This window comes from Enterobacter sp. UCD-UG_FMILLET (assembly GCF_000762975.1).
GTDB lineage: Bacteria > Pseudomonadota > Gammaproteobacteria > Enterobacterales > Enterobacteriaceae > Enterobacter > Enterobacter dykesii.
On the sequence record NZ_JRJC01000047.1, the window covers coordinates 171,691 to 228,755 of the forward strand.

Sequence of the window (57,065 nt, forward strand, 5' to 3'; positions counted from 1 at the left end):
GATTTGCTTATTGCTCACGCCACAAAGCTGCGTGCCCAGAGCAATAAGCATAAAGAAAAGCTGGCCAGCAGCCAGGGGGAACGGCAAGCAGCTGCGCGAGGGGATAGCGAGGACGAACCCCGCAGCAAACGCAAGTACAAGAAAAACGATATTTCGTCACTGACTCAGGATGATTTTGACACCTGGGCGGATGAACATCTTTTCGAATATCAGAAACACCTCCGCCGGAACATCGGCCAGCTGGTCAGGAACATCCTGAAAAGTCGCCAGATCGGTGCAACCTGGTACTTTGCGTTTGAGGCGTTCGAAAACGCTGTAATGACGGGCGATCCACAAATCTTCCTGTCCGCGTCCAAAGCACAGGCGGAAGTATTCCGGTCTTACATCGTCAACATTGCAGAGCAGTATTTTGGTATCACGCTGACCGGGAACCCGATCCGCTTAAGTAACGGCGCAGAGCTGCGCTTCCTGTCCACCAACAAAAACACAGCCCAGTCATACAGTGGCCATCTTTACTGTGACGAATATTTCTGGGTTCCTAACTTCGCAAAACTGAACGAGGTGGCCAGTGCGATGGCCACCCATGACAAATGGCGTACCACCTACTTTTCCACGCCATCTGCCAAAACGCACCAGGCCTATCCGTTCTGGACGGGTGACGAGTGGAAACAGGGCAGCAAGAAACGCGCGGCCATTAAATTTCCGCTGTTTGATGAAATGCGGAATGGCGGCCGGCTCTGCCCGGATGGCCAGTGGCGCTACATCATCACGATGGAGGATGCCATTGCGGGCGGCTTCAACCTGGCCAACATCGAGAAGCTGCGAAACCGCTACAACACCGCCACATTCGACATGCTTTATATGTGCGTGTTCGTGGACAGCAAGGATTCCGTTTTCAGCTTTTCCGACCTGGAAGCGTGCGGCGTGGAGGTGGACACCTGGCAGGATCATAACCCGGATGCAAAACGGCCGTTTGGAGACAGGCCAGTCTGGGGCGGCTTTGACCCGGCACGCAGCGGCGATTTGTCGTGTTTCGTGATTGTCGCCCCGCCGATGTTCGCCGTTGAAAAATTCCGCGTGCTGAAGGTGGTTTACTGGAAGGGCATGAACTTCCGCTACCAGGCAAAGCAGATCGAAAAGCTGTTCGACCAGTACAACTTCACTTATCTGGGTGTGGATGTAACCGGGATCGGCCAGGGTGTTTTTGACAACATCCAGCACTTTGCCATGAAGGTTGTTGTGCCGATTCGCTATGACATGAACACCAAAAACCAGCTGGTACTGAAAGCGGCGGACGTGGTGGAAAGCCAGCGTATCGAGTGGGATAAAAACCTGAAGGAAATCCCCGCCAGCTTTATGTCAGTAAGGCGCACGACCACAAACAGCGGTAACGCCATGACCTTTGTTGCAGACCGCAGCCAGGACACTGGCCACGCAGAGGCATTCTGGGCAATCACCCACGCACTGCATAACGAACCACTCAACTATGAAAACAAACCAAAATCCCGCTGGGGTGTAAGGAAACAGGCAGCATGAGCAAAAAGAAACGCTTTGTGAAACGCGAGCAGCGCGGCGACAATTCAAAAAAAATGAGCATTATCAGCTTCGGCAAGCCGGAACCGGTACTGACAACCGGAACCGATTACCGGGAAATCTGGTACGACAACGCCGCCGATCACTACACCCAGCCGATTGACCGCCTGGCGCTGGCGCAGCTTATCAACCTGAATGGCCAGCACGGCGGGATTATCCACGCCCGTAAAAACATGGTCACGGCGGACTATCAGGGCGGCGGCCTGACGTTCGACGAGCTCGAAGCCGCTGTGTTTGATTATCTGACTTTCGGGGATATAGCCGTGGCCAAAGTCCGTAATGGCTGGGGCGATGTGATCGGACTTCAGCCACTTCCGGGGCTTTACCTGCGCCGCCGTAAGGAGAAAGAAAACGCGGAGACTGTACCAGGGGATTACGTGGTTTTACAGGAAGGTGAGCCGCTGGCGTTCCCGCCTGACGATATCATTTTCATCAAGATGTATGACCCGCAGCAGCACATCTATGGTCTGCCGGACTACATCGGCGGCGTTCATTCTGCCCTGCTGAACAGTGAGGCGGTCATTTTCCGCCGTCGCTACTACCACAACGGCGCACACACGGGCGGCATTCTGTATACCCGTGACCCCAGCATGACGGACGAAATGGAGGAAGAGATTGAACAGCAGCTGCGCGACAGCAAGGGGATCGGCAACTTCTCCACCATCCTGGTGAACATCCCTGGCGGCGACGGGGACGCGATCAAGTTTATTGAGATGGGGGATATTTCGGCCAAAGATGAGTTTGCGAGCGTGAAGAACATTAGCGCCCAGGACATTCTGAACGCGCACCGCTTCCCGGCCGGGCTGGCGGGTATCGTTCCGCAGAACACAGCCGGACTGGGCGACCCGGAAAAGGTGGAACGCACCTACAAAAAGAATGAAGTCTTGCCCATTCAGCGCCGCCTGGCGATGGCCATTAACAGCGATCCGGAAATCCCGCGCCACCTGCATCTGAATTTTGCAATGGAAACAACGGAGAAGGGTGCAGCATGAGACAAAAAAGGCTAAAATCCAGGCATTATTTAACAGCTGGAGAGCGGAATATGAGAGTCCTGAAGATTGAATGCCCTGAATGTGGCTCAAAGGCTGTGATTCGCAAGACCAACCGGAAACACCGCCAGATTGCAGATATTTACTGCGCCTGTGCTGATGTGGAGTGTGGGCACACCTTTGTTATGAATTTGACGTTTTCCCACACCCTCAGCCCCAGCGCTAAAACGGGTGACGCGCTTGTGCAAACATTGCTCAAAAACCTGTCACCCGACCAAAAACAAATGGCACTGGATTTATTGAAGGCAGCCCCCGCTGCGTGAATCGCCCCCATTATGGGGGTGTTTTTTTTCATACCGATCCAGCTTCCTTCCCAGTTCCTGCGTCATTTCTCCCAGCCATGCCAGAGCAACATCCTTTTCATCTTCAGAACAGTCTGCGGTTGCCATAAGTTTTGCGACCAATGCGATCCGTTGAAAGGCAACGGTTTCTAAAAATAAATCCTGCACAGTATCCTCCCACGCAAACAACTGTATATAAATACAGTATACCTAAACACACAATTTGTGAAACGAAAAATGAATCAATATACAATTTACATTTTACATTTCACGCACTTACACACCTTCATTGCCAGCCTGGCCATTGTTCATCTTCCGGATTATTCCGCTTCTCCTGCAACCGTCCCTCTCTGTAAATCAGGGCAGAACGGCCAAATTTAAGACCACCGCCGCGCTTCAAAATGTCGATTTCGTCATCCGTTCCGGCAAAACCTCGCTGGTTCAGTTCCAGTTTTAACCTTCTCCGGGCTCCCCCCTCCGTACAGTTATTGACAGAACTCCAAGGGGCGGCGCTGCCGCCAGAAAAACCCGCCTCCGCTGGCGCTTCGGCCAACTTCGCAACCTTCTGCCACTTAACCAGACGGGTGCAAACTTCAGAATTCGGGATCAAAGGCGAATAGATACCCTGCACACGCTGAATATATTCTGCGTACTCGTTACCCTGCTCAGTGATTTCATACGCTAGGCGAACAACCAGATCACGACGCGCAACCAGTGCTCCACCCTGCAACTGGGTATAGGCAGCCCAGTCCCCAACATCTGCCGCCGCCACGCACTGCATCCATGCGGCTATCAGTCAGGCGCTGATCGCCCAGGCGGCGCAGCTCCCGCCAGACAGTCACTGGTGCACCACCAATTTGCTGAAACTGACGAATACGCCAGCGGGATGCCCAGGCCGATACGGATTTGGCCATATCGCGCAGGTTTTCCCCGGTTTCTTCATCCTGTTCGCCATCGAGCGCAAAGCCGTCGATATTTTTTGAGATGTATTTAGCGATATAGCCCGTGGCAGACCCTTTAGCGGGATCGATAGGTTCAACATGAAAACGCGCCTTAAGCGCGTTGGGTGTTTGAAGCTCTTCTGAATCGGCAATTCTGGAGTGATAGCAAAGAATATCCCGCACCGCCTCAACGTCTTGCGAACGCATGAACAGCAGCATATGCCAGTGCGGTGTCCCGTCGTGGTGAGGCTCCACCACGCGAAAACCAAAAACATGAATACCGGCACGGGAGATCGCCGCGCGTGCTTTTGCCCAGACGTTGCATAAATAACGCTGCGTGTCCCGTGGGCTCAATCCATTCCACTGAGACACAAAGCCGCCTTTGCTGTGTACCGCGTGATAACGTGAAGGCGCAGTGATTGTGTAAAACTCACCTGCCAGCCCTTGTTCGTTGGCGATATCTTCAAACCCGCGCATACGCACCATCAGTTCACAGCGACGAATGGCCGGGTTAGCAACGCTGCGGTGTACCATGCTGTCCAGCGCAATGCGGTTACCCTCTTCGTCCATCAGATCAAACTTTTTGAAGAACTCCAGATTTCGTTTCTTCTGTTCCAACCATTCGCCCAGGGTTTTACGTGATACGTAGGCGCTGGCAGATTTCTGCACCTGGCCAACGGCGATGGCCAGATGTTCACGTTGCAGATCACGGGCACGCTTCAGGCGCTGATACCACCATTCCGGTGCCATGAGACGCAAAATACCGGACTCCGCCTTTCGGGTTTCCAGGTGGCCTTCGTTGGCTTCATGCTCTGCCCAGTAAGGCGGCTGATTGTTCAGCATGAGGGAAAGCGAACAAAGGTTGCGGTAAGCCGCCAACGTGCGCTGGCGCATTTCCGTTTCGTCTTTTGGTTTGCCCTTCAGCGTGTCGGTGAAGTCATAAAACATCTGAGCTATCCAGCCAGATATCTGGCCAGACAGCTTTTTGAGATCGGTACGGTCAAGCGACGGCAAGCGCTGCAATGACTTTCCGAATGGGAGATCGCTTACATCAGCGGCCAGCTGGTAACGCGCAGCCACTTTCCGCAGACGTGGCAATACATTCTCACCGATAGTTTTGCGCAGGAATGTATTGGCACGGCGGCGGCCGTCACGGCCAGCAAACAGCTTTTCGTAACGGTTGCCAAAATACCCGGCTAACCAGTCGGGTATCTCGTGAAGGTACTGTGAACGCCATTCGTAGTCCTGTGGGTTGACTGCCCACAAACGGCGCTCAGTGATCGTCGCGTTCGCTGGCGTCCCGGGTGCAAAGGTATCACGCCGCCAGGAATCGACGGCGTGATGTTGGCCATTAGCAACGAGCGTCATGCGCGAGCCTTTGCAACGGATTTAGGCGTGGATTTCAAAATCAGCTCTGAGGCAGATTTCTGGCTTGCAGCTGAGGCACCAACACTGCGGGGCGCGTTAACCTTCACTGCCTCAAATCCGGCGTAAAGGTAATGCACCATTTCCAGATCGCTGTTTGACGCAACAACACTCACGCCGTTCTCGGTAAGGCGGCGCAGCTTTCTGGCCAGCCGCCCCTGATCAAGATGTGAAAAGCCGCTTTCTGTGTATGAGGTGAAATTCCCTGATTCCGTCAGGTAAGGTGGATCGCAATAGACCACATCCCCGGCACGAACCAGCGCAAGCGTTTCGGAGTAATGCGCGGTGATGAAGGTTGAACGCTTTGCCTTCTCAGCAAATGCGCGGACTTCTTTCAGTGGGAAATAGTTTTTCTTGTACTTCCCGAATGGGACATTGAACTGGCCACGGCGATTGTAACGGCAAAGCCCGTTAAAACCGTGGCGGTTCAGGTACATGAAACGTGCAGCGGCTTCAACGCTTTCAGCGCCCAGCCCCTTACCGGACGAATTGAACGCATCCCTAACGGCATAGTAAAAAATGGCGCGGTTCTCCTGTTCACCCAACGCCCCGGCAGAAAACAGGGCTTCAAGCTCCATTAGAAACGCGTCGGTATGGTAGGCCATCGCCTTATACAGATTGACTAAATCCGGGTTCAGGTCAGCGATCAGGTATTCGTCATAATCAGTATTCATCATGACGGCGCACGAACCCGCGAAAGGCTCCACCAGGCGTTTTCCTTCCGGCAGATGGCCACGCAGCTGCGGCATAAGGCGGACTTTGCTGCCCACCCATTTAAGAGGGGTTTTTACTGCCATGCTGCACCGCCTTTACTGCAAATGGCCGCAGCCTCTTCACGGATCAGCTCTACGATTTCGGCAGCGCTTAAACCTTCGTTAGCTGCATACGCGGCCAGTTTATCCAGACGGACAGAACACAGATCGGCGGAGGCCGCTTTACCTTCCTCAGTAGCTTTTGCAAGCATTGCCAGCAGGTCAGTACCGGATTGGTTGATGGGTAAAAACATGCGTGTTGTTTGCATTTTGGTTTCCTCAGGACAAAAGAATCCCCGGCCACCGCAGGGATGGCCAAAAATTCAGGCAGTTAATTAGTGGAAAGAGACAGTAACGGGCGCGGCTGAGTAGCTCGGCGCGGGTATCTGGTGCAGCTCGTAGGTGTTGCGCCACCATTCCTGGATTAGCGCCTTAACTTCCCCAGCGCCTAATGACCCGGCGATGTAATACATGGAACGAATACTGGCCAGCGCTTCAACCTGCTGGAACTGGCATTCCGCTTCACGATAGACACAGCACCAGTACGCAACATTTACGGCCAGCCAGTGCCTTTTGTTTGTCATGTGCTCAGTGTCGTTAAAGAAAAAGGGATGCAAGGCCACACGGCCATTTTTAACGGTGCTTTTCTCCAGAAAGAGAATGGCGTAATTGTGTGGAACGCCCCACGCTGCCAACTCCTGTCCCAGTTCTTTGGCATTTACAGAGATAATGGACATCAGTGATTCTCCTGCTGTTGCAACAATTGCATTTTGCTAACGAATTGAGGTGCCACAACCATCTGCACCCCATTACTGCTGTAAATCGGATTAACCACCTTTGCCGGGCGATTGGCGGTGCGCCGGGAAAAATCGCTGTCACGCAAACTTCCGAACCCCTCAAACGTTAACCGGGCGCGGGAAATACCTTGTTTCAGTTGAATCATTTCCCGGTAGTTCAGGCGTGCATACAGCTCATGCCAGCAGCATTTACACAGGTGGGCTTTGAAAACGTCCGACCCGGAATTTACTGCGGCTGCATGTAAAACAACCCCTCGCCATTCAGGTGTTAATTTGTCCCACCATTCGGCGGCTTCGCTTTTTTCACTCCAGTATTTACGGCGCATATACTCCAGCCACTTCAGGCCGATCTCCTGCTGTTCTGAGCTAATGGCCATAACGCCCCCGGAACAATCCCATCAGGCGATGCCACCAACGGCGGCACGGTTGATGCGCAGTAAATTTATGTACGTGGCCAGGATTCCAGCGTTGGCCATTGGGCAGCTCAATCCATCCAGTGGAGCCGCTTGCCAGTTGCATGGCCGGAGATTCTTTTTTCAGGTAGGTAACGAACGCTTTCATGGTTATCCCTCACATCATGCCGCTGGCGCTGGTAGTCACGATATCGACGGCAGCAGCAAGAACCGGCGCAGACTGGAGGCGGCTTTCAACGGTGTAAGCCAGAACGGAAAGGGAACGGATGGCATCACGGGCACGATCAAGAATTTGTGTGCGGCGTGCGGCGGTCATGTGCTCAGTTGATACAGCTTCCCCAGCGATCGCGCCCACATTTGCAGTGGCACTCAACGCGCAAAATTGCATGTTGGCTTCAGTGGCGTTATTGACCGGAACGGACGGAAGGCAGTTAATCTGCCCCAGCATCCCATCCAGCAGACGGGCATCTTCCGTGTAATCGGTGATAGCCAGCAGCTCGTCACAGGTAAGGCGGTGTGGTTGAATCGGGTTCAACTTATTGCGCAGGATCTGCGGACGCATACCAACGGCAGCGGCCACATCTTCCAGATTGTGTGACAGCGCAAACGCTCGGCAAGCTGCATCAAAATGTGCATGTTTGGAAGTTTGGTAATCAAACATAGTCAGCACCCTCTCAGCGTTTCAAAATCGAATCAGTTAAGTACGATGTTGTAACCCGCGAGGGCGTCTATGGTCAGAGCTGCGATATTAATCATGACTTTTTCACGACCCATATCTTTGCGAAGGCGGTGACGTGGTAAGCGGCCATCTTTCAGCATTGCTTCAACGGTATCTTCCGGTAAACCAGTGAGTTCGATGTACTTCTCTTTTGAGATAGAAGGGACTGGCAGATTGATTGAAATGTTAGTGGTCATAGTGCAAGATTCCTCGTTTGAGTCTTAAACCGTAGCTAGCGGTGACAAGTATTAATAACTCCATTTCCGTACTTCAAGCGGAAGGCTAATGCCTCAAATGGAGTTAGTCAACAATTAAAACTCCAAAGGCGTAATTATGGACTTCAATAGAGGCGGGCAGGAAGTAATCAAGCGATTACTAATTGCTTATGGATTCAAGACAAGACAGGCGCTTTGTGAACAGCTTGGCGCATCAACTAGCACAATGAGTACAAGATGGATGAGGGATATTTTTCCCGCAGACTGGGTTATTCAGTGCGCGATGGAAACAGGCGCTTCGCTTGAATGGCTCTCCTTTGGGAAGGGCGAAGCCTTCCAGAACGGAGCTAAAAACTCTCCAAATGAGTATAAAAAGACGGCCAACGACAACGCCATGGGTGATGTGGTCGCGGTTCCTCGTAAGAAAATCATTGATGGGAATCTGTACGAATCCAATTTTTATATGCTCGATAAGGCAATGCTTCCCTCTCACCTCAGCAAGCCGGTAATCATACTTGATGACGAAATCCCGTACGTCGCAGACATGAAAACTGACGAACTATCGGATGGAACATGGGTTGTTGAAATTGAGGGAAAAACAAGCATTAAAGAGTTGACCCGTATTCCTGTTGGCAGGGTGCTTGTAGCCCCAATATCTGGCGGCCAATCTTTTGAATGTGGGATCAATGACCTTAAGCCATTAGCTAAATGCCACTATTACCTAATGTCGAATGTTTGATGGTGCGAACATCAAACATTGACACTGTATAAATAAACAGTAAATCATACCCCCATAGCAAGTAATAAGGGGTATTGAATGGCTATTCGGAAACTTGAAACGGGCAAATGGCTCTGTGAATGCTACCCTGCCGGACGTTCCGGGCGCAGGGTTCGAAAGCAATTTGCAACAAAAGGTGAGGCGATGGCCTTTGAGCGCCACACGATGGATGAGGCCGCGGCCAAACCGTGGCTGGGTGATGTTGCTGATCGGCGCTCTTTAAAAGAGATTGTTAACCTTTGGTATAAACTGCACGGCATTTCGCTTTCTGCTGGCGAACACGTATACGAAAAGCTACTGCTGATCGTGGACGCATTAGGAAATCCTCAAGCTACATCACTCACCCCAAAAATGTTTGCTCACTACCGCGATAAACGTCTAACAGGAGAGATATATTTCAGTGAGAAATGGAAGAATGGCGCTAGCCCTGTCACGGTAAATCTTGAACAAAGTTATTTAAGCGGTGCCTTTAGTGAACTGATTCGCTTGGGCGAATGGCTTCAGCCAAACCCTCTTGAAAACATGCGTAAGTTTACTATTGCTGAAAAAGAAATGGCCTGGCTGACACATGATCAGATTGCAGAACTTCTGTATGACTGCCAGCGCCAAAATAAGCTGTTGACGCTGGTTGTGAAGATTTGCCTCAGCACTGGGGCAAGATGGAGAGAGGCAGTCAATCTGACAAGGTCGCAGGTAACGAAGTACCGCATCACGTTCACCAGAACGAAGGGAAAGAAAAACAGAAGCATCCCTATCAGCAAGGAGCTATATGAAGAAATCACCGCGTTGAAGGGGTTCAAGTTTTTTGATGACTACTATTTTCAATTTGCATCAGTGATGGATAAAACTTCTATCATCTTGCCGCGTGGCCAGCTAACGCATGTTCTTCGCCACACCTTTGCAGCTCACTTTATGATGTCCGGGGGAAACATACTCGCTCTGCAAAAAATACTGGGACACCACGATATAAAGATGACTATGCGTTATGCCCACCTCGCGCCAGATCACCTTGAAACTGCGTTAAGGTTTAATCCCCTGGCTACAATGCACAATGGCGACAAAATGGCGGCAGCGGTTGCCACTCCCTGACCTTTACTACCCCTAACTACTATTTTAACTTATTGATTTTAAAGTAAGTGATTGTTTTTTCTAACCCATTTATATAAATGGGTTTTTTGTTGCCTGAAATTCCCCTTACTCAAATCTCACCTTCTCTCTTGCAGTTAAAACATATATGATTAAACGCATATGAAAATCACACCTGCAGGAAATCCCATGCTCCACCCGCTCCAGCTCTTCAAAACCCTCTCCGACGAAACGCGGCTCGCCATCGTCATGCTGCTCCGTGAAGCGGGCGAGCTGTGCGTCTGCGATCTCTGCTCCGCGACCACCGAGTCGCAGCCTAAAGTCTCCCGCCATATGGCGCTGCTGCGCGAGTCCGGGCTGGTTACCGATCGTCGCGAGGGGAAATGGGTCCATTACCGTCTCTCTCCCAACATGCCTGCATGGGCGGCAGCCGTTATCGACACCAGCTGGAACTGCCTGCGGGAAGAGACGCGCATGAAGCTGAAAAACCGACTTTCAGGCTCGTGTTGATAACAATACATTCACAAAAACAGATATAACGGAGTAAAAGATGTTTCTGGCAGGGGCTATTTTTCTGTTTACGCTGGTACTGGTCATCTGGCAGCCCAGAAGGCTCAGTATCGGCTGGAGCGCCAGCATTGGCGCCGTACTGGCGCTGATTAGCGGCGTGATTCACATTAACGATATTCCGGTGGTGTGGAATATCGTCTGGAACGCTACGGCGACGTTCATTGCCGTCATTATCATCAGCCTGCTGCTGGATGAGTCCGGCTTTTTCGAGTGGGCGGCGCTGCACGTCGCCCGCTGGGGGAACGGTCGCGGGCGATTACTGTTTACGTATATCGTGCTGCTGGGTGCAGCCGTGGCGGCGCTATTTGCCAATGACGGCGCGGCGCTGATCCTGACCCCTATCGTTATCGCCATGCTTCTGGCGCTGGGGTTCAGCAAACAGGCCACGCTGGCGTTTGTGATGGCGGCGGGCTTCATCGCCGATACCGCCAGCCTGCCGCTGATTGTCTCCAATCTGGTCAACATCGTGTCGGCAGACTTCTTTAAGCTGGGATTCAGCGAATACGCCTCGGTGATGATCCCGGTAGATATCGCCGCCATTGCCGCAACGCTGGTGATGCTGCATCTGTTCTTCCGCAAGGAAATTCCCCTGGAATATGACCTGGCGAAACTTCAGGAGCCCGCGCGGGCCATTCACGACCTTCCGACCTTCAGAACGGGCTGGATTGTGCTGCTGCTACTTCTCGTCGGCTTCTTCGTGCTTGAACCGCTCGGCATTCCGGTCAGCGCCATTGCGACCGTCGGCGCGCTGATTTTATTTGCCGTCGCAAAACGCGGACATGCGATAAACACCGGAAAAGTGCTGCGCGGCGCGCCGTGGCAGATCGTTATCTTCTCGCTGGGGATGTATCTGGTGGTGTATGGCCTGCGCAATGCCGGGCTGACGGACTCTCTCACAGGCGTACTGAATAGCCTGGCCGGGCACGGACTGTGGGCTACCACGCTGGGTACCGGATTCATCACCGCTTTCCTGTCATCCATAATGAACAATATGCCCACGGTGCTGATTGGCGCGCTCTCCATTGAGGGCAGCACGGCAACGGGGTTGATTAAGGAGGCGATGATTTACGCCAACGTGATTGGCTGCGATCTGGGCCCGAAAATCACGCCTATCGGCAGCCTCGCCACCCTGCTCTGGCTCCACGTGCTGGCGCAGAAAAACATGACGATTACCTGGGGCTACTATTTCCGGACGGGCATCATTATGACGCTGCCGGCCCTGTTTGTGACGCTCGCCGCGCTGGCGCTACGTCTCTCCTTCACACTGTAATGAGCCACTGATATGAGCCACATCACCATTTACCACAACCCCGCCTGCGGCACCTCGCGCAACACGCTGGAGATGATCCGCAACAGCGGCACGGAGCCAGAGATTATCCTCTATCTGGAAAACCCGCCGTCGCGCGATGAGCTGACCACCCTGATTGCCGATATGGGCATTTCAGTGCGGGACCTGCTGCGTAAAAACGTGGAGCCCTATGAACAGCTGGGCCTTGCCGACGATAACTTCACCGACGACCAGCTTATCAATTTTATGCTGCAGCACCCGATCCTGATTAACCGTCCGATCGTGGTAACGCCGCTGGGTACCCGCCTGTGCCGCCCGTCTGAAGTTATCCTCGACATTCTGCCGGACGCGCAGAAAGGGGCGTTTACGAAAGAGGATGGCGAAGCCGTCGTGGACGCCAGCGGGAATAAAATCGAGCGCAGGTAAAAGTGGCAGGGCGAGTGTTACCTAAGGGTTCCCCTCGCCCGCAATTCTCCCCACCATCGCCCGAATCTCCTCCCGGGTTAACGGCGCCCGGTCGGTGACGTAGTGCAGCGTCATCCCTTCGATAAACGCGTCCAGCGCGCGGGTGGTGACCGGGTCGAACCACTGCTCCAGCGTGGTCTGGCTCATCTTCATCCAGTCCTGCATCACCGTTTTGAGCGCCACGCTGCGGTGCATAAAGGCGTAGAGCTGATACATCAGCGCCATGTTGTGCGGCGTGGTCACCTGCGAGCTGTGGATCAGCGTGGTGATGGATTCACACGCCATTTCCGGCCCGGTGACGCCCGCAAAGAAATCCCGGTACTGCTGCGACATCCGCCGGGTAAACCACGTGAAGGCCTCCTCCAGCAGCGGCTCCATGCCGTCGAAATAGTAGGTCATCGACCCCAGCGGCACGCCCGCGCAGGTGGCGATTTTACGGTGCGTGACGGCGTGAATGCCGTGTTCGGCGATGGTATCGAGCGTTGCCTGCAGGATCTTCTCCCGGCGATGCGGATCGTTCGGTGGTCTGCTCATAAATTCCTCACGTGGTTTGTGTACAAATGTACACAAACTTGCTAGTGTTGTCGCTATTGTTGTACTTCTGGTGCTATCCCGATGACGCTGACCTCTCCCCGCAAAGCCCTGCAGCTCCGCCTGTGGGCGCTGTTTATGTTCTTCTTTATTCCCGGTCTGCTGATGGCCTCCTGGGCCACGCGCACCCCCGCTATTCGCGATATTTTGTCCGTTTCTACCGCCGAGATGGGCATCGTGCTGTTCGGCCTGTCGATAGGTTCCATGAGCGGCATCCTCTGCTCCGCGTGGCTGGTAAAGCGCTTTGGTACGCGAGCGGTGATCCGCACCACCATGTGCTTTGCCGTGTTCGGGATGGGAGTATTAAGCGTGGCGCTGTGGTTTGCCTCGCCGGTGCTGTTCGCCCTGGGCCTGACGGTATTCGGCGGCAGCTTCGGTTCGGCTGAAGTTGCCATCAACGTGGAAGGGGCGGCAGTCGAGCGCGAAATGAATAAAACCGTGCTGCCGATGATGCACGGTTTTTACAGCCTCGGCACGCTGGCCGGTGCGGGCGTGGGGATGGCATTGACGGCCACTGGCGTGAGCGCGAATCTGCATATCCTGCTGGCGGCGCTGGTGTGCATCATTCCCATTCTTACCGGCATCCGGGCCATCCCGGACGGCACCGGTAAAAACTCCGCGGACGAACAGCACCCGGCAGAAAAAGGACTGCCCTTCTACCGCGACTTCCAGCTGATGCTGATTGGCGTGGTGGTGCTGGCGATGGCGTTCGCGGAAGGTTCCGCCAACGACTGGCTGCCGCTCCTGATGGTAGACGGTCACGGCTTTAGCCCAACCTCCGGCTCGCTGATTTACGCCGGGTTTACGCTGGGGATGACCGTGGGTCGCTTCACCGGTGGCTGGTTTATCGACCGCTATAGCCGCGTGGCGGTGGTGCGCGCCAGCGCCCTGCTGGGCGGCCTGGGTATTGCGATGATCATCTTTGTGGATGTGGACTGGATTGCCGGCGTCTCGGTGATCCTCTGGGGACTGGGCGCGTCGCTCGGCTTCCCGCTGACCATTTCAGCCGCCAGCGACACCGGCCCGGATGCCCCGACGCGCGTCAGCGTGGTGGCGACCACGGGCTATCTCGCCTTCCTGGTCGGGCCGCCGCTGCTCGGCTTCCTCGGCGAGCACTACGGGCTGCGCAGCGCCATGCTGGTGGTGTTAGGGTTGGTCATCATCGCGGCGCTGGTGGCGCGCGCGGTGGCAAAGCCGGAAACGAATCAAACGACACTGGAGAAGGGATATGAGCGTTAAACTGATCGCCGTCGACATGGATGGTACATTTCTGAGCGATGCCAAAACCTACAATCGGCCGCGCTTTCTGGAGCAGTACGCCCGCATGAAGGCGCAAGGCATTCGATTTGTGGTCGCCAGCGGCAACCAGTACTACCAGCTGATCTCTTTTTTTCCGGAGATTGCGCATGAAATTTCATTCGTCGCCGAAAACGGCGGCTGGGTGGTGAGCGAAGGAGAAGATGTCTTTAACGGCGAACTGTCGAAAGCCCATTTCGCCACCGTCGCGAACGTGTTAAACGACGTTCCGGGCATTGAGATTATCGCCTGTGGGAAAAGCAGCGCGTACACGCTGAAATGCTATGACGAGGGCTTTAAGGATATCGCGGCGAAGTATTACCACCGCCTCGAAATGGTCAGCGATTTCGACAACCTGAACGATATTTTCTTCAAGTTCGGGCTTAACGTTTCTGACGATGAAATTCCGCGTATTCAGGCGCTGCTGCATGAAAAGCTGAGTGACATCATGGTACCCGTCACGACCGGTCACGGCAGTATCGATCTTATTATCCCCGGCGTGCACAAAGCTAACGGCCTGCGGATCCTGCAAAAGCGCTGGGGCATAGAGGACAGCGAAGTGGTGGCCTTCGGCGACAGCGGCAACGACGTGGAAATGCTGCGCCAGTCCGGGTTCAGCTTTGCGATGGCGAATGCCAGACCGCACATCAAAGCGGCGGCGCGTTTTGAAGCGCCGCATAATAACGATGAAGGCGTTTTAAACGTGATTGAGAAGGTGTTGAACGGGGAGGCACCGTTTAATTAACCGCGTGCGGTCTGATGCCCTCACCCTGGCCCTCTCCCACAGGGAGAGGGAATAAACAGGTTAAGGTTGCAGGGCGTTCCCGACGCGTTTGTCTTTCAGGAACACCACCATCAGTCCAACCCACAGCACGCCGTTGGCGAGGTTAAACAGGCTGAACAGCCCGTTGCCGCCCATCGCATAGGCATGCTTGCTCACCTCGATACCGACGGTAAAAATCAGCATCTGCAGCATCCCCATCGCCGCTGAGACCGTGCCTTTACTCATCTCGCTGGCAAACAGCGTCAGGCGCACCAGCCCGGCGTTGGCCACGCCAATCCCGAAGGCGTAGATGCTCAGCCCCGCCGTCATCCACAGATAAGCGTGTGTTGACGCGACGGTCGCCACCGCAGCCAGAATCAACCCTGCCGCAATCGGCCAGCCGCCCATGATAATCAGTGAACGCACGGTGCGGCGTGACGTCAGGCGTGCCAGCACCAGGTTCCCGATAATCAGCGCGCCAAAGATCGGCACCTGCAGCAGGCCATACTCGTAGCTGCTGAGTTTTTCACCGCTGATGATAATGACCGGCGACTGCGCGATCCACGCCAGTAGCGGCAGGCTAACGAACCCGGTCGCCAGCGCGCCCGCCACAAAGCGGCCGTTCTTCAGCACTTCTTTGTAATCCCGACCCAGCTCTTTCAGCGAGAGTTTCTCGCCGATGCGGGTAGCGGTTTCCGGCATCGCCCGGTGCAGGCCAAAGAACGCGAAGGCGGCGAGAAGCGCAAAGAGCACAAACATCCCTTCCCACGGCGCAACGTGCACCCACGCGGCACCCACCAGCGGCCCGAGTAAGGGGGCGATCAGCGCCACGTTCGCCATCAGCGCGGTAATTTTGATACACACCGCCTCTTCAAACGACTCCTGAATGGCGGCATACCCCACGGCGCCGATAAAGCACAGGCTCACCCCCTGCAGGAAGCGCAGCAGGGTAAATTGTTCAATGTTTTGCGCCAGCAGCGTGGCGAGACAGGTGACGATAAACCACACCACGCCCGTCAGCATCACCGGACGGCGGCCAATACGATCCGACAGCGGGCCTAACAGCCACTGTAAAAACATGCCGCCGGCCAGATAGGCGGTCATGGAGGTTGGCACCCACTCAATACCCGCGTTGTACTGCGCCACAACGGCCAGCATTCCGGGCTGGATCATATCGTTGCCGATATAGGTAGAGAATTCGTAGAGCACCAGACACAGAGGGAAAAGCAACGCCTGACGACCCAGACGTGAACCAGAAGAAGAACGGTTTAACATGCAATCTCTTTATAATGACAAAATCGCGACGAGTTTAATGAAATGCCGCAGCCCGAGATAGTGATTTATCGAGGATAAACAGAAATAAAGCACATATCGTCTTCGTTTAAGGTTTCCTTAAGTTGACACTTTTATGATAGCGCGATTACTCGTCAACGACCCCAAATTATGGCACTCACCTCCAGCCGTTCAGAATTGTCTAACTTACAGACAAATAAGACAAAACGACTTTACCGCTTACCGACCCGCTTTTATGGTTATCAGCTTTTCGTACTGATTGCCCTTGCCGTGGTGTTTACGTGGCTATCGCGCAGTGAAGCACTCGACAGATGGATCACCGGCTTTTGGTATGACGCGGCCACGCACAGCTTTCCGCTGCAGAAGGATCGCCTGCTGGATCTGCTAAACCACCGCCTGGCAAAGTACATCGCCATCGGCTTAGGTGCTGTAGCGCTGTTTTACGGTGCCTACAAGCGCAACGCAAGGCTTGTCACGGCGGCGCTGCTGATGGGCGTTGGCGCGCTGGTAGTAGGCGTGCTGAAAAGCGTGAGCCATCACAGCTGCCCGTGGGATCTGGTGGAATATGGCGGTAAGGCTATGTCTTATCCCCTGTTCAGCGCCGTCCCTGCTGACAGCGGTCCGGGGCGTTGTTTCCCCGGCGGTCATGCCTCCAGCGGCTTTATGGTGATGGGCCTGTTTTTTGCCTTCTGGCGCGAGCGTCCGCGTCTCGCCTGGTGCTTCGTCGCGCTGGGCGTGGTGTTAGGTCTGGCGATGGGCTACGGCCAGGTCATGCGCGGGGCGCATTTTTTCTCTCACAACCTGTGGGCCGGGTGGTGGGTCTGGTTTTCTCAGGTGGTTGTCTACGGACTTATTTCCACCCGGTTTGCTAAAGAGTGATAACGCTATGTTAGAGAATCTGAATTATCAGCTGTTTTATCTGATCAACGCCACGCCAGCCTCGCCTGAGTGGACGATCGATTTTGCCACCTTCCTGGCAAAAGATCTGATCGGTATCGTGCCTGCACTGGCTGCGATTCTCTGGCTGTGGGGTCCCCGCAGCCAGGTGAAGGCGCAGCGCCAGCTGGTGATTAAAGTCGCGATGGCGCTCGGGGTAAGCGTCCTGGTCAGCTACATTCTCGGCCATGCGTTCCCGCACGATCGTCCGTTTGTCGATCGCGTCGGCTATACCTTCCTGCACCACGCGCCGGATGACTCGTTCCCGAGCGATCACGGTACGGTGATCTTCACCTTCGCGCTGGCTTTCCTGTTCTGGCATCGCCTGTGGTCCGGTGCGGTCCTGATGGTGGCGGCCCTGGCAATCGCCTGGTCACGCGTTTACCTGGGCGTTCACTGGCCGCTGGATATGGTGGGCGGTTTCCTGGTCGGGCTGATCGGCTGCGTGAGCGCGGCTATCCTGTGGAGCCTCTTCGGTGAAGCGCTTTACCGCACGCTGTCTTCGCTCTATCGCGCCATTTTCGCTATCCCGATCCGCAAAGGCTGGATACGTGACTAACCCCAACCTGACAGGTTACACTTGAGCCCCCGCCCTGCGGGGGTTCACTTTTTTATCCCGAGGAACTATGGAAACACGTCGCGATGACCGCATTGCTCAGCTGCTACAGGCGCTGAAGCGCAGCGATAAGCTGCATCTTAAGGAAGCCGCCAACCTCCTCGGCGTCTCAGAGATGACCATTCGTCGGGATCTGAACAGCGAAAGCGCGCCCGTCGTGCTGCTGGGCGGATATATTGTGCTTGAGCCGCGTAGCGCCAGCCATTATCTGATCAGCGACCAGAAAACGCGCCTGGTGGAAGAGAAGCGCAAAGCCGCCCGGCTTGCAGCCTCACTGGTACAGCCGCACCAGACGCTGTTTTTTGACTGCGGAACCACCACGCCGTGGATTATCGAAGCTATCGACAGCAGCATCCCTTTTACCGCCGTGTGCTACTCCCTGAACACCTTTCTGGCGCTGCAGGAGAAACCCGAGTGCCGGGTGATCCTCTGCGGCGGCGAGTTTCACGCCAGCAACGCCATCTTTAAGCCGCTCAACCTGCAGGACACGCTCAGCAATCTCTGCCCGGATATCGCGTTTTATTCCGCCGCGGGCGTCAACGTGCGTCAGGGTGCGACCTGCTTTAACCTGGAAGAGCTTCCGGTGAAGCACTGGGCGTTAAGTGCGGCGCAGTACCATGTGCTGGTGGTCGATCACAGCAAGTTTGGCAAGGTGCGTTCGGCAAGAATGGGCGAGCTGGCGCAGTTTGACGCCATCGTCAGCGACTGCCGCCCGGACGACGAGATCGTGGCCCACGCGAAGGCGCAGCAGGTGAAGTTAATGTATTAAGGGGGTGCGGTCTGATGCCCGCATCCCGCCCCTCTCCCACAGGGAGAGGGAGAAAACCCATCAGGTTTAGCTAAACCAGCTGCCGAACCAGCCGTGGAATTTCATCATCACGAAATCCCACATCCGGCTGAAGAAGCCGCCCTCTTCCACCGCTTCCATCACAATCAGCGGACGCTGTTCAATCGACTTCCCGTTTAGCTGGAAATCAATCGTCCCGACCACCTGGCCTTTTTTCAGCGGAGCCGTGAGCTGCGGGTCGGTCAGGGTATAGCTGGCCTTCAGGTTTTTCAGCTGACCGCGCGGAATGGTCACCGAGCCCGCCTCACCCGCGCCCAGGTTCACTTCGCTCTTGTCGCCAAACCAGACGCGCTGGCTGACGAACGTGGCATCCGGCTTAATCGGCGTCACGGTTTCATAGAAGCGGAAGCCCCAGGTCAGCAGTTTTTCTGACTCATTAAAGCGAATGCGGTCGGTTTTGGTGCCCAGCACCACCGAAATCAGACGCATGTCGCCCTGGGTCGCGGAGGCCACCAGGTTATAGCCCGCGCCCGCCGTGGTGCCGGTTTTCATTCCGTCCACATTGACGTTGCTGCTCCACAGCAGGCGGTTACGGTTGGGCTGACGGATTTTATTGAAGGTAAACTCTTTCTCTTTATGGATGGCGTATTCATCCGGCACGTCGTGGATCAGCGCTTTCCCCAGCAGCGCCATGTCGCGCGCGGTACTGAACTGTCCCGGCGAATCCAGACCGTGAACCGTTTTGAACGTGGTGTTGGTTAAGCCCAGTTTCTGCGCGTAGCCATTCATCAAGCCAATAAAAGAATCCTGGCTGCCGGCAACGTAATCGGCCAGCGCGATGCACGCATCATTTCCCGACTGAATAATTACCCCTTTGTTCAGATCGGAAACGGAGACCTGATCCCCCGGCTTCAGGAACATCACCGAAGAGCCCCGCAGCGCCGGGTTGCCGGTCGCCCACGCGTCCTTACCGATGGTCACCATATCGTCCAGCTTGATCTTGCCCGCTTTCAACGCCTGGCCGACCACATAGCTGGTCATGATTTTGGTCAGGCTTGCCGGATCGAGTTTCTCATCCGCATTCCCTTCCGCCAGCACTTTACCGCTGGAATAATCCATCAGGATCCAGGCGCGCGCATCCACAGGCGGCGCTTCGGGCGCAGCCTGTTCAGCTGCATAGAGAGTTGGTGCAAACAGGAAAAGGAGCGCAGAGCCTGTCGCAAGGCTGCGCAGAGAAGTCATTTTACGCGTCATAAATGCCACCCGAGTGTCCATTCAAAAATTACGTCACATCACCGTGTCGCAAGAAGCGATGAGTAATAGCGCACTAAAACGGTTAAAGAAACCCAACGAGGGTAAAGTTATTAAAGTTTATGCAATAACATTCATATACGCTTTGATTCAGACGATTTTTTTGTCTTCTGTTGCGTAATTGTTAGGTTTATCTCACCATGGCGAACGCTGACCCGGATTCACAACTCATCAGGAGTAAATATGATTACGCTTTGGGGCAGGAACAACTCGACCAACGTTAAGAAAGTGCTCTGGACGCTCGAGGAGCTGGATTTACCGTTCAACCAAATCATGGCCGGCATGTCGTTTGGCGTGAACAAAGAGGCCGACTATCTGGCCATGAACCCGAACGGCCTGGTGCCGCTTCTGCGCGATGATGAAACAGACGCGACGCTTTGGGAGTCCAACACCATTGTCCGCTACCTCGCCGCCCAGTACGGTCAGGGCCGCCTGTGGGTGGAAAGCCCGACCCGTCGTGCTCAGGGCGAAAAGTGGATGGACTGGGCGAATCAGACGCTATCCCCGACCCACCGCGTGATCCTGATGGGACTTATCCGCACGCCGGAAGCCGAACGCGATTATCCCGCGATTCACGCCGCGCAGGATACCTGCGAAAACCTGTTTGCGATGATGGATGACGAGCTGGCGAAGCACGCCTGGTTCTCCGGCGAGGTGTTCGGCACAGGCGATATCGCCGTGGCGCCGTTCGTCTGGAACCTGACCAACATGGGCCTGAAGTGGACGCCGCGCCCTCATCTTGAGCGCTGGCTAAAACAGCTGAGCGATCGCCCGGCGTACCGTAACGTGGTGATGATCCCGGTCACCTGATTACGCACCGGACGGGCTGACTTTTAACAGCTGCCCGTCCGTCTCGTCGGTCAGCACATATAAATAGCCGTCCGGCCCCACCCGCACATCGCGAATACGTTTATCCCGGTCGCCCAGAATTCGTCCGTCCTCCGTGACCTTATTTCCGTCCACGCTCAGCACGATAACGTCCTTTTCCTTCAGCGCGCCGATAAACAGCTTGTTTTTCCACTGCGGGAAGACGTCGCTGTTGTAAAAGGCCATACCGCTCACGGCAGGCGACACTTTCCAGACGAACAGCGGTTTTTCCGTTCCCTCCGCATGCTCGCCTTTGGCTTCCGGAATTTTCAGGCCGCTGTAGTTGATGCCGTGGGTCGCCAGCGGCCAGCCGTAATTCTTCCCTTTTTCCGGGATGTTGATTTCATCCCCGCCGCGCGGGCCGTGCTCGTTAAGCCATAGCGTGTCGCTCCACGGGTTCATCGCCATCCCCTGCGGGTTACGAATGCCGTAGGACCAGATTTCGGGTCGCGCGCCGGGGGAATTCACAAACGGGTTATCCGGCGGCACTTTTCCGTCTTCGGTGAGGCGCACCACTTTACCCTGCAGCTTGTCCAGGTCCTGCGCCGTCGGACGCTGGTTGTTCTCGCCAAGTCCGATAAAGAGCGAGCCTTTGCCGTCGAACACCAGCCGCCCGCCAAAATGGTTCCCGGTGGAGAGTTTCGGCATCTGGCGGAACACCACCTGGAATCCCTCGATGCGGGAATAGTCGTCGCTCAGGCGGCCATAGCCCACCGCCGTTCCGGCTTTGCCGTCCCTCCCTGCCTCAGCGAAGCTCAGCCAGATGCGGCGTGATTTTTCAAAATCCGGGGCGAGGACCACGTCCAGCAATCCTCCCTGACCGTTTGTCCAGACCTTCGGCACGCCGACAATTGGATCGGAGAGCCCTTTTCCGGCCTGCCAGCGTTTGAGCTGACCGCCCTTCAGGGTCACCAGCAGCCCGTTATTATCCGGCAGAAACGCCAGAGACCAGGGGTGATCAAGTTTGTTTTGCAGCACCTCGACCTTGACCGCCTCCGGGGCAGCAAGAAGCGAAAACGGAATGAACAGCGCAGGCAGGGAAATTAGCGAGGATCGAGGCATAACGCGCTCCTTTATCGGCACATGGCATAAAGATTAGCCACTGCGTCCGGGCGCGTTACCACTTTTACAAAAGCTTAATCAGAAGGGGGAGTCGCCTCCCCCGGAATCAGTGCTGTTCAAGCTGTTTGTGCTCGTTCAGGCACATGATGCATAGAGAGAGCGTGGTCAGGCAGTTTTCAAGCTTCTCCGCGTTAACAGCGATAAAGTTTGGGCAGTCGTGGCGTCCGTTCATCAGACACACCCCTGCAATGGAGAGCACTTCGGCAGCGCGGCGCAGCGCGATTTCTTCGCTTTCGCCGTATTTCGCCTGCAGGGTCGGTGCTTTTTCACGCATGAAATTGCAAAGTTCAAACAGGTTATCACGCAGATGTTCGCTTTCGCTGACTGACATATACCCTTTTGCCTTCCTCAACTGCAGGTACGCGGCCAGGTCGATTCGGGCGTTGATCAGCTTGTTAAGCAGATCGCGTTTTAGTCTGTCAACGGTCATGCTCTTTCCTCCTCTGTCAGCCATTGTGCATAATCAGGATAAGTTCATTTTTTGTACAGTTTAATGCTTGGGATCAATTTTTATTAACTGATTAACATTATTTACAATGTTACAACGTCTGCCCGGCGCATCCGCCTTGCAAAGAGTGTATAAATCCCCCGCGATACGCTGTAAAATCCCGCCCTGATAACTCCATAATTGATGAATTTTTAACCTATGAGCAATGTTACGCACCAGCCGAAAATCGGCTTCGTCTCCCTGGGCTGTCCGAAAAACCTCGTGGATTCCGAACGCATCCTGACCGAACTGCGCACCGAGGGCTATGACGTGGTGCCAAGCTACGACAACGCCGATATGGTGATCGTGAACACCTGCGGTTTTATCGACAGCGCGGTTCAGGAGTCACTGGAAGCCATCGGTGAAGCCCTGACGGAAAACGGCAAAGTGATTGTTACCGGCTGTCTGGGCGCGAAAGAAGACCAGATCCGCGAAGTGCACCCGAAGGTGCTGGAGATCACCGGCCCGCACAGCTACGAGCAGGTGCTGCAACATGTTCATCACTACGTGCCAAAACCCAAGCACAACCCGTTCCTGAGCCTGGTGCCAGAGCAGGGCGTGAAGCTGACGCCGCGCCACTACGCGTACTTAAAAATTTCCGAAGGCTGCAACCATCGCTGCACCTTCTGCATCATCCCGTCCATGCGCGGCGATCTGGTGAGCCGTCCGATTGGCGAAGTGCTGGCGGAAGCTAAACGTCTGGCCGACGCCGGCGTGAAGGAGCTGCTGGTCATCTCCCAGGACACCTCGGCCTACGGCGTGGACGTTAAACACCGCTCCGGTTTCCACAACGGCGAGCCGGTGAAAACCAGCATGGTCGGCCTGTGCGAGCAGCTGTCTAAGCTCGGTATCTGGACGCGCCTGCACTACGTCTATCCGTACCCGCACGTTGACGACGTGATCCCGCTGATGGCGGAAGGCAAAATTCTGCCGTACCTGGATATCCCGCTGCAGCACGCCAGCCCGCGTATCCTGAAGCTGATGAAACGTCCTGGCTCCGTTGACCGTCAGCTGGCGCGCATCAAGCAGTGGCGTGAAATCTGCCCGGAACTGACCCTGCGCTCCACCTTCATCGTCGGCTTCCCGGGTGAAACCGAAGAAGACTTCCAGATGCTGCTCGACTTCCTGAAAGAAGCGCGTCTGGACCGCGTAGGCTGCTTCAAGTACAGCCCGGTAGAAGGCGCAACCGCCAACGAGCTGGCGGACCAGGTGCCGGAAGAGGTTAAAGAAGAGCGCTGGAACCGCTTCATGCAGCTGCAGCAGCAGATCTCTGCCGAGCGTCTGCAGGAAAAAGTGGGCCGCGAGATCATGGTCATCGTTGACGAAGTGGACGAAGAAGGCGCGATTGGCCGCAGCATGGCGGACGCCCCAGAGATCGACGGCGCGGTGTACCTGAACGGCGAAACCAGCGTTAAGCCGGGGGATATTATTCGCGTGAAGGTTGAAAACGCGGACGAGTATGACCTGTGGGGTAGCCGGGTTTAATCTCCCCGCTCCGCTTTTGTAGGCCGGGTAAGGCGTCGTCGCCGCCCGGCACATTTCACTTCCCTACCCCTTAATCCTCGGATCCAGCGCGTCGCGCAGCCCGTCCCCCAGCAGATTAAACGCCAGCACGGTCAGGAAAATTGCCAGACTCGGGAAGATCGCCACGTGTGGTGCAATTACCATATCCGCCCTCGCCTCGTTCAGCATCGCGCCCCACTCCGGCGTCGGAGGCTGCGCCCCTAACCCCAGAAACGACAGGCTGGCCGCCGAGATAATCGACACGCCGATACGCATGGTAAAATAGACCACGATGGACGACACCGTACCCGGCAGAATATGGCTGAACAGGATGGTGGCATCGCTGGCCCCCATGCTGCGGGCCGATTCGATAAAGGTCTGCTGTTTCAGCACCAGCGTGTTGCCGCGCACCAGCCGCGCGAACGCCGGAATCGAAAAGACCGCGACCGCAATGATGACGTTCGCCATGCCGCTGCCCATGATCGCCACCACGGCAATCGCCAGCAGAATGCCGGGGAAGGCAAACAGCACGTCGCAGATGCGCATGATGATGCGGTCCCACCAGCCTTCGTAATATCCGGCAACGAGGCCCAGCACGGTACCGATGGCCGCGCCGATCAGCACCGCGAACACCCCGGCGGCAAGCGAGATCTGCGCCCCGACCAGCACGCGGCTAAAGATATCGCGCCCGAGGGAGTCCACGCCGAACCAGTGCAGCATCGACGGTCCATCGTTCAGACGGTCGTAGTCAAAATAGTTTTCCGCATCAAACGGCGCCACCCACGGCGCAATCACCGCCACCGCAATCAGCAGCAGCACAAACAGCCCCGCGGTCATCGCGACCGGCTGACGGCGAAAACGCCGCCAGAATTCAGACCACGGGGTGCGGACGTGGTCCGGTTTTAGCCCCGGCATCGCGTTTAAAACGGCCTGACGTCGCCAGTTCAACAATCGCATCTTACTTGTACCTGATGGCCGGGTTAATGGCAGCGTAGAGCACGTCCACCACTAAGTTGATAAGAATAAACTCCAGCGAGAAAAGCAGGACTTCCGCCTGAATCACCGGGTAGTCGCGCATCTCGACGGAATCGACCAGCAGGCGTCCCAGCCCCGGCCAGTTGAAGACCTTTTCCACGACGATCGAGCCGCCGAGCAGAAAACCAAACTGCAGCCCCATCATCGTCACGACCGGGATCATCGCATTGCGGAATCCGTGCTTGAGAATGACCCACTTCTCGCTGACCCCTTTCGCCCGCGCGGTGCGAATATAATCTTCGCTCAGCACGTCAACGAACGAGGCGCGGGTGAAGCGGGCCATTACCGCCGAAACGGCAGCCCCCAGCGTCATGGAAGGCAGGATGTAATGCTTCCAGGTATCGGCCCCGACGGTCGGCAGCCAGCCCAGTTCGACGGAGAAGATCTGCATCAGCAGCATCCCCAGCGCGAACGCCGGGAAGGAGATGCCGGTCACCGCCAGCGCCATGCCGAGCTTGTCCGGCCAGCGGTTGCGCCAGACGGCCGCGATAATCCCGGCGCCAAGCCCAAACACGACCGCCCAGCTCATGCTGGCTATCGTTAACCAGAACGTCGGCATAAAGCGGCTGGCAATCTCCTCCGACACCGGACGGCGCGACACCATTGAAATACCAAAATCGCCCTGCAGAACGTTACAGATATAGTGGATAAACTGCATATACAGCGGCTGGTCGAGGCCAAGCTGCTTACGCACCAGGTCAATAACGGTGGCATCCGCCTCAGGCCCGGCGACCAGACGCGCCGGATCGCCCGGCAGCATATGGACAAACAAAAACACCAGGACCGCCACAATCAGCAGCGTCGGAATAAGCCCCAGCAGGCGTTTACAAACATAATTCAGCATGAGGTTTATTTTAAATCCGCATCGTCAAAGCTAAAGCCCGTGTCCGGCATGATGTAGAACCCGGTCAACGCTTTGTTATGGGCTGACACCAGTTTCTCCACCACCAGCGGCACCCACGGTGACTCTTTCCAGATAATATCCTGCGCGTCCTTGTAGAGGCGCGCCTTCTCTTCCGGTTTGGTGGTTTTCAGGGCATCGGCAAGGTCTTTGTCCACCTGCGGGTTGCTGTAGAACGCGGTGTTGAACAGGGTTGGCGGCCAGTTCTGCGAGGCAAACAGCGGCGACAGCGCCCAGTCGGCTTCACCGGTCGAGGCCGTCCAGCCGGTGTAGAACATCCGCACGCCGCTCTCTTTCTGCCCTTTCCCCTCCACTTCTGCCGCACGCTGTCCGGCATCCATTGCGGTGACCTGCACCTTAATACCCACCTGCGCCAGCTGCTGCTGGGTAAACTGCAGCACCTTCTGGGCGGTGCTGTGATTATGCGAGGACCACAGCGTGGTGCTGAAACCGTTCGGGAAGCCCGCCTCTTTCAGCAGCTCGCGCGCTTTGGCCGGATCGTACGGCCACGGCTGATAGCTTTGCGCATAGGCGATCGCCGGTGGCAGCACGCCGGTCGCCGGGGTGGCATAGCCGGCAAAGGCGACCTTCACCAGCGCCTGACGGTTAATGGCGTAGTTGATGGCCTCACGCACCTTCGGGTTATCAAACGGCTTTTGCGTGACGTTCATGCTGATGTAGCGCTGCATGATCGACGGGCTGGCGACCAGCTCCAGCTTGCTGTTTTTCTGCAAAATGGCGGCCTGCTCATATGGGATCGGGAAGGCAAACTGCGCCTCGCCGGTTTGCAGCATCGCCGCGCGGGTGTTGTTGTCCACCACCGGGCGCCAGGTGATGGTGTCGAGCTTCGGCAGCCCCTGCTGCCAGTATCCGGCGAATTTCTTCACCTTCACAAAATCGGTCTGGTTCCAGGTGAGCAGTTCGTAAGGACCGGTGCCAACAGGGTGGAAGCCGATCTCCTTGCCGTATTTCTTCAGCGCGGCAGGGGAAATCATCGCCGTTGCCGGATGCGCCAGGATATTGATAAACGCGGAGAACGGCTCTTTCAGGGTGATTTTGACCGTCGCCGGGTCGACCACCTCAGTGCTGGCGATATTTTTATACAGGTTATAGCGCTTGAGGCTATTTTCCGGATTGCTGGCGCGGTCCAGGTTAACCTTCACCGCCTCCGCATTGAAGTCTGTTCCGTCCTGGAACTTCACGCCGGTCCTGAGCTTGATGGTATACACCAGCCCGTCGTCGGACACGGTGTACCCCTCCGCCAGCACGTTTTTGAGCTTCATCTCTTTATCGAGGCCAAACAGGCCCTGATAGAACGATTTCGCCACCGCCTGAGAGAGCGTGTCGTTGGCGTCATACGGATCGAGCGTGGTGAAATTGGAGCCGACGGCGACCACCACATCTTTGGCAGCGAACGCGGGGGCAGCGGCCAGGGCTGCCGTCACGCTCGCGGCTAACAACCATCTACGCGCTACAAATGTAACCATTGTGTTCTCCTGCCTGTTGTAAGTTATAACCGCGAAAAAGCGTTGTCCTGACGCGGGGGAGCGACGAAATGACCCGGCCCGACCTCGCGCAGCGTCACGCGTTCCACGGCCTCGCCGCGTTTATGAATATTGCCCGGCATTTCATCCTGCAGCAGCACGCGCTGGCCGTGACGATGCGCGGGATCGGCAACCGGGACCGCCGCGATAAGCTTGCGGGTGTACGGATGCTGCGGGTTTTCAAACACCGCCCTTCGCGGCCCAATCTCCACGATCTGCCCCATAAACATCACCGCCACGCGGTGGCTGATGCGCTCGACCACCGCCATGTCGTGCGAGATAAACAGGAAGGCGATTCCCATATCCCGCTGTAAATCCAGCAACAGGTTGATGATTTGCGCCCGGATAGAGACATCCAGCGCCGAGACGGACTCATCGGCAATCACCACTTTCGGGTTCAGTGCCAGCGCCCGGGCGATGCAAATACGCTGCCGCTGTCCGCCGGAAAACTCGTGCGGATAACGCCAGGCGTGCTCCGGCTTCAGGCCGACGCGCTCCAGCAGCCAGGCCACGCGACGCTGGGCCGCTTCGCCGTCGAGCAGGTTATGTACCCGCAGCGGCTCCATGATCGAATACCCCACCGTATGGCGCGGATCGAGGGAGGCATACGGATCCTGGAAAATAAACTGAATATCCCGCCGCACCGCCTGCAGCCTGCTGTCCGGAAGGGTATCAATGCGCTCGCCGTTAAAGGTAATGCTGCCTTCCTGGGATTCCACCAGACGGAGCAACGCGCGCCCGATGGTGGATTTACCGCAGCCGGACTCCCCCACCAGCGCCAGCGTTTCGCCCGGCCAGAGATCGAAACTGACGTTTTCCACCGCGTGCACTTCGCGCTTCACGCGGTTTAATACGCCGCTGCGCAGCGGAAAACGGGTAACCAGATCGCGCACTTCCAGAATGGGCTTACCCGGCACCACGGTGTCCTGCTCGCGCTCCTCCTCCTGCAGCTCAGACGCCTCAGGAGAAATCAGCGGGAAGCGGCGCGGCAAATCGCTGCCGTTCATCGCCCCCAGGCGCGGAACCGCCGCCAGCAGCGCTTTGGTGTAAGGATGCCCCGGCGCGTGAAAAATCTGCTCAACCGGGCCGGTTTCCACCGCGCTGCCCTTGTGCATCACCAGCACCCGATCGGCGATATCGGCGACGACGCCCATATCGTGGGTGATAAAAATCACCCCCATCTCCATCTCCTGCTGCAGCACTTTAATGAGCTGCAGGATCTGCGCCTGAATCGTCACGTCCAGCGCCGTCGTCGGTTCATCGGCAATCAGCACCGCCGGACGGCAGGAGAGCGCCATGGCAATCATCACCCGCTGGCGCATGCCGCCAGAAAGCTGATGCGGGTAGCGCCCCAGAATGGCCTGCGCCTCCGGAATGCGCACCAGCTCCAGCATCCGTCGGGCCTCGTTGAGCGCTTCATCGCCGCTCAGCCCCTGATGCAGGCGGATAGACTCGGCGATTTGTTCCCCGACCGGGAAAACCGGGTTCAGGGAGGTCATCGGCTCCTGGAAGATCATCGCAATGTCCGCCCCGCGCACGCCCTGCATCTGCGCGCCGCTCAGCTCGTTTAAATCAATGACCTGACGGTTACGGCGGCGCAGCAGCATTTTCTCGCTGCTGATTTGCCCACCCGTCTGTTCCAGCAGGCGCATCAGCGCCAGGGCGGTGACCGATTTTCCGGATCCGGACTCGCCAACAATCGCCAGCGTCTCGCCGCGCCTGAGCGTGAACGATAAATTCTGTACTGCGGGGATGAACTGCCGCTCTTCCTGAAACGCAATATTGAGCTGATGGACAGCCAGCACTTCGCGGTTGTCCAGTTTTTCACTGTGCGGCACGCGCTGCCCCCTTATTCACGATAGATACCCGTGCTCGGTTCATCACCGGCATAACCCCAGGCGCGATACATGCCTTCGCTGTTGAACGGCAGGGCCACGTTGCCCTCACGATCCACCGCGATGAGCCCGCCAACGCCGCCCAGGGCGGGCAGTTTCTCCATCACCACGCGCTCGCAGGCTTCGCTGAGGCTTAAACCGCCGTAATCCATCAGCGCGGTGATGTCGTAGGCCGCGAGGGCGCGAATAAACACTTCGCCGGTTCCGGTACACGACACCGTCGCGTTATTGGCGTAGCAGCCGGCGCCCGGCAGCGGGCTATCGCCGACGCGTCCGGGCAGCTTGTTGGTCATCCCGCCCGTTGACGTCGCCGCCGCGAGGTTTCCGGCCTTATCCAGCGCCACCGCGCCGACCGTGCCCATTTTGGTGGTTTCATCCAGCGGCGCACTGTGGTCAAGCTGCGTCATGCCCGCCGAACGGGCTTCCAGCAGTTGCTGATAGCGCTCCTCGGTGGAAAAAAGATCCGGCGATACCGATTCCATCCCGTGCTCGAAGGCAAACGCCTCTGCCCCGGCCCCCGTCAGCAGCACGTGCGGACTCGCCTCCATCACCAGACGCGCGGCCAGCACCGGATTACGCAGATGACTCACGCCCGCCACGGCGCCCGCTTTCAGGGTGACGCCGTCCATCACGCAGGCATCCAGCTCGTGCGTTTCATCCCGGGTAAAGACCGAACCGATCCCCGCATTAAATAACGGGCACTCTTCCAGCAGGCGCACCGCCTCGGTGACCACATCCAGCGCGCTTTCGCCCGCTTCCAGCATTCTCTGGCCCGTTTCCACAATGGCGTACAGCGCGTCGATATAGCGCTTTTCCTGCTCGGGACTGAGCTGTGCTCGGGTGATTGCCCCGGCGCCACCATGAATTGCGATTACCGCATTAACCATTCGCATCACCCGTTAGCCTGATTTGCGGCTTTTTCTATAAATATCATTATCGTCGATGAAACTTCAGATGATTTTTGAATATAGAAAGACGTAACTGTGATGTAAAGCGTACACCCATCGGGTCATACAGTTAGCCGCACTTTTCTGCCATAATGAGCGCTTTCGTTGTTACTCCGCAGGAGCCCACCATGGATTTTACCGCCGGACTGATGCCGCTTGAGACGGCACTCACGCAGATGCTTAACCGAGTTTCCCCGCTGCATGACGTTGAGACGCTGCCCCTCGTGCGCTGTTTTGGCCGTATTGCCGCGCGCGATATCGTCTCTCCGCTTAACGTGCCGGGGTTTGATAATTCCGCGATGGACGGTTACGCGGTTCGCCTGGCGGATCTCCAGACGGGTAACGCCCTGCCGGTGGCGGGTAAAGCCTTTGCGGGTCAGCCGTTTAGCGGTGAATGGCCTGCGGGCACCTGCGTGCGCATCATGACCGGCGCGCCGGTTCCGGCCGGCTGCGATGCCGTGGTAATGCAGGAAGAGACCGAACAGACCGACGACGGCGTGCGTTTTACCGCGAACGTTAAAGCGGGTCAGAACATCCGCCGCACGGGCGAAGATATCACCCTTGGCGCGACGGTCTTTTCTGCCGGGCAGAAGCTGACGGCAGGTGAGCTGCCGGTGCTGGCGTCGCTCGGCGTGGCTGAAATCGACGTTATCCGTAAAGTGCGCGTCGCCGTTTTCTCCACCGGCGACGAACTTCAGCTTCCGGGCCAGCCGCTGCAGGACGGTCAGATTTACGATACCAACCGCCTGGCGGTACACCTGATGCTGGAGCAGCTGGGCTGCGAGGTGATTAACCTCGGCATTATTCCTGACGATCCGGAAAAACTGCGCGCCGCGTTTATCGAGGCGGATAACGCAGCCGACGTGGTCATCAGCTCCGGCGGCGTCTCCGTGGGCGAAGCGGATTACACCAAAACCATCCTTGAAGAGCTGGGTGAAATCGCCTTCTGGAAGCTGGCCATCAAGCCGGGAAAACCGTTCGCGTTTGGCAAGCTCCAGCACAGCTGGTTCTGCGGCCTGCCGGGTAACCCGGTCTCGGCGGCACTCACCTTCTACCAGCTGGTGATCCCGCTGCTGGCGAAGCTTTCAGGCAACAGCGCCAGCCCGCTGCCGGAACGCCAGCGCGTGCGCGCCGCCACGCGCCTGAAAAAATCGCCGGGCCGCCTCGATTTCCAGCGCGGCATTCTGGCACGCAACGCGGATGGCGAGCTCGAAGTGAGCACCACCGGGCACCAGGGCTCGCACATTTTCAGCTCCTTCAGCCAGGGCAACTGCTTTATCGTGCTGGAGCGCGAGCGCGGCAACGTGGAAGCAGGCGAGTGGGTTGAGATCGAGCGTTTTAACCACCTGTTCGGAGGCTGACATGACGGTGGAGCTGAGCAACCCGGAGATGATGCGCTACAACCGCCAGATTGTGCTGCGCGGGTTTGACTTCGAGGGCCAGGAAGCGCTTAAGGCAGCAAGCGTGCTGGTTGTCGGGCTCGGCGGCCTGGGCTGCGCCGCCGCGCAGTATCTTGCCGCGGCGGGCGTGGGCAGGATGACGCTGCTGGATTTCGATACCGTGTCGGTGTCTAACCTCCAGCGCCAGACGTTGCACAGCGATGCGACGGTTGGACAGCCGAAAGTGGACTCTGCACGCACGGCGCTGGCGCGCATCAACCCCAACGTTCAGTTCACCCTGATTGACGCGATGCTGGATGACGACGCGCTGTCCACGCAGATTACGCAGCATGACCTGGTGCTGGACTGCACCGATAACGTCACGGTCCGTAACCAGCTGAACGCGGGCTGTTTTGCTCACAAAACCCCGCTGGTCTCCGGCGCGGCGATCCGCATGGAGGGGCAAATCAGCGTCTTCACGTATGCGGAAGGTGATCCCTGCTACCGCTGCCTGAGCCGCCTGTTCGGCGAGAACGCGCTGACCTGCGTTGAGGCGGGCGTAATGGCGCCGCTTGTCGGCGTGATTGGCTCCCTGCAGGCGATGGAAGCGATCAAAGTGCTGACGCGCTACGGCACGCCTGCCGCGGGGAAAATCGTGATGTATGACGCGATGACCTGCCAGTTCCGCGAGATGAAGCTGATGCGTAATCCTGGGTGTGAGGTGTGCGGAGGTTAAAGCAAACGGCACCCGTCAGATAGACGTCCGTCCAAACGCCCCCTGCCAGTCCTGCTCAAACTTCACAATCGCCGCTTCCACGGCCGGAGAGGTGATAAACTGCTGCGCCACGTCCAGCGGCAGCGTGATGGACTCGCAGCCTGCAAGCAGGCAGTCCAGCGCCTGACGCGGCGTTTTAAAGCTCGCGGCCAGCACCTTTGACTGCGGGGCGTGCAGCGCCAGCAGCTGTTGCAGTTCAACCACGGTCTGGATCCCGTCCCCGCCCTGCGCGTCCACGCGGTTAACGTAAGGCGCCACATACTCAGCCCCCGCCAACGCCGAGAGCATCCCCTGTGCGGCACCGTAAACCGCCGTACCCAGCGTCGGGATCCCTTCCGCTTTCAGCATCTTGATCGCCGCCAGCCCTTCGGCGGTCACCGGCACTTTTACTACCAGGTCGTTGATGATGGCGCGCAGCTTACGCGCGTCCTCCACCATCCCTTCGGCGGTGGTCGCCATCACCTGCGCGAAGAGACGGCCTTTGCCGCCCAGCGCGTCGTGCAGCGCTGGCAGCAGCTCGTCCAGCGGCGTTTTACCTGCCGCCACAATGCTTGGGTTAGTGGTCACGCCCGCCAGCGGGAAGATACGCGCCAGCTTTTTGACTGCCGCAACGTCAGATGTGTCGAGATAAAGTTCCATGATGTCACCCTCAAATTTAGCCTGCACTTACCCTATCACGACAAAACCTGCTCAGTAGTTGACCTGCATCAAGATAACTTTCATTCGAAAGTCATTTAATCTTCATATGCAATACGAGAGGCGAAATCATGATCTTCAATATTCAGCGTTACTCTACCCACGACGGCCCCGGTATTCGAACCGTGGTGTTCCTGAAAGGCTGCTCGCTGGGCTGTCGCTGGTGCCAGAACCCGGAAAGCCGCTCCCGCAGCCGGGACGTGCTGTTTGATGCACGCCTGTGCCTTGACGGCTGCGACCTGTGCCAGCAGGCGGCACCGGCCTGCATCGAACGCGCGCTGAACGGTCTGGTTATCCACCGTGAGAAGCTTGATGAAGCCACGCTCAACGCCCTCACCGACTGCTGCCCTACGCAGGCGCTGACCGTCTGCGGTGAAGAACAGCAGGTCGAGGAGATCATGGCGACCGTACTGCGCGATAAACCCTTCTACGACCGCAGCGGCGGCGGGATCACCCTCTCCGGCGGCGAGCCGTTTATGAACCCTGAGCTGGCGCACGCTCTGTTTAAAGCCAGCCACGAACAGGGGATCCACACCGCCGTGGAAACCTGCCTTCACGTGCCGTGGCACTACATCGAGCCGTCATTACCGTACGTCGATCTGTTCCTCGCCGACCTGAAGCACGTCGACGGTGAGGTGTTCAAACAGTGGACGGATGGCTCGGCTAAGCGAATCCTGAATAACCTGAAGCGCCTTGCCGCCGCCGGGAAAAAAATCACCATCCGCGTGCCGCTGATCCAGGGCTTTAACGCTGACGAAGCGTCCATCACCGCCATTACCAACTTCGCCGCCGACGAACTCGGCGTCGAGGATATTCATTTTCTGCCGTATCACACGCTGGGCATGAACAAATACACCCTGCTCGGCCAATCCTACTCTGCCCCTGAAAAACCGCTGGATAACCCTGCCCTGCTGGACTTCGCGCAGCAGTACGCCTGCCAGAAAGGGTTAACCGCGACCTTACGAGGATAAACCTATGACGACCCTGAATCTCAACACCCTCAGCGAGCGCATCAAGGCGCACAAAACTGCCCTGGTGCATATCGTCAAGCCGCCGGTCTGTACCGAGCGCGCGCAGCATTACACCGAAATGTACCAGCAGCACATGGACAAGCCGATCCCGATCCGTCGCGCCCTGGCGCTGGCGCATCACCTGGCGGAACGTACCATCTGGATCAAACACGACGAGCTGATTATCGGTAACCAGGCAAGCGAAGTGCGCGCCGCGCCGATTTTCCCGGAATACACCGTCTCCTGGATTGAGAAAGAGATCGACGATCTGGCGGACCGCCCGGGCGCGGGCTTTGCGGTGAGCGAAGAGAACAAGCGCGTGCTGCACGACATCTGCCCGTGGTGGCGCGGCCAAACGGTGCAGGATCGCTGCTACGGCATGTTCACCGACGAGCAGAAAGGCCTGCTGGAAACCGGCATTATCAAAGCCGAAGGCAACATGACTTCCGGCGACGCGCACCTGGCGGTGAACTTCCCGCTGGTGCTGGAGAAAGGTCTCGACGGCCTGCGCGCCAAAGTGGCCGAGCGCCGCTCGCGCATTAACATGACGGTGCTGGAAGACCTGCACGGCGATCAGTTCCTGAAGGCGATCGATATCGTTCTGGAAGCGGTGAGCCTGCACATCAAACGCTTCGCCGATCTGGCGCGCGAGATGGCCTCCACCGAAACCCGCGCAAGCCGCCGCGACGAGCTGCTGGCGATGGCGGAAAACTGCGACGTGATTGCCCACGAGCCGCCAAAAACCTTCTGGCAGGCGCTGCAGCTGTGCTACTTCATTCAGCTGATCCTGCAGATTGAGTCCAACGGCCACTCCGTCTCCTTCGCGCGTATGGACCAGTACCTGTATCCGTACTACCGCCGCGACGTGGAGCTGAACCAGAGCCTCGACCGCGAGCATGCCATTGAGCTGCTGCACAGCTGCTGGCTGAAATTGCTTGAAGTGAATAAGATCCGCTCCGGCTCGCACTCGAAAGCCTCTGCCGGCAGCCCGCTGTACCAGAACGTTACCATCGGCGGCCAGAAGCTGGTCAACGGTGAGCCGATGGACGCGGTGAACCCGCTCTCGTACGCGATTCTGGAATCCTGCGGCCGCCTGCGCTCCACCCAGCCGAACCTGAGCGTGCGCTATCACGCGGGCATGAGCAACGACTTCCTCGATGCGTGCGTGCAGGTGATCCGCTGCGGCTTCGGGATGCCCGCGTTCAACAACGATGAAATCGTCATTCCGGAATTCATCAAGCTCGGCGTTGAACGTGACGACGCCTACGACTACGCGGCCATCGGCTGCATCGAAACCGCGGTGGGCGGCAAGTGGGGCTATCGCTGCACCGGCATGAGCTTTATCAACTTTGCCCGCGTGATGCTCGCCGCGCTGGAAGGCGGGCGCGACGCCACCAGCGGCAGGGTGTTCCTGCCGCAGGAGAAAGCGCTCTCCGCCGGTAACTTCGACAATTTCGACGAGGTGATGGCGGCGTGGGACAGCCAGATCCGCTACTACACCCGTAAATCCATCGAGATTGAGTACGTGGTGGACACCATGCTGGAAGAGAACGTCCACGATATTCTCTGCTCGGCGCTGGTGGACGACTGCATCGAGCGCGCGAAAAGCATCAAGCAGGGCGGCGCGAAGTACGACTGGGTCTCCGGCCTGCAGGTGGGCATCGCTAACCTCGGCAACAGCCTGGCTGCAGTGAAGAAGCTGGTGTTCGAACAGGGCACTATTGGTCAACAGCAGCTGGCGGCGGCGCTGGCGGATGACTTCGAGGGGCTGACTCACGAGCAGCTGCGTCAGCGCCTGATCAACGGCGCGCCGAAGTACGGAAACGACGACGACAGCGTGGACATGCTGTTGACGCGCGCCTATCAGACCTACATTGAAGAGCTGAAGCAGTACCATAACCCACGCTACGGCCGCGGCCCGATTGGCGGTAACTACTACGCGGGCACGTCGTCCATCTCCGCAAACGTGCCGTTTGGCGCGGCAACGATGGCCACGCCGGACGGACGTAAGGCGCACACCCCGCTGGCGGAAGGGGCAAGCCCGGCCTCCGGTACGGACCACCTCGGCCCGACGGCGGTAATTGGCTCGGTGGGTAAACTGCCGACGGAAGCGATTCTCGGCGGCGTGCTGCTGAACCAGAAGCTGAATCCGTCAACGCTGGAAAACGACAGCGATCGCCAGAAGCTGATGGTGCTGCTGCGCACCTTCTTCGAGGTGCATAAGGGCTGGCATATTCAGTACAACATCGTTTCGCGCGAAACGCTGCTGGAAGCGAAGAAACACCCGGACCAGTACCGCGACCTGGTGGTGCGCGTGGCGGGCTACTCGGCGTTCTTTACCGCCCTGTCGCCGGATGCGCAGGACGATATTATCGCCCGTACTGAGCATACGCTGTAAAAAACCGCCCGGTAAGGCGAAGCCGCCGCCGGGCTTTCTGACTTTCATTCGAAATTAAATTTGTGCTCCTCGTCACCTTGTTATTAGAATGTTTCAAAACGCAGTGACCCAGGAGCACAGTATGACCGTTAAAGTTATCGTCACCGATATGGACGGAACTTTCCTTGATGATGCCAAGCAGTACGAGCGTGACCGCTTCCAGGCACAGTTTGAACAGCTTAAAGCTCGCGACATTGAATTCGTTGTCGCCAGCGGCAACCAGTATTACCAGCTCATTTCCTTCTTTCCGGAGCTAAAAGATCGGATCTCCTTCGTGGCGGAAAACGGCGCGCTGGTGTTCGATCGCGGCGAGCAGATTTTTCACGGCGAGCTGACCCGCCATGAATCGCAGATCGTGATTGGCGAACTGCTGAAGGACAAAGGGCTGAACTTCGTGGCCTGCGGGCTGGAGAGCGCGTACGTCAGCGACCAGGCCCCTGAAGAGTTTGTAACGCTGATGTCAAAGCACTACCACCGCTTAAAGCGCATCAGCGATTACCGCGAAATTGACGACGTGCTGTTTAAGTTCTCCCTTAACCTGCCGGACAGCGATATCCCAAATCTGGTGGATAAACTGCACGTCTCCCTGGACGGCATCATGAAGCCGGTCACCAGCGGCTTTGGTTTTGTCGATTTGATTATCCCCGGCCTGCACAAGGCCAACGGCATCAGCCGTCTGCTGAAACGCTGGAAAATCTCCCCGCAGGAGTGCGTGGCCATTGGCGACAGCGGCAACGATGCCGAGATGCTGAAGCTGGTGAAATATTCCTTTGCGATGGGCAACGCGGCAGAGAGCATCAAAGAAATCAGCCGCTACAGCACAGACGACAACAACCATCAGGGCGCGCTGAACGTCATTCAGGCCGTGCTCGACAACCATTCCCCGTTCGACGTCTGATCTTTTCCTCGCCGGAGCGTCGCTCCGGCCTGTCACTCTTTTTCCGTCCTGTGGCTTGCGTCAAGTTTTTAAACTTGCATTAACTTATTTTTAACTTAAAGTATCACTTGTAGATATTTTTACTTTCGAATGAAAGATGCGAGGCAGTTATGACCTTTACCAGTGAAACTTTGCCAGCGGATCACAAAGCGGCAATCCGTCAGTTAAAACGTGAGCTGCGCGCGCAGATCGGCGACGTGCAGGCGGTGTTTAATAAGCTCAGCGACAAAATTGCCACCCGCGTGGCGGAAATCAACGCGCTTAAGAACAAAGGCGAATCCGTCTGGCCGGTGATTCCGTTTGCGGATGTGAAAAACGGCACGATTACCGACGCACAGCGCGAGGCCGTTAAACGCCGCGGCTGCGCGGTGATTAAAGGTCATTTCCCGCGCAAGCAGGCGCTGGCGTGGGATCAGTCGATGCTCGACTACCTCGATCTGAACAGGTTTGACGAGGTCTACAAAGGCCCGGGCGATAACTTCTTCGGCACCCTGACGGCCTCTCGTCCGGAGATTTACCCGATTTACTGGTCGCAGGCGCAGATGCAGGCGCGCCAGAGCGAAGAGATGGCGCAGGTGCAGTCGTTCCTGAACCGTTTATGGACGTTCGAGAGCAACGGCAAACAGTGGTTCGACCCGGACGTGAGCGTGATTTACCCGGATCGTATCCGCCGCCGTCCGCCTGGAACGACCTCGAAAGGGCTTGGGGCGCATACCGACTCCGGCGCGCTGGAGCGCTGGCTGCTGCCGGCTTACCAGCAGGTCTTTGCCCGCGTGTTTGACGGTAACGTCGAGAAATACGATCCGTGGAACGCCGCGCACCGTACCGAAGTGGAAGAGTACACCGTCGATAACACCACCAAATGTTCGGTGTTCCGCACCTTCCAGGGCTGGACAGCGCTGTCGGATATGATCCCAGGACAGGGCTTACTGCACGTCGTGCCCATCCCGGAGGCGATGGCCTACATTCTGCTGCGGCCGCTGCTGGACGACGTGCCGGAAGACGAGCTTTGCGGCGTCGCGCCGGGGCGCGTGCTGCCAGTTTCCGAGAAGTGGCACCCGCTGCTCATCGAAGCATTAAGCAGCATTCCGGCGCTCGACGCGGGCGATTCCGTGTGGTGGCACTGCGATGTGATCCACTCCGTCGCGCCGGTGGAAAATCAGCAGGGCTGGGGCAACGTGATGTACATCCCTGCCGCGCCGATGTGCGAGAAGAACCTCGCCTACGCCAAAAAGGTCAAGGAAGCGCTGGAAACCGGCGCGTCGCCGGGAGACTTCCCGCGTGAGGATTATGAAAAGAGCTGGCAGGACCGCTTTACCTTGGCCGACCTGAACATCCACGGCAAGCGCGCGCTGGGCATGGTTTAACTGTCGTACAGCCCTTCCCGCTCTACGGCGGTGCGTCGTTTCCCCTGACGTATCCGCCGTACCGATTCCCGCACGGCCAGCGTGCCGTTAAGCAGTAACGTCCCGACCGGTGCGTCCGGGCGCATGAGCCGCTGCTGGAGCATATATACCGCTTCTGTTCCCAGCTCATCGCGGGGAACATGCACGGCCGTCAGAGGCACATCCTGGATTGCCGCCAGGTTAAAGCCGTCAATGCTCATCACCGACACGTCCTGCGGCACGCGCAGGCCGTGGTTTTGTAAGGCGCTAATGGTGCCCGCCGCCATAAAGTCGCCGCCGACCAGGAACGCGGTAGGTAAATCCTTCCCCTGCATTTCGCTGAGCCAGCCGCTGACCATCTGTTCCGTTTCGCGCGCACTGAAGCTGGGCACCACCAGCAGATCGCGTTTATCGTTGAATTTCAGGTTGTGAGACTGCCACGCGTCGCGGATCCCCGCCAGGCGCAGCTCCATGGTGTAGCGGCGCAGGCACAGCACATTCATCACCTCACGGTGTCCCATCTCGAACAGGTACTCCGCCGCCCGTTCGCCAATGGCGCGATGATCCGGCGCGACGGCAGGCAGACGCATGTGACGGTCGCGGCAGTTAATCAGCATGCAGGGTTTCCCCACGTCCACCGCCAGATCGTGGATATGGGGATCGTCAATGCCAAGAAGGATTGCCGCCTGGGTGTCCGCTTCGTTCATGCGTGCCAGAAACAGCTGGGCGTCGCTGTCGTTCTCCTCCAGCGCGCAGTAGCGAAGGCGCACATCGTGGGACGCAAGGCCTTTACTCACGCTCTGGATCACGCGGTAGTAAAAGATGTCGGACCGCTCGTCAAACGCCCGCTGCGGGGCAAAAACCACCAGGCTGTTAAGCAGCAGACGCCCTGCCGCCATGCCGTCCATCACCCCCAGCTCCCGCGCGCACGCCAGCACCTTTGCGCGCGCTTTTTCACTGGTATTCGCTTTTCCCGCCAGCACCCGCGACACGGTGCTGATCGAGAGCTGCGTTCGGGCGGCGATTTCGGTGATTTTTAGCCTTTTGTCCATTTTGTGATCTGGCTCCATTTGCGAAATGAAAAAATTTTCATAGCGTATTGGTCAGGCAATAGCTGACATAAACACCATCATGCCAGAGGGTTTATGTCAGTTATGAGAAATTTTGCACAAAATCCACTTTTGCCCACTCATTTTCTTCCTTAAGGTGAACTTGTCACACAACTTCCATACTAGTTGCATACCAACTTAAGCATTTTAAACGGATAGAAATCAAAGGCATAAAAATCCGTGTGACACCTGAACCTCCGTCCCCTTAGCGTCCGTCTTGTGGAGAGTAAAATGAGTCAGGACATCAATAACACCGTAGCGACAAGCAAAACCCGTCGCGTCATCAAGAACCTGCGCTGGTACGTGCTGGTGCTGTTCTTACTTGGCGTCACCGTTAACTACATCACCCGAAACTCACTCGGGATCCTCGCCCCGGAACTGAAAGAGAGCCTCGGGATCACCACCGAGCAATACTCCTGGATCGTCGGCGCGTTCCAGATCGCCTATACCATTTTCCAGCCCCTGTGCGGCTGGCTGATTGACGTCATCGGCCTGAAGATCGGCTTTATGGTCTGCGCCGGGATCTGGGCGCTGATGTGTATCTTCCACGCGGGCGCCGGAAGCTGGCTGCATCTGGCTATTCTGCGCTTCTTTATGGGTGCCTCTGAGGCCGCCGCTACCCCGGCAAACGCCAAAACCATCGGCGAATGGTTCCCGAAATCAGAGCGACCCGTTGCCGCCGGCTGGGCGGGCGTGGGCTTCTCCATCGGCGCGATGCTGGCCCCGCCTATCATCTACTTTGCTCACGCCTCGTTCGGCTGGCAGGGCGCGTTTATGTTTACCGGCGTGCTGGCGCTGCTGTGGGTGATCCTGTGGTGGGCGTTCTACCACAACCCGGAGCAGCACCCGAACCTGAGTAAGGACGAGCTGGCGTTTATCAAGCAGGATAACGAACCGCCTGCCGTCAAACTGCCCTTCCTGACCGCGCTGAAAACCGTCTCGAAAAACAAACGCTTCTACGGTATCGCCATTCCGGCCTTTATGGCGGAGCCGGCCTGGGCGGTGCTGAGCTTCTGGGTGCCGCTGTACCTCGCCAAAGAGCACGGCATGGACCTGAAGCAGATTGCGATGTTTGCCTGGCTGCCGTTCCTCGCCGCCGATCTGGGCAGCGTGGCGAGTGGCTACCTGACGCGTCTGTACACCCGTCTGTTCGGCTGCTCACGCGTTAACTCGGTCGTTGCCAGCTCCGTGACGGGCGCGTTCCTGATGATCTCTCTGGGCATCGTGGCCATCACCCGCGACCCGTATATCACCATCGTACTGATCTCCATCGGCGGCTTCGGGCACCAGATTATCTCCTGCATGCTGAGCGCCCTGGTCGTGGAGTCATTCGACAAAGGCCAGATGGCGACCGTCAACGGCATGCGCGGCTCTGCGGCGTGGATCGCCAGCTTCCTGTTCTCGCTGTTAATCGGTGTGACTGCCGACAAAATCGGCTTTAACCCGCTCTTTATTGCCATGGGCTTCTTTGACCTGATTGGCGCTGTCTTCCTGGTAGCATTTATTGCTGAACGTCGCGCCAAGCGCGCCTGATAGTGGATGTATTGCATATGAAAACCCTGAAAAACTGGACCCTTGATACGCAGTCGGCAAACCATCTGGAACTGCTGGTCGATAACCAGCACCGCCTGTGCCTGTATGTGCTGGAAGAGAACCTGTTCCGCGTGCTGATCAAACGCAAAGGCGAGCTGGCGCTGGACCGCACCTGGAGCATCGCGCCGGAAAAAGACGTGCCCTGGGAAGGCCGCCGTCGTGACGATATAAGCGGTTTCTCCTGCCCGGCCTGGACCCTGACGCAGCAGGATGAGACGCTCACGGTGGCAACCGAACAGCTGCGCGTGACGATCCACCAGCCGCTGTGGCTGGAGTGGCACTACCGCAATGAAGCGGGCGAGTGGCAGCCGCTGGTCAACGACCGTCCAACCAGCGCCTACCTGCTGAACGCCCACGGCGACGGCGTGGCGCACTACCTGAGCCGTCGCAAGGACGAGCGCTTCTACGGTCTGGGCGAGAAAGCGGGCGATCTGCAGCGCAACGGTAAACGCTATGAGATGCGCAACCTCGACGCAATGGGGTACAACGCGGCCAGCACCGACCCGCTCTACAAGCATATCCCGTTCACAATCGCCCGCCGCGACGATGTCAGCTACGGCCTGTTCTATGACAACCTGAGCAGCTGCTGGCTGGATCTGGGTAACGAAATCGACAACTACCACACCGCCTATCGCCGCTGGCAGGCGGAAGCTGGCGATATCGATTACTACATCTTTACCGGCACGCGCGTGCTGGACGTCACCAAAGCCTTCGTGCGCCTGACCGGGAAAACGCTGTTCGGACCGAAATGGAGCCTGGGCTACAGCGGCTCGACCATGCACTATACCGATGCGCCGGACGCCCAGAACCAGCTGATGAACTTCATCCGCCTGTGCGAAGAGCACGCCATTCCGTGCGACTCGTTCCAGCTCTCCTCCGGCTATACCTCCATCAACGGCAAGCGCTACGTCTTTAACTGGAACTATGACAAGGTGCCGCAGCCGAAGGTGATGAGCCAGGCCTTCCACGACGCGGGGCTGAAGCTGGCGGCCAACATCAAGCCGTGCCTGCTGCAGGATCATCCGCGCTATAACGAAGTGGCGGAGAGCGGCCTGTTCATTCGCGATTCAGAAACCGATGCACCGGAACGCTCCAGCTTCTGGGATGACGAAGGCTCGCACCTCGACTTTACCAACCCGCAGACGGTGCAGTGGTGGCAGAACGGCGTGACCACGCAGCTGCTGGAGATGGGCATCGACTCCACCTGGAACGACAACAACGAATATGAAGTGTGGGACGGAGAAGCGCGCTGCTTTGGCTTCGGCAAGGAGATCGCCATCAAGCACATTCGCCCGGTGATGCCGCTGCTGATGATGCGCGCCTCGCTGGAAGCGCAGCAGCGTTTCGCGCCGGAAAAACGCCCGTACCTCATCTCCCGCTCCGGCTGCGCCGGGATGCAGCGCTACGTTCAGACCTGGAGCGGCGACAACCGCACCAGCTGGGACACGCTGCGCTATAACATCCGCATGGGGCTGGGCATGAGCCTGTCCGGCCTGTTCAACGTCGGTCACGACGTCGGCGGTTTCTCCGGCGACAAACCGGACGCCGAGCTGTTCGTGCGTTGGGTGCAGAACGGCGTGATGCACCCGCGCTTTACCATTCACTCGTGGAACGATGACCACACCGTGAACGAGCCGTGGATGTACCCGGGCGTCACGCCAGCCATTCGCGGCGCGGTTGAGCTGCGCTACCGCCTGCTGCCGTACCTCTATACCCTACTCTGGCAGGCGCACGCCGACGACGAGCCGATGCTGCGCCCGACCTTCCTCGATCACGAGCACGATGCGCAGACGTTTGAGGAGTGCGATGACTTCCTGCTGGGCCGCGACCTGCTGGTGGCCAGCGTCGTCGAAGCCGGGCAGCGCGAGCGCCGCGTCTGGCTGCCGGATAACGACACCGGCTGGTATGATTTTTACACCCACGCGTGGTTTGCTGGCGGCCAGTCGATCGTCCTCGACGCGCCGCTGGAAAAACTGCCGCTGCTGGTGCGCGCCGGTGCCGCTCTGCCGCTGAGCGAACGCATTACCCACGTGTCCGCTGAAAAAGACAACACCCGCGAGCTGAAGCTGTTCCCGGTGAAGGGCGTCGGCACGACCACCGGAATGCTGTTTGAAGACGACGGCGAAAGCTGGGGCTACCAGAACGGCAATGCGCTGTGGGTGGAGTGGGAAATGGTGTGCGACGGCGCAACCATCAACCTGAAGGTCAACGCGCGCGGGGATTATCGTCCGGCGTGGAAGGTGCTGAAGGTGTCGTTACCTGCGGGGGAGAAACGCAAACTGCTGGTGAACGGGGTTGAAGGGGGCGAGTGGGTGATCTAGTGCGGCCTGATGCCCTCACCCTAACCCTCTCCCACCGGGAGAGGGAACAGAACATAGGCCGGGTAAGGCGAAGCCGCCACCCGGCTTTTTTTAGCCGTCGATACCTTTACTGCGCAGGTAATCTTCGTAGTTACCGGTGAAGTCCACCACGCGCTCTGGCGTAATTTCGATCACGCGGGTCGCCAGCGAGCTGACGAACTCGCGGTCGTGAGAAACGAAGATCAGGGTACCCTGATACATCTCCAGCGCCATGTTCAGGGATTCGATAGATTCCATGTCCAGGTGGTTAGTCGGTTCGTCCATCACCAGGATGTTTGGTTTTTCCATCATCAGCTTGCCGAACAGCATGCGGCCCTTCTCACCACCGGAGAGCACTTTAGCCGGCTTTTTGATGTCGTCCTGGCTAAACAGCAGACGGCCTAGGATGCTGCGCACCGCCTGCTCGTCGTCGCCTTCCTGCTTCCACTGGCTCATCCAGTCGAAGACGGTGAGGTCGTTTTCGAACTCGTACTCATGGTCCTGCGCGTAGTAGCCAATCTGCGCGTTTTCAGACCACTTCACGGTGCCGTTGTCCGGCTGCAGTTCGCCAACCAGGGTTTTCAGCATGGTGGATTTACCCACGCCGTTGGCGCCGAGGATGGCAATCTTCTCGCCCACTTCCAGCAGCAGGTTGAACTTTTTAAACAGCGGCCCGTTCTCAAAGCCTTTTGCCAGGGCTTCCACTTCCAGCGCGTTACGGAACAGCTTCTTGTCCTGCTCGAAGCGGATGAACGGGTTCTGACGGCTGGAGGCTTTGACTTCGTCCAGCTTGATTTTGTCGATCTGACGAGCACGCGAGGTCGCCTGACGCGACTTAGAGGCGTTGGCGCTAAAGCGGCTGACGAAGGACTGCAGGTCAGCAATCTGCGCTTTCTTCTTGGCGTTATCCGCCAGCAGACGTTCACGCGCCTGGGTGGCCGCCGTCATGTACTCGTCGTAGTTGCCCGGGTAAACGCGCAGCTCGCCGTAGTCCAGATCCGCCATGTGTGTACAGACCATGTTCAGGAAGTGACGGTCGTGCGAAATGATGATCATGGTGCTGTCGCGATCGTTCAGCGTCTGCTCCAGCCAGCGGATGGTGTCGATGTCCAGGTTGTTCGTCGGTTCGTCGAGCAGCAGGATGTCCGGGTTAGAGAACAGCGCCTGTGCCAGCAGCACGCGCAGCTTCCAGCCTGGCGCCACTTCGCTCATCGGACCGTAATGCTGTTCAACGGGGATCCCCACGCCCAGCAGCAGCTCGCCCGCGCGCGCTTCCGCAGAGTAGCCGTCCATCTCGCCGTACTGCGTTTCCAGATCGGCCACTTTATAGCCGTCTTCTTCGCTCATTTCGGCCAGCGCATAGATGCGATCGCGCTCCTGCTTCACTTCCCACAGTTCCCCATGCCCCATGATCACGGTGTCGAGCACGGTGAACTCTTCGAAGGCGAACTGATCCTGACGCAGCTTACCGATACGCTCGTTAGGGTCGAGCGATACGTTACCGAGCGTCGGCTCCAGGTCACCGCCGAGGATCTTCATAAAGGTGGATTTTCCGCTACCGTTGGCACCAATCAGGCCGTAACGGTTGCCGCCGCCAAATTTGACGGAAATGTTTTCGAACAGCGGCTTACTGCCAAACTGCATAGTGACGTTGCTGGTAACTAACACGGGGAGATTCCTGCGAAAAGTGTGATAAACACGGCATTATGCCACAATTCCGAATTGAGATCCCGTGTTGCGGCAATCCACTAAACTTTAACAAAATCGAAAAAAATGTGATTTCGTACACATCTGAATTCCCAGTGAGCAGGAATGCACATATAATGCGCTCCCATCACAGATTCAGACTTATCAACTCATCGCCAGAATGGCTTAGATACCTCGCACAACATGAACATGAAATTAACAACGCTTTTAGCGGCGGCGTTAGCCGTAGTAGGTTTTTGTAAGACCGCGTCTGCGGTGACGTATCCCCTGCCAACAGACGGTAGCCGTCTGGTAGGCCAGAACCAGGTTGTGACGGTACCAGAAGGTAACTCTCAGCCACTGGAGTATTTCGCTGCGCAGTACCAGCTGGGCCTGTCTAACATGCTGGAAGCAAACCCGGGCGTTGACCCGTATCTGCCGAAAGCGGGTACCGTGCTGAATATCCCTCAGCAGCTGATCCTGCCGGATACCGTTCATGAAGGTATCGTGATTAACAGCGCCGAAATGCGTCTGTATTACTACCCGAAAGGCACCAACACCGTTATCGTGCTGCCAATCGGTATCGGCCAGCTGGGTAAAGATACCCCGATGAACTGGACCACCAAAGTTGAGCGTAAGAAAGCGGGCCCAACCTGGACGCCGACCGCCAAAATGCACGCGGAATACATCGCCGCCGGTGAACCACTGCCAGCCGTTGTACCAGCAGGCCCGGATAACCCAATGGGTCTGTACGCGCTGTACATTGGCCGCCTGTACGCTATCCACGGTACCAACGCCAACTTCGGTATCGGCCTGCGCGTAAGCCACGGCTGCGTGCGCCTGCGTAACGACGACATCAAATTCCTGTTCGAAAACGTGCCGGTCGGTACGCGCGTTCAGTTCATCAACGAACCGGTGAAGGCGACCTCTGAGCCAGACGGCAGCCGCTACATCGAAGTGCACAACCCGCTGTCCACCAGCGAAGACCAGATCAACAACAACGAAGTCGTCCCTGTTACGCTGAACAGCGCGGTACAGGCGGTGACTTCTCAGCCAGACGTCGAAACGGCGATTGTTGACCAGGCCGTGCAGAACCGCTCCGGTATGCCGGTGCGTTTGAACTGACAGAGAAGCATTAAAAAAGCGGGCCTCGTTGCCCGCTTTTTTTATCCGTTATTCACGATCACGATCCCGCCGTGGTCGTACCGATAGTGGCAGTGGGCATACTCCAGCGGCGTGCCGTCCTCCAGATAAATCACCTGCTCCACTTCCAGCACCGGATCGGTCTGCTCGCAGACCAGATGCGCCCTGTCCAGCGCGTTGGGCTTAAGCGCCCGCACCACCCGGTACGACCCCATAATTTTCAGCCCCAGCGTCTCCTGCACGTACTGGAACACTGAACCTTCAAGATGGTTTTTCGTCAGGCCCGGTACCAGATTCATCGGCATCACCGTGGAATCCAGCGACATAGGTTCACCGTTCAGCAAACGCAGGCGAATGAAGTCATAGATCGGCGCATCGGCGTTAATCATCAGCGACGCCTGCTCTTTCTCGTTCGGAAAGCGCAGCTCGAAATGCACTACCCGGCTGGTCACCGTGCCCAGATGCTCCCAGGTTTTGGTCGCGCCAAAGTAGTCGCTGCCGGAGAGATCCCACTGCGAAAGCTGAAGGAAGTTTTTGCGGATGAACGTGCCCTGGCCCTGGCGGGTATAGACCAGACCTTCGACGATGAGCTGGCGCATCGCCTGCTGAATGGTCATCCGGCTGGTGCTGAACTCCGCCGCCAGCGCAAACTGGTCCGGCAGGGGTTCATTGGCGGCGTACTGCTGGCTGATAATGCGTTTCTTAATTTCCCGCGCTATGGTGATGTACTTCGCCGCCATCGTCCTTCCTTTCTGTTAGTTTTCTATCCCACTGTTTTTCAAGGCCACTCGCTCAGCAATTTTGAGGAAAGGCAGGTAGAAGAATACACCAAATACGATGATTGCCAACTGCACCACCACCGCCCGCCAGTCTCCCGCCGTGGCAAGCCAGGCGCTGAGAATGGGCGGCGTGGTCCACGGGATCATCACCACGCAGCGCGACATTAACCCCAGCGTGGTACAGAGCCAGGCGAAGTAAATGCCGATGGCGGGCAGCAGCACGAACGGGATCATCAGCGGCAGGTTAAAAACGATCGGCAGGCCAAAAATCACCGGCTCGTTGATGTTGAACAGACCGGGCGCCAGCGACAGACGCGCCACCTGCTTCGCCGACTTTTGACGGGAGAAGATAAAGATGGCGATCAGCAGCGAGATCGTGCTGCCCGTGCCGCCCACCATGCCAAACGTCGGCACGAAGATGTTGTTGATGATATGCGGGATGGGCTGACCGTTGGCGAAGGCCAGCATATTCTCGTTGGTGTTGATCAGCAGGAACGGCTCCAGCACCACGCTGTTAACGACAGACTGATGAATACCGAGCGTGAACAGGAAGTTACCGAAACTATAAATGAAAATCGTCCCCGGCAGGCTCGTGTTGATCAGCCGCAGCGGCTGCTGGATAAAGGTCGTAATGAGATGGATCAGGTCCGTGTGCAGCACGTTTGCCAGTATCGCCGCCAGCACCGCGAACAGGGAGAGCGTGAAGATCGTCGGGATCAGCGCGGTAAAGGATTTGCTCACCGCCGGAGGCACATTTTCCCCGAGGGAAATGTGCAGCGCCTTCAGGCGCGAAATAGCGATAAACACTTCCGTTGAGATCAGCCCGATCAGCACCCCGGCAAAAATCCCGGTTGAGCCAATATTGGCGAACGTTAGCACCTGGGTGACGTTCACCGCGGCATCGCTGCCGACGGGCGTAATCTGCAGACGCATCGGCATCATGATGATGAAGCTGCTGACGGCGATAACCACTGCCGAGACCGGATTGTCGAAATCTTTGTTGCGCGCCAGCGACCAGGCAATCATCGGGGCCAGCAGCAGCGCGGCGATGTTCAGCGTGCCGTTGATAATCGCCTCGCCCCACACCTTAAACTGCGCGAGCGTGTCGCCGTGAAAAATCCACGGAAATACCACGTTGTTCACCAGCACCGCCAGACCGGCGAGGATGAAAATGGGCATCACCGTGGCGAAGGCGTCGCGCAGGGAGCGCAGGTGCACCTGATTAGCCAGGCGCGCCGAGAACTCAACAAATTTATCGACAAAAGACTGCATGTGCGGTGTTATTTTTGTTTCAGACATAGCGGAGTGTTCCCATCAATCAGTCACAAAAACGGCCCGGCAGCGTACGGCTTACATCTCGCGTCCGTTGGTATGGATAACCTGTTTTAACCACGCGTAGCTCTTCTTCGGCACGCGCTTCAGGTCTTTCAGGTCGTGGTTTTCCCGGTTGACATAGACCACGCCGTAGCGCTTACGCATGTCGCCCTGGGAGCTGAGAATGTCGATTAACCCCCAGCCGAGGTAGCCGATCACCTCTGCCCCGTCCTCGAACATCGCCTCCTTCATGGCATTGATATGCGCTCGGTGGTAGTCGATGCGGTAGGTGTCCTCGATAGGATTGACGCCGTCCCAGGACTCAATCACCCCGATGCCGTTTTCGATCGGGAAGACCGGCATCCGCCAGTCGTTGGCGTAGCGGGTGATGATGGTGCGAAAGCCCAGCGGATCGATCTGCCAGTTCCACTCGGTGGCCTTCAGGTACGGATTGTTTTTCTCGCCGTGCAGCAGGTAATAGTTCACCGGCGTGCCTTCCGGGATCGCATCGCTGTCCAGCGTTTTGCTGGCGTAGTAGCTGAAGGCCATATAGTCGTTTCTGGTGCGCGCCAGCAGCGCTAAATCCTCGGCGCGGTAGATATCGCCAAAGCCTTCCTGCTCCACCACCGCCATCACCGCCGGGCTGTAGCCCTGCCCTGCGAAGACGCGCAGCAGGTTCTGGTTGAGGAACTCGTCGTACTGCTGGGCGCAGAAGATATCGCGCGGTTTGCAGGTGGCCGGGTAGATCAGCTGGTGCGCCAGCATGCCGCCCATCAGCTGGCCGGGTCTGGTCTGATGCAGATACTCGGTCAGCGCCATGTGCGCCACCATCGTATGGTGCTGCAGCTCGTACAGCTCGCGCAGGGTTTTCTCGCCGTGCATATAGCCGGAAATGCGGAAGGCTTCCGGCATATGGAAGATGTTCTGCTCGTTGAAGGTCAGCCAGTACTTCACGCGGTCGCCATAGCAGTCGATCATCTTTTTGCCGTAGCGGATAAAGGCCTCCATCACGCGGCGGTCGTTGAAGCCGTTGTACTCCTGCGCCAGCGCCAGCGGCATATCGAAGTGATATAGACAAACCATCGGCTCGATGCCGCGGGCGATCAAATCGTCAATAAAGCGGTCGTAAAATGCGATGCCCTCGTCGTTGAACGCGCCGTCGCCCTGCGGGCAGACGCGGCTCCAGGAGATCTGGAAGCGGTAGCAGTTCATGCCCAGATCCTGCATCAGGTCGAAATCTTCCCGATAGCGGTGATAGGAGTCGGTCGCGACTTTCCAGTCGGAGACGTTCTCCCCGGCTTCGCGAATGTCGTACACCGACATCCCCTTCCCACCCACGTTCCATGCACCTTCCGTCTGCATGCTGGATACCGAGTTGCCCCATAAAAAGTTTGCTGGCAGCTGATTGTTCATGGTCTCTCCCTATATGACTAGTCATTTAAAATATTATGACTAGTCATATAGGCGAAGATGAAAAGGGGATCAAAGAGGAGGATCGTTTTTTGTGAGCAATGCGGGAAAAAAAGCCCCGATAAGCGATGCACTGCCGGGGCGAGGAAGGTTATTGTTGCGCGAGCTGATTGCGGCGATATTCACCCTGCCGCTCCAGCATCCAGCCCGGGTATTCGCGCGGCAGCGCGCTCACCGCATCAAGCTGCTTGAGTTCGTCTTCGCTTAAGAGGATCCCGGTCGCGGCGATATTGTCGTCCAGCTGTTCAACGCGTTTCGCGCCAATGATGACGCTGGTCACCGCTTTCTGATGCAGCAGCCACGCCAGCGCGATTTGCGCGACGGAGACGCCCTTGCTTTCGGCGATAGTGCGCATTACGTCCACGCAGTCGAAGGCGCGATCTTTATTCACCGGCGGGAAGTCAAACTCCAGACGGCGACCACCGGCTTCGCTCTGCCCGTCGCGGCCATATTTTCCGCTCAGCAGACCGCCAGCCAGCGGGCTCCAGACCATCAGCCCAACGCCTTCGCTCTGCATCATCGGCACCAGCTCGCGCTCCAGATCGCGCCCGGCAATGGTGTAATACGCCTGCAACGACGCGAAACGCGCCAGCCCAAGACGTTCAGAAATACCGAGCGCTTTGGCAATCTGCCACGCCGCCCAGTTCGAGACGCCGATGTAGCGCACGTGGCCGTGCTGCACCAGGTTATCCAGCGCGTAGAGCATCTCTTCAATCGGCGTTGCGGGGTCGAAGCCGTGAAGCTGGTAGAGATCGATATGATCGAGCTGCAGGCGGTGCAGGCTCTCCTTCACGCTGCTGATGATGTGATAGCGCGAGCTGCCGCGCGAGTTCACCCCTGCCGTTCCCGTTTCGCCGAACACTTTGGTGGCGACCACCACGTTCTCGCGAGGGATTTTCAGGTTTTTCAGCGCCTGACCGGTGATCTCCTCCGAGCGTCCTTCCGAGTAAACGTCCGCGGTGTCGATGAAGTTGATCCCGGCATCCAGCGCGCGGCCCACCAGCTGCTCGGCTTCACTTTGCTGGAGCTGGCCAATCTTGCCCCACATGCCGCCCTCGCCGCCAAAGGTCATGGTGCCGAGGCACAGTTCAGAAACAAACAGACCGGTGTTGCCCAGTTTTTGATAACGCATAAGTTATTCCTCGCATGTCGATTGGGTACCCGATAGTTATACCCGCCCCTCAGCCATCGCGAATGTGGTGTTCCTGTCCGTTTCTTGCCCAATCCTCTGAATTTATCCGCGCGGGGCGTCGCCAAAGACGCTGTAGTCCGGTAACTGCACCTGCTGATACGGCTCCCAGCCGCCGCCGAGGGCCTTGTAGAGCGCCACCAGATCGAGCGCGCTCTGCACCTGCGCCTGCGCGCGCTGCTGCTGGGCCTGCGCCAGCTGACGCTGGGCGTCCAGCACGTCGATAAAGCTGGCGATCCCCTGGCGGTAGCTGTCGCTTGCTAAATCAAAGGCGTTTTGCAGGGCGTCGATCGTTTTTGCGAGACCCGCTTCACGCTGCTGGTCGGTGCGATAGCTCACCAGCGCGTTTTCCACATCCCCGAGCGCGGTCAGCACCGTCTGGCGATAGTCCAGCACCGCCGCTCCCTGCTGCGCGCGCGCCACCTTGACGCTGGAGACCAGCCGACCGCCCTGGAAGATGGGAATAGAGACCTGCGGGCCAAAGCTGTAGAAGTGGCTGCTCCAGTCGGTCAGCCAGTTGGTTTCGCTGTTGCGCAGGCCAAACTGTCCGGAGAGCGTAAAGCTCGGGAACAGCTCCGCCACCGAGACGCCGATTTGCGCCGTGGCGGCGTGGAGGTTCGCCTCCGCTTCGCGCACGTCCGGACGGCGTCGCGCCAGCGTGGACGGAATGCCGGTCTGCACAATATCCGGCAAGGCAGGCATCGGCTGCACGCTTTGCAATTCCGCATCCAGCGCCCCCGGCGGCTTGCCGAGCAGGATCGCCAGGCCGTTCATCGCCTGCCGCTCCTGCGCCTGATATTGCGGAAGCTGTGCCTCAAGGTTGCCTAACTGCGCCCGGGCGTTTTCCACGTCCATCTGCGGCGACAGCCCGCCACGCTGGCGGCTTTCGGTCAGATCCAGCGTCTGCTGCGCGCTTTTAATCTGGGTGTTCAGCGTGGCGATAATGCTCTGCGCCCCGCGCAGCTGAAGCCACGCGCGCGCCACTTCGGCCTCCAGCGACACCAGCGCGTCGTTACGCTGCTCGATGGCGGCCTTCTGCTGCGCTTCGGCGGCTTCCACCTGACGACGCACCTTGCCCCACAGGTCGATTTCCCACTGGGCGTCGAAGCTGCCCTGGTAGAGATTAATCGGCTGCGTCAGCGACCCCAGCGCGCCCTTCAGGTTGGGATCAATACTATCCACCTGGTCATACACGCCGTGGGATTTCAGCTCCCCTTCCAGGCCAAGCTGCTGGCGCGTTGCCTGCAGATTACCGTTCACCGACGGATAAAACGCCCCGCCCGCCTGGTTAATCTGCTCGCGGGCCCCGGCAATGCGCAGCACCGTCTGCTGCAGCGTCAGGTTTCCGGCAATGGCGCGCTCAACCAGGCTGTCGAGCTGCGGCGAGCCGAAGGTCTTCCACCAGCGCGGATTGGTCGCGGCTGAGGTAGTTTGCGACTTCACCGCGCTGTCGCCCTTATCGTTCCAGTGCGTAACGGCGGGCGGCGCAGGCTGCTGGTAATCCGGCCCGACGGCGCAGCCCGCCAGCAGCATCATTATCATCAGGGGGTGTAAACGTCTGTGTATCATCAATGTGCTCCTGCACTCCCCTCGCTCTTAACCGGCGAGAGCAACAAACAAAACGGAATCAGTAACAAGGCCACCGCGCTCAGAATGGTGAAGACGTCGATGTAGGCAAGGAAGCGTGACTGCTCAATCATGGTCTGATACATGCGTCCGGTGGCAATCCCGGTGGGGTCCCCTACCTGGGTGGTGAAGTTCTGGATCGCCTGGGCGCTTTCGCGTATCGCCTGCTGGAACTGCTCGTTAAGCGGCGAGGCGTGATACGCCAGATGCGCGCTGTGCGCCTGGGCGCGTTCGGTAATGGCCGCCGTCGAAAGCGATATCCCAACCGACCCCGCAACGTTACGGAACATGGTAAACAGCGCCGCCGCATCGGCATTCAGCCGCCTCGGTATCGAGATAAACGCAATAGTCGTGAGCGGCACAAACAGGAACCCCAGCCCTATCGACTGGGCGCTGCGGAACAGCACCAGCGTTTCGAAGTCGATATCCGGCGTCAGCGTGCGCGACCAGAAGAACGACACCGCCAGACAGGTAAAGCCAAAGGCGATAATCCAGCGCGTCTGTACCACCGGCATCAGCTTCAGCACCAGCGGGATAGTCAATACGATCAGCACCGCGCCGGGCGACAGCACCAGCCCGGACCAGGTGGCGGTATAGCCCAGGTCCTGCTGCGCCAGCTGCGGGATCACCACGGAACTGCCGTACAAAATCATCGCCATCCCCGCCATCAGCAGGCTGGAGATGGCAAAGTTGCGGTCCTTCATGCAGTGCAGATCCACCACCGGCTTTCTGGCATATACCAGCCAGTAGATGGCGCCGATAATGCCGACAAGCGTCAACACGCCGAAGGTGCGGATAAAGTTCGAGTAGAACCAGTCCTCATCTTCTCCCCGGTCGAGCATTACCTGGAGACAGCCCAGCCCCAGCGCGATCAGGCCGATCCCCGTCCAGTCGATAGTCAGCTTCTCTTTTGACTTGCTCTCCCACGGCGGATCTTCCAGCAGCTGGTAGATCGCCAGCACCGTGACAATCCCCACCGGAATGTTGATAAAGAACACCCAGCGCCAGGAGTAGTTATCGGTGATCCAGCCACCCAGCGTCGGGCCCAGCACCGGCGCAACGATAATCGCAATGGAGGACAGACCAAACGCTTTGCCCCGGTCTTCGGGTTTGAAGTAGTCGAGCAGCACCGACTGCTGCGTGGGCTGCAGCCCGCCGCCAAAAAAGCCCTGCATCACGCGGAACAGGATGATCTGCCACAGTTCGGTGGCGATCCCGCACAGGAACGAGCAGACGGTGAACATCACGATGCAAATCAGGAAGAACTGCTTGCGGCCAAACACCCGGCTCAGAAACGCCGAGATGGGCAGCACGATGCCGTTCGCCACCAGATAGCTGGTTAACACCCAGGTGGATTCGTCATAGCTGGACGAGAGCGAGCCTGCAACGTGGGGGAGCGCCACGTTAACAATGGTGGTATCCAGAATCTCCATGAATACCGCCAGGGTAACGACAATCGCCACCGCCCACGGATTGCTGGCGGGCTTCCAGCTGTCGTGGCTGTGATCCGTCATTCCACCGTCACCTTCGGTGCGACCGACAGCCCCAGCGGCAGCGGTTTGTTTGGATCCAGGCCCTTATCAATCACGATTTTGACCGGCACGCGCTGCACAATTTTGACGAAGTTGCCGGTGGCATTTTCTGCCGGGAAGGCGGAGAAGCGCGAGCCGCTGCCCTGCTGGATGCTGTCAACGTGGCCCTCGAGCGCCATATCCGGCCAGGCGTCGACGGACACGGTGACCTTATCGCCCGGCTTCATGCGCTCGAGCTGCGACTCTTTAAAGTTCGCCACCACCCACACGTTCGGGGAAACCAGCGAGAACAGCGCCGTTCCCGCCTGCACCAGCGTGCCGGGCTGCACGTTGCGTTTGGTGACAAACCCGTCGAACGGGGCGCGGACTTCGGTGTAAGAGAGGTTCAGATTGGCCGTTTCCAGCTGCGCTTTCGCCTGATCGACCTGACGCTCGCGCGCTTCAACGTTGGTTTCCTGCTGGCGGATTTGCAGCTGGACCTGCTCTGCCACTTCCAGCTGCGCCTGAGCGCTGGCCAGCCCTGCCTGCGCGCTGCGCAGTTGAGCGTTCGCGGAATCGATACTTTGCTGGGTGGTCGCACGCGGGTCAACGCCGCGCTGACGGCGGTACTCTGCCTGCGCGTTCGCCAGATCGGCCTGCGCTTTCAGCACCTGCGCTTTGGCTTCGTCACGCTGGGCGGGATACTGGACTTTTGAAAGCGCCAGCTGCGCCTGGGCCTGATGCAGCTGCGCGATAGCCAGCCCAAGCTGGGCCTGAGCCTGATCGCGCTGCGCGGTGGTGTCACGCGGATCGATAACCACCAGCAGATCGCCCTTTTTCACGCGCTGGTTGTCGCGCACGCGCAGCTCGGTAACGTAGCCCGCCGTTTTGGGGGCAATCGTCACCACGTCGCCGTCGGTAAAGGCGTCGTCGGTCGTCTCTTCGTTACGGGTTAAAAACCACCAGACCAGCGCCACGACGACCATCACCACCACGACAACGCCGAGGATAATTAACGGTTTCTTGCCCGGGCGCTTACGCTCATTATTGTTTTTGTCCTGCTCGTCAGCAGGCGGGTTTTGATCTTCAGCCATAGTTCAACAACGGTCCTGTCAGTGAGCGGCATCACACTATGCCGTTCACTAAAGCTAGGACGTTGCTATACGTTTGCCAGGAAAAACTGACAAATTGCGCACTATATGAGAAGGAATATTCCGAAACCGATCGCCGCGGCCCAAACCAGCATCGGAATCGACCAGACGTGGAAACGCCACCAGATGCGACGGTCGTTGGCCATACGCAGCGCAATCAGGTTTGCCAGCGAGCCGGGCAGCAGCCCAAACCCGCCGATGTTCACCGCCCAGGCCAGGAGCGTATCGGGCGGAACATAGTTGAGCAGCAGAATGGTGGACGGCACGTTGCTGATAAACTGCGACAGGCCAATCGCCGTCAGCCACAGTCCCGGCTGAGACAGCGTGCTGACGCTGTGCAGAACGTTCTGCAGCACCGGAAGCTGGATAAGAAGATGCACATCAATAAACATCGCCATAAAGACCAGCAGCAGCGTCCAGTCCACGCTCACCAGCACGCGACGCGCCAGGACGACAAACCCCGCGGCAACGAGCAGGACGCCCGCCAGCTCATACTTCAGCTCCAGCGCGAACAGAAAGACGATGTATAACCCGAGGCAGCTCCACACCAGGCGCGGCTGCCACTGCGGGCCGGTTGTTCCGCTGTGGTACTGCAGCTTTTTATCCCGAAACGCAAACCAGCACACCGCCATCAGCGACAGCATCATCACCAGCGCCAGAGGGGCCATCTGCCAGGTAAAGGCGGCAAACGACAGACCGGACCGTCCCCACAGAAGGATATTTTGCGGGTTGCCGATTGGCGTCAGAAGCGAGCCCGCATTGACGGCCAGTGCTTCAAAGATGATCAGCCGGCTGACCGGGATCTCGCACAGCTTACGCAGCGTGAGCGTGAGGGGCACGATGATAAACAGCGCCACATCGTTGGTCAGAAACGTCGACAGCACCGCGGCGGAGAACACCATAAACAGGGACAGCCTGCGCTCGGTGGCAAAGCGGCGCACCATTTTACGGCCCAGAACGTCAAAATAGCCGCTCAGCTCGACCCCTTTGGTGAGCATCATCAGGCCGCTCAGGGTAATGATGGTTCGCCAGTCAATCGCGGCGGGCCAGGCGTGTGGCGCAAACGGCACAAAGAGGCTTAACCCTGCGCCAATGAGTAATAAGAGATGGAAGAAACGATCGCGTGCCAGGGCCTGCAGTCCAGGGATTTTCATTCAGCGGAGGGACCATATTTAAGGGTAAATTCGCGAAACTTCACCAGCGTCTCTTCGCTCACGTGGTGTTCCATTCCTTCCGCATCCCGGCGGGCAATCTCCGGGCTGACGCCCAGC

At 57.8% G+C, this 57,065-nt stretch carries 54 protein-coding genes and 1 pseudogene (2 of these 55 only partly in view); 24 read left to right on the top strand and 31 right to left on the bottom strand.

The window, feature by feature from the left end; translation table 11 throughout:
- The 3 genes in view from LA04_RS22010 to LA04_RS22020 are tightly spaced (each overlapping or abutting the next) and all read left to right on the top strand, a layout consistent with a single transcriptional unit that may run on beyond the window.
- Positions 1-1,536, top strand: the 3' portion of a protein-coding gene (locus tag LA04_RS22010; protein ID WP_047653190.1) for a terminase large subunit domain-containing protein. The gene continues 240 nt to the left of window position 1, outside the view; the window shows 1,536 of its 1,776 coding nt (coding positions 241-1,776); its start codon lies off the left edge, out of view; the stop codon is at positions 1,534-1,536.
- Entirely contained in the window at positions 1,533-2,585 is a 1,053-nt protein-coding gene (locus LA04_RS22015) for a phage portal protein (protein ID WP_047653191.1), read from the top strand. The genes LA04_RS22010 and LA04_RS22015 overlap by 4 nt, the downstream gene beginning before the upstream one ends.
- Entirely contained in the window at positions 2,582-2,905 is a 324-nt protein-coding gene (locus LA04_RS22020) for an ogr/Delta-like zinc finger family protein (protein ID WP_047653193.1), read from the top strand. Before LA04_RS22015 ends, LA04_RS22020 begins: the two co-directional genes overlap by 4 nt.
- On the opposite strand, the gene LA04_RS22025 is transcribed toward LA04_RS22020, so the two are convergent.
- The 9 genes and pseudogenes from LA04_RS22025 to LA04_RS22065 form a co-directional block, all read right to left on the bottom strand.
- The gene (locus LA04_RS22025) at positions 2,879-3,091 is read right to left on the bottom strand and encodes a hypothetical protein (protein ID WP_047653194.1); all 213 of its coding nucleotides are present in this window, start codon (positions 3,089-3,091) and stop codon (positions 2,879-2,881) included. The genes LA04_RS22020 and LA04_RS22025 overlap by 27 nt on opposite strands.
- Before the next feature lie 118 nt (positions 3,092-3,209).
- Positions 3,210-5,232 (bottom strand): annotated as a pseudogene (locus LA04_RS22030) (replication endonuclease).
- A complete protein-coding gene (locus tag LA04_RS22035; RefSeq protein ID WP_047653195.1) occupies positions 5,229-6,086 on the bottom strand; it encodes a DNA adenine methylase in 858 nt (285 codons plus the stop codon). Before LA04_RS22035 ends, LA04_RS22030 begins: the two are co-directional and overlap by 4 nt.
- The gene (locus LA04_RS22040) at positions 6,077-6,310 is read right to left on the bottom strand and encodes a DUF2732 family protein (RefSeq protein WP_052119568.1); all 234 of its coding nucleotides are present in this window, start codon (positions 6,308-6,310) and stop codon (positions 6,077-6,079) included. Before LA04_RS22040 ends, LA04_RS22035 begins: the two co-directional genes overlap by 10 nt.
- Before the next feature lie 66 nt (positions 6,311-6,376).
- A complete protein-coding gene (locus LA04_RS22045; RefSeq protein WP_047653198.1) occupies positions 6,377-6,778 on the bottom strand; it encodes a hypothetical protein in 402 nt (133 codons plus the stop codon).
- Positions 6,778-7,215, bottom strand: a complete 438-nt coding sequence (locus LA04_RS22050) for a hypothetical protein (protein ID WP_044857842.1) — start codon at positions 7,213-7,215, stop codon at positions 6,778-6,780. The genes LA04_RS22045 and LA04_RS22050 overlap by 1 nt, the downstream gene beginning before the upstream one ends.
- Complete coding sequence (locus tag LA04_RS22055) at positions 7,205-7,399, bottom strand: phage filamentation protein Fil family protein (RefSeq protein ID WP_044857843.1); 195 nt, start codon at positions 7,397-7,399, stop codon at positions 7,205-7,207. Before LA04_RS22055 ends, LA04_RS22050 begins: the two co-directional genes overlap by 11 nt.
- Positions 7,400-7,408: 9 nt before the next feature.
- On the bottom strand, positions 7,409-7,912 hold the full coding sequence (locus tag LA04_RS22060; protein WP_013097411.1) for a phage regulatory CII family protein: 504 nt from the start codon (positions 7,910-7,912) through the stop codon (positions 7,409-7,411).
- Between the two features lie 32 nt (positions 7,913-7,944).
- Positions 7,945-8,166 carry a hypothetical protein gene (locus tag LA04_RS22065; RefSeq protein ID WP_047653201.1) on the bottom strand — a complete coding sequence of 74 codons (222 nt, stop codon included), beginning with the start codon at positions 8,164-8,166 and terminating at the stop codon, positions 7,945-7,947.
- 136 nt (positions 8,167-8,302) lie between these two features.
- Between LA04_RS22065 and LA04_RS22070 the strand changes: the two genes are divergently transcribed.
- From LA04_RS22070 to arsC, 5 genes are all read left to right on the top strand, one after another.
- Positions 8,303-8,923, top strand: coding sequence for a phage repressor protein CI (locus LA04_RS22070; RefSeq protein WP_047653203.1), 621 nt, complete (start codon positions 8,303-8,305; stop codon positions 8,921-8,923).
- A 78-nt stretch (positions 8,924-9,001) separates the two neighbouring features.
- The gene (locus LA04_RS22075; RefSeq protein ID WP_047653204.1) at positions 9,002-10,051 is read left to right on the top strand and encodes a phage integrase; all 1,050 of its coding nucleotides are present in this window, start codon (positions 9,002-9,004) and stop codon (positions 10,049-10,051) included.
- Positions 10,052-10,237: 186 nt separating this feature from the next.
- Entirely contained in the window at positions 10,238-10,558 is a 321-nt protein-coding gene (locus tag LA04_RS22080; RefSeq protein WP_047653205.1) for a metalloregulator ArsR/SmtB family transcription factor, read from the top strand.
- A 40-nt stretch (positions 10,559-10,598) separates the two neighbouring features.
- Complete coding sequence (locus LA04_RS22085; protein WP_047653206.1) at positions 10,599-11,888, top strand: arsenic transporter; 1,290 nt, start codon at positions 10,599-10,601, stop codon at positions 11,886-11,888.
- A gap of 12 nt (positions 11,889-11,900) precedes the next feature.
- Complete coding sequence (gene arsC / locus LA04_RS22090) at positions 11,901-12,332, top strand: glutaredoxin-dependent arsenate reductase (protein WP_047653208.1); 432 nt, start codon at positions 11,901-11,903, stop codon at positions 12,330-12,332.
- A gap of 21 nt (positions 12,333-12,353) precedes the next feature.
- Here the strand turns inward: arsC and LA04_RS22095 are convergent, their stop codons facing one another.
- The gene (locus LA04_RS22095) at positions 12,354-12,905 is read right to left on the bottom strand and encodes a TetR/AcrR family transcriptional regulator (protein WP_047653210.1); all 552 of its coding nucleotides are present in this window, start codon (positions 12,903-12,905) and stop codon (positions 12,354-12,356) included.
- Positions 12,906-12,986: 81 nt separating this feature from the next.
- Here LA04_RS22095 and LA04_RS22100 point away from each other — a divergent pair, with 81 nt between their 5' ends.
- Entirely contained in the window at positions 12,987-14,201 is a 1,215-nt protein-coding gene (locus LA04_RS22100; RefSeq protein ID WP_047653212.1) for an MFS transporter, read from the top strand.
- Positions 14,191-15,003 carry a Cof-type HAD-IIB family hydrolase gene (locus tag LA04_RS22105; RefSeq protein WP_047653214.1) on the top strand — a complete coding sequence of 271 codons (813 nt, stop codon included), beginning with the start codon at positions 14,191-14,193 and terminating at the stop codon, positions 15,001-15,003. The genes LA04_RS22100 and LA04_RS22105 overlap by 11 nt, the downstream gene beginning before the upstream one ends.
- Positions 15,004-15,063: 60 nt before the next feature.
- Here the strand turns inward: LA04_RS22105 and LA04_RS22110 are convergent, their stop codons facing one another.
- Positions 15,064-16,296 (bottom strand): MFS transporter, encoded by a 1,233-nt coding sequence (locus tag LA04_RS22110; protein ID WP_047653215.1) that lies wholly within the window; start codon positions 16,294-16,296, stop codon positions 15,064-15,066.
- Between the two features lie 168 nt (positions 16,297-16,464).
- Here LA04_RS22110 and LA04_RS22115 point away from each other — a divergent pair, with 168 nt between their 5' ends.
- From LA04_RS22115 to deoR, 3 genes are all read left to right on the top strand, one after another.
- Positions 16,465-17,193, top strand: coding sequence for a phosphatase PAP2 family protein (locus LA04_RS22115; RefSeq protein ID WP_047653216.1), 729 nt, complete (start codon positions 16,465-16,467; stop codon positions 17,191-17,193).
- Positions 17,194-17,200: 7 nt separating this feature from the next.
- Positions 17,201-17,809, top strand: coding sequence for an undecaprenyl-diphosphate phosphatase (gene ybjG, locus LA04_RS22120; RefSeq protein ID WP_047653217.1), 609 nt, complete (start codon positions 17,201-17,203; stop codon positions 17,807-17,809).
- A 67-nt stretch (positions 17,810-17,876) separates the two neighbouring features.
- Complete coding sequence (gene deoR / locus LA04_RS22125) at positions 17,877-18,635, top strand: DNA-binding transcriptional repressor DeoR (RefSeq protein ID WP_008503427.1); 759 nt, start codon at positions 17,877-17,879, stop codon at positions 18,633-18,635.
- Between the two features lie 66 nt (positions 18,636-18,701).
- Here the strand turns inward: deoR and dacC are convergent, their stop codons facing one another.
- Positions 18,702-19,907 carry a serine-type D-Ala-D-Ala carboxypeptidase gene (gene dacC / locus LA04_RS22130; protein ID WP_047653218.1) on the bottom strand — a complete coding sequence of 402 codons (1,206 nt, stop codon included), beginning with the start codon at positions 19,905-19,907 and terminating at the stop codon, positions 18,702-18,704.
- 240 nt (positions 19,908-20,147) lie between these two features.
- Here dacC and LA04_RS22135 point away from each other — a divergent pair, with 240 nt between their 5' ends.
- Positions 20,148-20,774: a glutathione S-transferase family protein gene (locus LA04_RS22135; protein ID WP_047653219.1), complete on the top strand. Its 627-nt coding sequence runs from the start codon at positions 20,148-20,150 to the stop codon at positions 20,772-20,774.
- Here LA04_RS22135 and LA04_RS22140 read toward each other — a convergent pair whose 3' ends face one another.
- Together LA04_RS22140 and bssR are read right to left on the bottom strand one after the other, a co-directional pair.
- Positions 20,775-21,893, bottom strand: coding sequence for a PQQ-dependent sugar dehydrogenase (locus LA04_RS22140; RefSeq protein WP_047653220.1), 1,119 nt, complete (start codon positions 21,891-21,893; stop codon positions 20,775-20,777).
- 106 nt (positions 21,894-21,999) lie between these two features.
- Positions 22,000-22,383: a biofilm formation regulator BssR gene (gene bssR / locus LA04_RS22145; RefSeq protein WP_047653221.1), complete on the bottom strand. Its 384-nt coding sequence runs from the start codon at positions 22,381-22,383 to the stop codon at positions 22,000-22,002.
- A gap of 216 nt (positions 22,384-22,599) precedes the next feature.
- On the opposite strand from bssR, the gene rimO reads away from it, so the two are divergent.
- Complete coding sequence (rimO, locus tag LA04_RS22150) at positions 22,600-23,925, top strand: 30S ribosomal protein S12 methylthiotransferase RimO (RefSeq protein ID WP_047653222.1); 1,326 nt, start codon at positions 22,600-22,602, stop codon at positions 23,923-23,925.
- 63 nt (positions 23,926-23,988) lie between these two features.
- On the opposite strand, the gene gsiD is transcribed toward rimO, so the two are convergent.
- From gsiD to iaaA, 5 genes are read right to left on the bottom strand one after another with little or no spacing between them, the layout of a single operon-like run.
- Positions 23,989-24,900 carry a glutathione ABC transporter permease GsiD gene (gene gsiD, locus LA04_RS22155; protein WP_024908682.1) on the bottom strand — a complete coding sequence of 304 codons (912 nt, stop codon included), beginning with the start codon at positions 24,898-24,900 and terminating at the stop codon, positions 23,989-23,991.
- 1 nt (position 24,901) lies between these two features.
- Entirely contained in the window at positions 24,902-25,822 is a 921-nt protein-coding gene (gene gsiC, locus LA04_RS22160; protein WP_023310911.1) for a glutathione ABC transporter permease GsiC, read from the bottom strand.
- A gap of 5 nt (positions 25,823-25,827) precedes the next feature.
- A complete protein-coding gene (gsiB, locus tag LA04_RS22165) occupies positions 25,828-27,366 on the bottom strand; it encodes a glutathione ABC transporter substrate-binding protein GsiB (protein WP_033145024.1) in 1,539 nt (512 codons plus the stop codon).
- Between the two features lie 23 nt (positions 27,367-27,389).
- Entirely contained in the window at positions 27,390-29,261 is a 1,872-nt protein-coding gene (gene gsiA, locus LA04_RS22170; RefSeq protein WP_047653223.1) for a glutathione ABC transporter ATP-binding protein GsiA, read from the bottom strand.
- An 11-nt stretch (positions 29,262-29,272) separates the two neighbouring features.
- Positions 29,273-30,205, bottom strand: a complete 933-nt coding sequence (gene iaaA / locus LA04_RS22175) for a beta-aspartyl-peptidase (protein WP_047653224.1) — start codon at positions 30,203-30,205, stop codon at positions 29,273-29,275.
- Between the two features lie 188 nt (positions 30,206-30,393).
- Here iaaA and moeA point away from each other — a divergent pair, with 188 nt between their 5' ends.
- Together moeA and moeB are read left to right on the top strand one after the other, a co-directional pair.
- On the top strand, positions 30,394-31,626 hold the full coding sequence (gene moeA, locus LA04_RS22180; RefSeq protein WP_047653225.1) for a molybdopterin molybdotransferase MoeA: 1,233 nt from the start codon (positions 30,394-30,396) through the stop codon (positions 31,624-31,626).
- 1 nt (position 31,627) lies between these two features.
- Complete coding sequence (moeB, locus tag LA04_RS22185; protein WP_047653226.1) at positions 31,628-32,380, top strand: molybdopterin-synthase adenylyltransferase MoeB; 753 nt, start codon at positions 31,628-31,630, stop codon at positions 32,378-32,380.
- Positions 32,381-32,395: 15 nt separating this feature from the next.
- Here moeB and fsa read toward each other — a convergent pair whose 3' ends face one another.
- Positions 32,396-33,058, bottom strand: coding sequence for a fructose-6-phosphate aldolase (gene fsa / locus LA04_RS22190; RefSeq protein ID WP_047653227.1), 663 nt, complete (start codon positions 33,056-33,058; stop codon positions 32,396-32,398).
- Positions 33,059-33,186: 128 nt separating this feature from the next.
- Between fsa and LA04_RS22195 the strand changes: the two genes are divergently transcribed.
- The 4 genes from LA04_RS22195 to LA04_RS22210 all read left to right on the top strand — a co-directional run bounded on the left by LA04_RS22195 (position 33,187) and on the right by LA04_RS22210 (position 38,866).
- On the top strand, positions 33,187-34,086 hold the full coding sequence (locus LA04_RS22195) for a glycyl-radical enzyme activating protein (protein WP_047653228.1): 900 nt from the start codon (positions 33,187-33,189) through the stop codon (positions 34,084-34,086).
- A gap of 4 nt (positions 34,087-34,090) precedes the next feature.
- Entirely contained in the window at positions 34,091-36,523 is a 2,433-nt protein-coding gene (locus LA04_RS22200) for a formate C-acetyltransferase/glycerol dehydratase family glycyl radical enzyme (RefSeq protein WP_047653229.1), read from the top strand.
- Positions 36,524-36,644: 121 nt separating this feature from the next.
- Positions 36,645-37,460: a Cof-type HAD-IIB family hydrolase gene (locus tag LA04_RS22205; protein WP_047653230.1), complete on the top strand. Its 816-nt coding sequence runs from the start codon at positions 36,645-36,647 to the stop codon at positions 37,458-37,460.
- A gap of 149 nt (positions 37,461-37,609) precedes the next feature.
- Entirely contained in the window at positions 37,610-38,866 is a 1,257-nt protein-coding gene (locus LA04_RS22210; protein ID WP_047653231.1) for a DUF1479 domain-containing protein, read from the top strand.
- On the opposite strand, the gene LA04_RS22215 is transcribed toward LA04_RS22210, so the two are convergent.
- Complete coding sequence (locus LA04_RS22215) at positions 38,863-39,936, bottom strand: LacI family DNA-binding transcriptional regulator (protein ID WP_047653232.1); 1,074 nt, start codon at positions 39,934-39,936, stop codon at positions 38,863-38,865. The two genes, LA04_RS22210 and LA04_RS22215, sit on opposite strands and share 4 nt — an antisense overlap.
- A 288-nt stretch (positions 39,937-40,224) precedes the next feature.
- On the opposite strand from LA04_RS22215, the gene LA04_RS22220 reads away from it, so the two are divergent.
- Positions 40,225-41,526: an MFS transporter gene (locus LA04_RS22220; protein ID WP_014883122.1), complete on the top strand. Its 1,302-nt coding sequence runs from the start codon at positions 40,225-40,227 to the stop codon at positions 41,524-41,526.
- Positions 41,527-41,543: 17 nt separating this feature from the next.
- The gene (locus LA04_RS22225) at positions 41,544-43,907 is read left to right on the top strand and encodes a glycoside hydrolase family 31 protein (RefSeq protein WP_047653233.1); all 2,364 of its coding nucleotides are present in this window, start codon (positions 41,544-41,546) and stop codon (positions 43,905-43,907) included.
- A 90-nt stretch (positions 43,908-43,997) separates the two neighbouring features.
- On the opposite strand, the gene LA04_RS22230 is transcribed toward LA04_RS22225, so the two are convergent.
- Positions 43,998-45,593 (bottom strand): ABC-F family ATPase, encoded by a 1,596-nt coding sequence (locus LA04_RS22230; RefSeq protein ID WP_047653234.1) that lies wholly within the window; start codon positions 45,591-45,593, stop codon positions 43,998-44,000.
- 222 nt (positions 45,594-45,815) lie between these two features.
- On the opposite strand from LA04_RS22230, the gene ldtB reads away from it, so the two are divergent.
- Complete coding sequence (ldtB, locus tag LA04_RS22235) at positions 45,816-46,736, top strand: L,D-transpeptidase (RefSeq protein ID WP_045403737.1); 921 nt, start codon at positions 45,816-45,818, stop codon at positions 46,734-46,736.
- Positions 46,737-46,777: 41 nt separating this feature from the next.
- On the opposite strand, the gene LA04_RS22240 is transcribed toward ldtB, so the two are convergent.
- From LA04_RS22240 to mntR, 9 genes are all read right to left on the bottom strand, one after another.
- Entirely contained in the window at positions 46,778-47,494 is a 717-nt protein-coding gene (locus tag LA04_RS22240) for a GntR family transcriptional regulator (RefSeq protein WP_047653235.1), read from the bottom strand.
- 15 nt (positions 47,495-47,509) lie between these two features.
- Positions 47,510-48,832 carry a PTS sugar transporter subunit IIC gene (locus tag LA04_RS22245; RefSeq protein WP_047653236.1) on the bottom strand — a complete coding sequence of 441 codons (1,323 nt, stop codon included), beginning with the start codon at positions 48,830-48,832 and terminating at the stop codon, positions 47,510-47,512.
- Between the two features lie 51 nt (positions 48,833-48,883).
- Positions 48,884-50,260: a glycoside hydrolase family 1 protein gene (locus tag LA04_RS22250; RefSeq protein ID WP_047653237.1), complete on the bottom strand. Its 1,377-nt coding sequence runs from the start codon at positions 50,258-50,260 to the stop codon at positions 48,884-48,886.
- Between the two features lie 148 nt (positions 50,261-50,408).
- Positions 50,409-51,449: an aldo/keto reductase gene (locus LA04_RS22255; protein WP_047653238.1), complete on the bottom strand. Its 1,041-nt coding sequence runs from the start codon at positions 51,447-51,449 to the stop codon at positions 50,409-50,411.
- Between the two features lie 102 nt (positions 51,450-51,551).
- On the bottom strand, positions 51,552-53,075 hold the full coding sequence (locus tag LA04_RS22260) for an efflux transporter outer membrane subunit (RefSeq protein WP_047653239.1): 1,524 nt from the start codon (positions 53,073-53,075) through the stop codon (positions 51,552-51,554).
- Positions 53,075-54,646 (bottom strand): DHA2 family efflux MFS transporter permease subunit, encoded by a 1,572-nt coding sequence (locus LA04_RS22265; RefSeq protein WP_047653240.1) that lies wholly within the window; start codon positions 54,644-54,646, stop codon positions 53,075-53,077. The genes LA04_RS22260 and LA04_RS22265 overlap by 1 nt, the downstream gene beginning before the upstream one ends.
- Positions 54,643-55,737, bottom strand: a complete 1,095-nt coding sequence (locus LA04_RS22270) for an HlyD family secretion protein (RefSeq protein WP_047653241.1) — start codon at positions 55,735-55,737, stop codon at positions 54,643-54,645. Before LA04_RS22270 ends, LA04_RS22265 begins: the two co-directional genes overlap by 4 nt.
- A gap of 101 nt (positions 55,738-55,838) precedes the next feature.
- A complete protein-coding gene (locus LA04_RS22275) occupies positions 55,839-56,948 on the bottom strand; it encodes an anion transporter (protein ID WP_047653242.1) in 1,110 nt (369 codons plus the stop codon).
- Positions 56,945-57,065 carry the 3' portion of a manganese-binding transcriptional regulator MntR gene (gene mntR / locus LA04_RS22280; protein WP_045355726.1) on the bottom strand. It continues 353 nt past the right edge of the window, so 121 of the gene's 474 nt are visible here — the last part of the coding sequence; its start codon lies beyond the right edge, outside the window — the gene reads right to left on this strand; it ends in the stop codon at positions 56,945-56,947. The genes LA04_RS22275 and mntR overlap by 4 nt, the downstream gene beginning before the upstream one ends.

Bases quoted from the DNA above. Each gene is read 5' to 3' on its own strand.
- LA04_RS22015 (WP_047653191.1), top strand. From the start codon at position 1,533: ATGAGCAAAAAGAAACGCTTTGTGAAACGCGAGCAGCGCGGCGACAAT.
- LA04_RS22020 (WP_047653193.1), top strand. From the start codon at position 2,582: ATGAGACAAAAAAGGCTAAAATCCAGGCATTATTTAACAGCTGGAGAG.
- LA04_RS22035 (WP_047653195.1), bottom strand. From the start codon at position 6,086: ATGGCAGTAAAAACCCCTCTTAAATGGGTGGGCAGCAAAGTCCGCCTT.
- LA04_RS22040 (WP_052119568.1), bottom strand. From the start codon at position 6,310: ATGCAAACAACACGCATGTTTTTACCCATCAACCAATCCGGTACTGAC.
- LA04_RS22045 (WP_047653198.1), bottom strand. From the start codon at position 6,778: ATGTCCATTATCTCTGTAAATGCCAAAGAACTGGGACAGGAGTTGGCA.
- LA04_RS22050 (WP_044857842.1), bottom strand. From the start codon at position 7,215: ATGGCCATTAGCTCAGAACAGCAGGAGATCGGCCTGAAGTGGCTGGAG.
- LA04_RS22055 (WP_044857843.1), bottom strand. From the start codon at position 7,399: ATGAAAGCGTTCGTTACCTACCTGAAAAAAGAATCTCCGGCCATGCAA.
- LA04_RS22060 (WP_013097411.1), bottom strand. From the start codon at position 7,912: ATGTTTGATTACCAAACTTCCAAACATGCACATTTTGATGCAGCTTGC.
- LA04_RS22065 (WP_047653201.1), bottom strand. From the start codon at position 8,166: ATGACCACTAACATTTCAATCAATCTGCCAGTCCCTTCTATCTCAAAA.
- LA04_RS22070 (WP_047653203.1), top strand. From the start codon at position 8,303: ATGGACTTCAATAGAGGCGGGCAGGAAGTAATCAAGCGATTACTAATT.
- LA04_RS22075 (WP_047653204.1), top strand. From the start codon at position 9,002: ATGGCTATTCGGAAACTTGAAACGGGCAAATGGCTCTGTGAATGCTAC.
- LA04_RS22080 (WP_047653205.1), top strand. From the start codon at position 10,238: ATGCTCCACCCGCTCCAGCTCTTCAAAACCCTCTCCGACGAAACGCGG.
- LA04_RS22085 (WP_047653206.1), top strand. From the start codon at position 10,599: ATGTTTCTGGCAGGGGCTATTTTTCTGTTTACGCTGGTACTGGTCATC.
- arsC (WP_047653208.1), top strand. From the start codon at position 11,901: ATGAGCCACATCACCATTTACCACAACCCCGCCTGCGGCACCTCGCGC.
- LA04_RS22095 (WP_047653210.1), bottom strand. From the start codon at position 12,905: ATGAGCAGACCACCGAACGATCCGCATCGCCGGGAGAAGATCCTGCAG.
- LA04_RS22100 (WP_047653212.1), top strand. From the start codon at position 12,987: ATGACGCTGACCTCTCCCCGCAAAGCCCTGCAGCTCCGCCTGTGGGCG.
- LA04_RS22105 (WP_047653214.1), top strand. From the start codon at position 14,191: ATGAGCGTTAAACTGATCGCCGTCGACATGGATGGTACATTTCTGAGC.
- LA04_RS22110 (WP_047653215.1), bottom strand. From the start codon at position 16,296: ATGTTAAACCGTTCTTCTTCTGGTTCACGTCTGGGTCGTCAGGCGTTG.
- LA04_RS22115 (WP_047653216.1), top strand. From the start codon at position 16,465: ATGGCACTCACCTCCAGCCGTTCAGAATTGTCTAACTTACAGACAAAT.
- ybjG (WP_047653217.1), top strand. From the start codon at position 17,201: ATGTTAGAGAATCTGAATTATCAGCTGTTTTATCTGATCAACGCCACG.
- deoR (WP_008503427.1), top strand. From the start codon at position 17,877: ATGGAAACACGTCGCGATGACCGCATTGCTCAGCTGCTACAGGCGCTG.
- dacC (WP_047653218.1), bottom strand. From the start codon at position 19,907: ATGACGCGTAAAATGACTTCTCTGCGCAGCCTTGCGACAGGCTCTGCG.
- LA04_RS22135 (WP_047653219.1), top strand. From the start codon at position 20,148: ATGATTACGCTTTGGGGCAGGAACAACTCGACCAACGTTAAGAAAGTG.
- LA04_RS22140 (WP_047653220.1), bottom strand. From the start codon at position 21,893: ATGCCTCGATCCTCGCTAATTTCCCTGCCTGCGCTGTTCATTCCGTTT.
- bssR (WP_047653221.1), bottom strand. From the start codon at position 22,383: ATGACCGTTGACAGACTAAAACGCGATCTGCTTAACAAGCTGATCAAC.
- rimO (WP_047653222.1), top strand. From the start codon at position 22,600: ATGAGCAATGTTACGCACCAGCCGAAAATCGGCTTCGTCTCCCTGGGC.
- gsiD (WP_024908682.1), bottom strand. From the start codon at position 24,900: ATGCGATTGTTGAACTGGCGACGTCAGGCCGTTTTAAACGCGATGCCG.
- gsiC (WP_023310911.1), bottom strand. From the start codon at position 25,822: ATGCTGAATTATGTTTGTAAACGCCTGCTGGGGCTTATTCCGACGCTG.
- gsiB (WP_033145024.1), bottom strand. From the start codon at position 27,366: ATGGTTACATTTGTAGCGCGTAGATGGTTGTTAGCCGCGAGCGTGACG.
- iaaA (WP_047653224.1), bottom strand. From the start codon at position 30,205: ATGGTTAATGCGGTAATCGCAATTCATGGTGGCGCCGGGGCAATCACC.
- moeA (WP_047653225.1), top strand. From the start codon at position 30,394: ATGGATTTTACCGCCGGACTGATGCCGCTTGAGACGGCACTCACGCAG.
- moeB (WP_047653226.1), top strand. From the start codon at position 31,628: ATGACGGTGGAGCTGAGCAACCCGGAGATGATGCGCTACAACCGCCAG.
- fsa (WP_047653227.1), bottom strand. From the start codon at position 33,058: ATGGAACTTTATCTCGACACATCTGACGTTGCGGCAGTCAAAAAGCTG.
- LA04_RS22195 (WP_047653228.1), top strand. From the start codon at position 33,187: ATGATCTTCAATATTCAGCGTTACTCTACCCACGACGGCCCCGGTATT.
- LA04_RS22200 (WP_047653229.1), top strand. From the start codon at position 34,091: ATGACGACCCTGAATCTCAACACCCTCAGCGAGCGCATCAAGGCGCAC.
- LA04_RS22205 (WP_047653230.1), top strand. From the start codon at position 36,645: ATGACCGTTAAAGTTATCGTCACCGATATGGACGGAACTTTCCTTGAT.
- LA04_RS22210 (WP_047653231.1), top strand. From the start codon at position 37,610: ATGACCTTTACCAGTGAAACTTTGCCAGCGGATCACAAAGCGGCAATC.
- LA04_RS22215 (WP_047653232.1), bottom strand. From the start codon at position 39,936: ATGGACAAAAGGCTAAAAATCACCGAAATCGCCGCCCGAACGCAGCTC.
- LA04_RS22220 (WP_014883122.1), top strand. From the start codon at position 40,225: ATGAGTCAGGACATCAATAACACCGTAGCGACAAGCAAAACCCGTCGC.
- LA04_RS22225 (WP_047653233.1), top strand. From the start codon at position 41,544: ATGAAAACCCTGAAAAACTGGACCCTTGATACGCAGTCGGCAAACCAT.
- ldtB (WP_045403737.1), top strand. From the start codon at position 45,816: ATGAACATGAAATTAACAACGCTTTTAGCGGCGGCGTTAGCCGTAGTA.
- LA04_RS22240 (WP_047653235.1), bottom strand. From the start codon at position 47,494: ATGGCGGCGAAGTACATCACCATAGCGCGGGAAATTAAGAAACGCATT.
- LA04_RS22245 (WP_047653236.1), bottom strand. From the start codon at position 48,832: ATGTCTGAAACAAAAATAACACCGCACATGCAGTCTTTTGTCGATAAA.
- LA04_RS22250 (WP_047653237.1), bottom strand. From the start codon at position 50,260: ATGAACAATCAGCTGCCAGCAAACTTTTTATGGGGCAACTCGGTATCC.
- LA04_RS22255 (WP_047653238.1), bottom strand. From the start codon at position 51,449: ATGCGTTATCAAAAACTGGGCAACACCGGTCTGTTTGTTTCTGAACTG.
- LA04_RS22260 (WP_047653239.1), bottom strand. From the start codon at position 53,075: ATGATACACAGACGTTTACACCCCCTGATGATAATGATGCTGCTGGCG.
- LA04_RS22265 (WP_047653240.1), bottom strand. From the start codon at position 54,646: ATGACGGATCACAGCCACGACAGCTGGAAGCCCGCCAGCAATCCGTGG.
- LA04_RS22270 (WP_047653241.1), bottom strand. From the start codon at position 55,737: ATGGCTGAAGATCAAAACCCGCCTGCTGACGAGCAGGACAAAAACAAT.
- LA04_RS22275 (WP_047653242.1), bottom strand. From the start codon at position 56,948: ATGAAAATCCCTGGACTGCAGGCCCTGGCACGCGATCGTTTCTTCCAT.